At 77.3% G+C, this 57,671-nt stretch carries 49 protein-coding genes and 1 riboswitch; of the genes, 27 read left to right on the top strand and 22 right to left on the bottom strand.

Going from position 1 to position 57,671, the window contains the following annotated elements; all coding sequences use genetic code 11:
- Positions 1-131: 131 nt before the first annotated feature.
- The 3 genes from ACI79O_RS10165 to ACI79O_RS10175 form a co-directional block, all read right to left on the bottom strand.
- Positions 132-1,013 carry a deoxyribonuclease IV gene (locus tag ACI79O_RS10165; RefSeq protein ID WP_456914043.1) on the bottom strand — a complete coding sequence of 294 codons (882 nt, stop codon included), beginning with the start codon at positions 1,011-1,013 and terminating at the stop codon, positions 132-134.
- A complete protein-coding gene (pknB, locus tag ACI79O_RS10170; protein WP_456890842.1) occupies positions 1,010-3,010 on the bottom strand; it encodes a Stk1 family PASTA domain-containing Ser/Thr kinase in 2,001 nt (666 codons plus the stop codon). The genes ACI79O_RS10165 and pknB overlap by 4 nt, the downstream gene beginning before the upstream one ends.
- Positions 3,011-3,215: 205 nt before the next feature.
- Positions 3,216-4,673 (bottom strand): glycine hydroxymethyltransferase, encoded by a 1,458-nt coding sequence (locus ACI79O_RS10175; RefSeq protein WP_456890844.1) that lies wholly within the window; start codon positions 4,671-4,673, stop codon positions 3,216-3,218.
- Positions 4,674-4,699: 26 nt separating this feature from the next.
- Positions 4,700-4,784, bottom strand: a riboswitch (ZMP/ZTP riboswitch).
- Between the two features lie 52 nt (positions 4,785-4,836).
- Between ACI79O_RS10175 and ACI79O_RS10180 the strand changes: the two genes are divergently transcribed.
- Positions 4,837-5,175, top strand: a complete 339-nt coding sequence (locus ACI79O_RS10180) for an Rv2175c family DNA-binding protein (protein WP_456914044.1) — start codon at positions 4,837-4,839, stop codon at positions 5,173-5,175.
- Between the two features lie 58 nt (positions 5,176-5,233).
- Here the strand turns inward: ACI79O_RS10180 and ACI79O_RS10185 are convergent, their stop codons facing one another.
- From ACI79O_RS10185 to ACI79O_RS10195, 3 genes are read right to left on the bottom strand one after another with little or no spacing between them, the layout of a single operon-like run.
- Entirely contained in the window at positions 5,234-6,163 is a 930-nt protein-coding gene (locus ACI79O_RS10185) for a phytoene/squalene synthase family protein (protein ID WP_456914045.1), read from the bottom strand.
- Entirely contained in the window at positions 6,160-7,650 is a 1,491-nt protein-coding gene (gene crtI / locus ACI79O_RS10190; protein WP_456914046.1) for a phytoene desaturase family protein, read from the bottom strand. Before crtI ends, ACI79O_RS10185 begins: the two co-directional genes overlap by 4 nt.
- A gap of 2 nt (positions 7,651-7,652) precedes the next feature.
- A complete protein-coding gene (locus tag ACI79O_RS10195) occupies positions 7,653-8,756 on the bottom strand; it encodes a polyprenyl synthetase family protein (protein WP_456876107.1) in 1,104 nt (367 codons plus the stop codon).
- Positions 8,757-8,944: 188 nt separating this feature from the next.
- Here ACI79O_RS10195 and metF point away from each other — a divergent pair, with 188 nt between their 5' ends.
- A complete protein-coding gene (gene metF, locus ACI79O_RS10200; RefSeq protein ID WP_456890855.1) occupies positions 8,945-9,877 on the top strand; it encodes a methylenetetrahydrofolate reductase [NAD(P)H] in 933 nt (310 codons plus the stop codon).
- 9 nt (positions 9,878-9,886) lie between these two features.
- Here the strand turns inward: metF and ACI79O_RS10205 are convergent, their stop codons facing one another.
- Positions 9,887-10,528, bottom strand: coding sequence for a hypothetical protein (locus tag ACI79O_RS10205; protein WP_456890857.1), 642 nt, complete (start codon positions 10,526-10,528; stop codon positions 9,887-9,889).
- Positions 10,529-10,631: 103 nt separating this feature from the next.
- On the opposite strand from ACI79O_RS10205, the gene ACI79O_RS10210 reads away from it, so the two are divergent.
- Genes ACI79O_RS10210 through ACI79O_RS10220 form a run of 3 tightly spaced genes read left to right on the top strand, consistent with a single transcriptional unit; the run spans position 10,632 to position 13,452 of the window.
- Positions 10,632-11,732: a transcriptional regulator gene (locus ACI79O_RS10210; RefSeq protein WP_456914047.1), complete on the top strand. Its 1,101-nt coding sequence runs from the start codon at positions 10,632-10,634 to the stop codon at positions 11,730-11,732.
- Complete coding sequence (locus ACI79O_RS10215) at positions 11,729-12,646, top strand: ABC transporter ATP-binding protein (RefSeq protein WP_456914048.1); 918 nt, start codon at positions 11,729-11,731, stop codon at positions 12,644-12,646. The genes ACI79O_RS10210 and ACI79O_RS10215 overlap by 4 nt, the downstream gene beginning before the upstream one ends.
- On the top strand, positions 12,643-13,452 hold the full coding sequence (locus ACI79O_RS10220) for an ABC transporter permease (protein ID WP_456914049.1): 810 nt from the start codon (positions 12,643-12,645) through the stop codon (positions 13,450-13,452). Before ACI79O_RS10215 ends, ACI79O_RS10220 begins: the two co-directional genes overlap by 4 nt.
- Here the strand turns inward: ACI79O_RS10220 and dapA are convergent.
- On the bottom strand, positions 13,442-14,344 hold the full coding sequence (gene dapA / locus ACI79O_RS10225) for a 4-hydroxy-tetrahydrodipicolinate synthase (RefSeq protein ID WP_456914050.1): 903 nt from the start codon (positions 14,342-14,344) through the stop codon (positions 13,442-13,444). The genes ACI79O_RS10220 and dapA overlap by 11 nt on opposite strands.
- Positions 14,345-14,518: 174 nt before the next feature.
- The gene (locus tag ACI79O_RS10230) at positions 14,519-15,328 is read right to left on the bottom strand and encodes a lipase family alpha/beta hydrolase (protein WP_456914051.1); all 810 of its coding nucleotides are present in this window, start codon (positions 15,326-15,328) and stop codon (positions 14,519-14,521) included.
- Between the two features lie 57 nt (positions 15,329-15,385).
- Here ACI79O_RS10230 and ACI79O_RS10235 point away from each other — a divergent pair, with 57 nt between their 5' ends.
- Together ACI79O_RS10235 and ACI79O_RS10240 are read left to right on the top strand one after the other, a co-directional pair.
- Positions 15,386-16,069, top strand: coding sequence for a CDP-alcohol phosphatidyltransferase family protein (locus ACI79O_RS10235; RefSeq protein ID WP_456914052.1), 684 nt, complete (start codon positions 15,386-15,388; stop codon positions 16,067-16,069).
- A gap of 81 nt (positions 16,070-16,150) precedes the next feature.
- Positions 16,151-17,125, top strand: a complete 975-nt coding sequence (locus ACI79O_RS10240) for a carbohydrate kinase family protein (RefSeq protein WP_456914053.1) — start codon at positions 16,151-16,153, stop codon at positions 17,123-17,125.
- A gap of 125 nt (positions 17,126-17,250) precedes the next feature.
- Here ACI79O_RS10240 and ACI79O_RS10245 read toward each other — a convergent pair whose 3' ends face one another.
- From ACI79O_RS10245 to ACI79O_RS10270, 6 genes are read right to left on the bottom strand one after another with little or no spacing between them, the layout of a single operon-like run.
- On the bottom strand, positions 17,251-17,910 hold the full coding sequence (locus ACI79O_RS10245) for a flavin reductase family protein (RefSeq protein WP_456914054.1): 660 nt from the start codon (positions 17,908-17,910) through the stop codon (positions 17,251-17,253).
- A 19-nt stretch (positions 17,911-17,929) separates the two neighbouring features.
- The gene (locus ACI79O_RS10250) at positions 17,930-19,030 is read right to left on the bottom strand and encodes a glycosyltransferase (protein WP_456914055.1); all 1,101 of its coding nucleotides are present in this window, start codon (positions 19,028-19,030) and stop codon (positions 17,930-17,932) included.
- On the bottom strand, positions 19,027-19,833 hold the full coding sequence (locus ACI79O_RS10255) for a carotenoid biosynthesis protein (protein ID WP_456914056.1): 807 nt from the start codon (positions 19,831-19,833) through the stop codon (positions 19,027-19,029). The genes ACI79O_RS10250 and ACI79O_RS10255 overlap by 4 nt, the downstream gene beginning before the upstream one ends.
- The gene (locus ACI79O_RS10260; RefSeq protein ID WP_456914057.1) at positions 19,830-21,473 is read right to left on the bottom strand and encodes a phytoene desaturase family protein; all 1,644 of its coding nucleotides are present in this window, start codon (positions 21,471-21,473) and stop codon (positions 19,830-19,832) included. Before ACI79O_RS10260 ends, ACI79O_RS10255 begins: the two co-directional genes overlap by 4 nt.
- Before the next feature lie 2 nt (positions 21,474-21,475).
- Positions 21,476-22,057, bottom strand: coding sequence for a GNAT family N-acetyltransferase (locus ACI79O_RS10265; RefSeq protein ID WP_456914058.1), 582 nt, complete (start codon positions 22,055-22,057; stop codon positions 21,476-21,478).
- Positions 22,058-22,070: 13 nt separating this feature from the next.
- Positions 22,071-22,607 (bottom strand): YbaK/EbsC family protein, encoded by a 537-nt coding sequence (locus ACI79O_RS10270; RefSeq protein WP_456914059.1) that lies wholly within the window; start codon positions 22,605-22,607, stop codon positions 22,071-22,073.
- A gap of 219 nt (positions 22,608-22,826) precedes the next feature.
- On the opposite strand from ACI79O_RS10270, the gene ACI79O_RS10275 reads away from it, so the two are divergent.
- Positions 22,827-25,598, top strand: coding sequence for an AAA family ATPase (locus ACI79O_RS10275; protein WP_456890889.1), 2,772 nt, complete (start codon positions 22,827-22,829; stop codon positions 25,596-25,598).
- 213 nt (positions 25,599-25,811) lie between these two features.
- Here ACI79O_RS10275 and ACI79O_RS10280 read toward each other — a convergent pair whose 3' ends face one another.
- Positions 25,812-26,216: a hypothetical protein gene (locus tag ACI79O_RS10280; RefSeq protein ID WP_456890890.1), complete on the bottom strand. Its 405-nt coding sequence runs from the start codon at positions 26,214-26,216 to the stop codon at positions 25,812-25,814.
- Positions 26,217-26,651: 435 nt separating this feature from the next.
- Between ACI79O_RS10280 and ACI79O_RS10285 the strand changes: the two genes are divergently transcribed.
- The 6 genes from ACI79O_RS10285 (at position 26,652) to ACI79O_RS10310 (ending at position 33,848) form a co-directional block, all read left to right on the top strand.
- Positions 26,652-26,978 (top strand): DUF6504 family protein, encoded by a 327-nt coding sequence (locus tag ACI79O_RS10285; protein WP_456914060.1) that lies wholly within the window; start codon positions 26,652-26,654, stop codon positions 26,976-26,978.
- Positions 26,978-27,469, top strand: coding sequence for an SAV_6107 family HEPN domain-containing protein (locus tag ACI79O_RS10290; protein ID WP_456914061.1), 492 nt, complete (start codon positions 26,978-26,980; stop codon positions 27,467-27,469). Before ACI79O_RS10285 ends, ACI79O_RS10290 begins: the two co-directional genes overlap by 1 nt.
- Positions 27,466-31,218 carry a DNA polymerase III subunit alpha gene (locus ACI79O_RS10295; protein ID WP_456914062.1) on the top strand — a complete coding sequence of 1,251 codons (3,753 nt, stop codon included), beginning with the start codon at positions 27,466-27,468 and terminating at the stop codon, positions 31,216-31,218. Before ACI79O_RS10290 ends, ACI79O_RS10295 begins: the two co-directional genes overlap by 4 nt.
- A 154-nt stretch (positions 31,219-31,372) precedes the next feature.
- Positions 31,373-31,855 (top strand): VOC family protein, encoded by a 483-nt coding sequence (locus tag ACI79O_RS10300; protein ID WP_456890898.1) that lies wholly within the window; start codon positions 31,373-31,375, stop codon positions 31,853-31,855.
- Positions 31,856-31,923: 68 nt separating this feature from the next.
- On the top strand, positions 31,924-32,667 hold the full coding sequence (locus ACI79O_RS10305) for a class I SAM-dependent methyltransferase (protein ID WP_456890901.1): 744 nt from the start codon (positions 31,924-31,926) through the stop codon (positions 32,665-32,667).
- Positions 32,664-33,848: an alkaline phosphatase family protein gene (locus ACI79O_RS10310; RefSeq protein WP_456914063.1), complete on the top strand. Its 1,185-nt coding sequence runs from the start codon at positions 32,664-32,666 to the stop codon at positions 33,846-33,848. Before ACI79O_RS10305 ends, ACI79O_RS10310 begins: the two co-directional genes overlap by 4 nt.
- On the opposite strand, the gene ACI79O_RS10315 is transcribed toward ACI79O_RS10310, so the two are convergent.
- The 3 genes from ACI79O_RS10315 to ACI79O_RS10325 all read right to left on the bottom strand — a co-directional run bounded on the left by ACI79O_RS10315 (position 33,845) and on the right by ACI79O_RS10325 (position 36,544).
- Positions 33,845-34,816, bottom strand: coding sequence for a sucrase ferredoxin (locus ACI79O_RS10315; protein WP_456914064.1), 972 nt, complete (start codon positions 34,814-34,816; stop codon positions 33,845-33,847). The two genes, ACI79O_RS10310 and ACI79O_RS10315, sit on opposite strands and share 4 nt — an antisense overlap.
- Positions 34,817-34,835: 19 nt before the next feature.
- Positions 34,836-35,945 carry a cupin domain-containing protein gene (locus ACI79O_RS10320; RefSeq protein WP_456890910.1) on the bottom strand — a complete coding sequence of 370 codons (1,110 nt, stop codon included), beginning with the start codon at positions 35,943-35,945 and terminating at the stop codon, positions 34,836-34,838.
- A 287-nt stretch (positions 35,946-36,232) separates the two neighbouring features.
- Positions 36,233-36,544 carry a BatC protein gene (locus ACI79O_RS10325; protein WP_456890912.1) on the bottom strand — a complete coding sequence of 104 codons (312 nt, stop codon included), beginning with the start codon at positions 36,542-36,544 and terminating at the stop codon, positions 36,233-36,235.
- A 217-nt stretch (positions 36,545-36,761) separates the two neighbouring features.
- Between ACI79O_RS10325 and dinB the strand changes: the two genes are divergently transcribed.
- Both dinB and ACI79O_RS10335 read left to right on the top strand, forming a co-directional pair.
- Positions 36,762-37,973 (top strand): DNA polymerase IV, encoded by a 1,212-nt coding sequence (dinB, locus tag ACI79O_RS10330; RefSeq protein ID WP_456890913.1) that lies wholly within the window; start codon positions 36,762-36,764, stop codon positions 37,971-37,973.
- Between the two features lie 129 nt (positions 37,974-38,102).
- Complete coding sequence (locus ACI79O_RS10335) at positions 38,103-38,504, top strand: DUF3040 domain-containing protein (RefSeq protein WP_456876080.1); 402 nt, start codon at positions 38,103-38,105, stop codon at positions 38,502-38,504.
- Between the two features lie 146 nt (positions 38,505-38,650).
- Here the strand turns inward: ACI79O_RS10335 and ACI79O_RS10340 are convergent, their stop codons facing one another.
- Genes ACI79O_RS10340 through ACI79O_RS10350 form a run of 3 tightly spaced genes read right to left on the bottom strand, consistent with a single transcriptional unit; the run spans position 38,651 to position 43,476 of the window.
- Complete coding sequence (locus tag ACI79O_RS10340) at positions 38,651-41,101, bottom strand: transglutaminase TgpA family protein (protein ID WP_456914065.1); 2,451 nt, start codon at positions 41,099-41,101, stop codon at positions 38,651-38,653.
- Complete coding sequence (locus ACI79O_RS10345) at positions 41,098-42,489, bottom strand: DUF58 domain-containing protein (protein ID WP_456914066.1); 1,392 nt, start codon at positions 42,487-42,489, stop codon at positions 41,098-41,100. Before ACI79O_RS10345 ends, ACI79O_RS10340 begins: the two co-directional genes overlap by 4 nt.
- A 3-nt stretch (positions 42,490-42,492) precedes the next feature.
- Positions 42,493-43,476, bottom strand: a complete 984-nt coding sequence (locus tag ACI79O_RS10350; protein WP_456914067.1) for an AAA family ATPase — start codon at positions 43,474-43,476, stop codon at positions 42,493-42,495.
- 349 nt (positions 43,477-43,825) lie between these two features.
- Here ACI79O_RS10350 and mraZ point away from each other — a divergent pair, with 349 nt between their 5' ends.
- The 11 genes from mraZ to ACI79O_RS10405 all read left to right on the top strand — a co-directional run bounded on the left by mraZ (position 43,826) and on the right by ACI79O_RS10405 (position 57,426).
- Complete coding sequence (gene mraZ, locus ACI79O_RS10355; RefSeq protein WP_456876076.1) at positions 43,826-44,260, top strand: division/cell wall cluster transcriptional repressor MraZ; 435 nt, start codon at positions 43,826-43,828, stop codon at positions 44,258-44,260.
- A gap of 487 nt (positions 44,261-44,747) precedes the next feature.
- Positions 44,748-45,725, top strand: a complete 978-nt coding sequence (gene rsmH, locus ACI79O_RS10360; protein WP_456890921.1) for a 16S rRNA (cytosine(1402)-N(4))-methyltransferase RsmH — start codon at positions 44,748-44,750, stop codon at positions 45,723-45,725.
- Positions 45,722-46,357, top strand: a complete 636-nt coding sequence (locus tag ACI79O_RS10365) for a hypothetical protein (RefSeq protein WP_456914068.1) — start codon at positions 45,722-45,724, stop codon at positions 46,355-46,357. Before rsmH ends, ACI79O_RS10365 begins: the two co-directional genes overlap by 4 nt.
- 2 nt (positions 46,358-46,359) lie before the next feature.
- The gene (locus ACI79O_RS10370; protein ID WP_456890925.1) at positions 46,360-48,345 is read left to right on the top strand and encodes a peptidoglycan D,D-transpeptidase FtsI family protein; all 1,986 of its coding nucleotides are present in this window, start codon (positions 46,360-46,362) and stop codon (positions 48,343-48,345) included.
- Positions 48,346-48,448: 103 nt separating this feature from the next.
- A complete protein-coding gene (locus ACI79O_RS10375) occupies positions 48,449-50,014 on the top strand; it encodes a UDP-N-acetylmuramoyl-L-alanyl-D-glutamate--2,6-diaminopimelate ligase (RefSeq protein WP_456914069.1) in 1,566 nt (521 codons plus the stop codon).
- Positions 50,011-51,417, top strand: a complete 1,407-nt coding sequence (locus ACI79O_RS10380) for a UDP-N-acetylmuramoyl-tripeptide--D-alanyl-D-alanine ligase (protein ID WP_456914070.1) — start codon at positions 50,011-50,013, stop codon at positions 51,415-51,417. The genes ACI79O_RS10375 and ACI79O_RS10380 overlap by 4 nt, the downstream gene beginning before the upstream one ends.
- Positions 51,414-52,493: a phospho-N-acetylmuramoyl-pentapeptide-transferase gene (gene mraY, locus ACI79O_RS10385; protein WP_456876070.1), complete on the top strand. Its 1,080-nt coding sequence runs from the start codon at positions 51,414-51,416 to the stop codon at positions 52,491-52,493. The genes ACI79O_RS10380 and mraY overlap by 4 nt, the downstream gene beginning before the upstream one ends.
- 95 nt (positions 52,494-52,588) lie before the next feature.
- Positions 52,589-54,067: a putative lipid II flippase FtsW gene (ftsW, locus tag ACI79O_RS10390; protein WP_456914071.1), complete on the top strand. Its 1,479-nt coding sequence runs from the start codon at positions 52,589-52,591 to the stop codon at positions 54,065-54,067.
- The gene (gene murG / locus ACI79O_RS10395) at positions 54,064-55,194 is read left to right on the top strand and encodes an undecaprenyldiphospho-muramoylpentapeptide beta-N-acetylglucosaminyltransferase (protein WP_456914072.1); all 1,131 of its coding nucleotides are present in this window, start codon (positions 54,064-54,066) and stop codon (positions 55,192-55,194) included. Before ftsW ends, murG begins: the two co-directional genes overlap by 4 nt.
- The gene (gene murC, locus ACI79O_RS10400; protein ID WP_456890935.1) at positions 55,184-56,635 is read left to right on the top strand and encodes a UDP-N-acetylmuramate--L-alanine ligase; all 1,452 of its coding nucleotides are present in this window, start codon (positions 55,184-55,186) and stop codon (positions 56,633-56,635) included. The genes murG and murC overlap by 11 nt, the downstream gene beginning before the upstream one ends.
- The gene (locus ACI79O_RS10405; RefSeq protein ID WP_456890937.1) at positions 56,632-57,426 is read left to right on the top strand and encodes a cell division protein FtsQ/DivIB; all 795 of its coding nucleotides are present in this window, start codon (positions 56,632-56,634) and stop codon (positions 57,424-57,426) included. Before murC ends, ACI79O_RS10405 begins: the two co-directional genes overlap by 4 nt.
- The last annotated feature ends 245 nt before the right edge of the window (positions 57,427-57,671 follow it).

Genomic DNA, 57,671 nt, shown 5'->3' on the forward strand with positions numbered 1-57,671 from the left:
CGCGAGCGCCCCCCCCGCCCCCCCCCCCCCCCCCCCCCCCCCCCCCCCCCCCCCCCCCCCCCCCCCCCCCCCCCCCCCCCCCCCCCCCCCCCCCCCCCCCCCCCCCCCCCCCGGGAGGGGCGGCCGCGGGCTCAGGCGGCGGTGGCCTCGGGGACGGCGCGGCCGTCGCGCAGGGCGCACAACAGGGCGATGTCGCGGGCGTGGCCGCGGTCGGCGCTGGGGGTCTCGACCACCACCGGCACGCCGGCCATCGACGGGTGGGTCATGAGCTCGGCGAACGCGGCCACCCCGATGGAGCCCTCGCCGATCGTGGTGTGCCGGTCGCGCTTGGAGCCGCACTCGTCGAGGGAGTCGTTGGCGTGCACCAGGCCCAGCCGGCCGGGGCCCACGGTGGCCTCCAGCGCGTCGAGGACCGCCGTCGTCCCGCCGGGGGTGGCCAGGTCGTGCCCGGCGGCCCACGCGTGGCAGGTGTCCAGGCAGACGCCGACCCGCGGGTGCATGTCCAGCGCCGCGAGGTAGGGGCCGAGGTCCTCGACGGTGGCCGCCAGCGACCGGCCGCCGCCCGCGGTGGGCTCGACCAGCAGCCGCGGGCCGTCGTCGGGGAGCGCGTCGAGCACCGGCAGCAGCCGCTCCCGCAGCTGCCGCAGCGCCGCCTCGTAGCGGTCCTCGTCGACGGCCGACCCGGCGTGCACGACGACGCCGCGCGCGCCGAGCTGCACGCCGCGGGCGAGGTCGGCGGCGATCACCTCGACGGAGCGGTCGACGGTGGCCGGGGTCGGGGAACCGACGTTGACCAGGAACGGCGTGTGCACGAACGCCGGCACACCGCGCTCGGCCAGCCCCGCGACGAAGGCCGCGTCCTGCGCGGGGTCACCGGCGCTGCGCCGCCAGCCGCGGGGATTGCCGACGAACACCTGCACCGCCTGCGCGCCGACGTCGTCGGTGTAGCGCAGCCCGCCGGTGGCCAGGCCCCCGGCCACCTGGATGTGCGCCCCGACGGGGGTCGCGCTCACCCGAAGCTGAGCAGCAGGCTGACCTCGCTGCCCTGGTCGACGACGGTGCCCCCGGCGGGGCTCTGCCGGTACACCCGGTCGCCGGTGATGAAGGTCGACGTGGTGACCTGCAGGCCCGCCGCCTCGAGCGCGGCGGTGGCGTCGGCCGCCCGCTGCCCGGTCACGTCGGGGACGGTGACCTGCGGGACGCCGATCGACACCTGGATGGTGACCTCGCTGCCGTAGGGGGCCTCCTGCCCCGGCGCCGGGCTCACCGCCATGACCGCGCCGGTGGCGACGTCGGCGCTGCGGCCCTCGGTGCGCACGACGGTGAAGCCGAGGTCCTCCAGGTTGGCCTGCGCGGCGTCGGCGCCCTGGCCGACCACGTTCGGCACGCCGACCGGCGCCCGGCCGAGGCTGACCGAGACCGTGACCGGCTGGTCACGGCGCAGCTCGGTGCCCGGCTCGGGGTCGAAGCCGGTGACCGCGCCGGCCGGCACCTCCTCGTCGTACACCTCGGTCTCGGTGAGGACGATCGGGACGCCCCCCAGCCGGTCCCGGACGGTCTCGATCGGCTGGCCCACCAGCGCGGGGTCGACGGTGAAGCGCTCGGGACCCTTGGACACGACCAGCTCGACGTCGGTACCGCGGATGGCCTCGCCGCCCTCGGGGTCGGCGGAGATGACCACGCCCTCGGGCACGTCCTCGCTGAACTGGTCCTCGGCGAACACCGGGTCCAGGTCGGCGCCCTGCAGCAGGTCGACGGCGGCCGCGCGGTCGCTGCCCACGATCTCGGGCACCTGCGTCCAGCGGCCCGAGCCCATCCACCAGCCGACCGCACCGACGGTGACGGCGAGGAGCAGCACGACGGCCAGCGCCAGCCGCGCCCGGCGACGGCGCAGGTGCGGCGCCAGGCCCGGCCGCAGCGCCGGCGCGGGACGGCGGCCGCCGACGTCGGCGGTGGGGCCGGCGCCCATGCCGGGCAGCATGCTGGTGCGCCCGGCTCGGCCGCCCGCCGTCGATCCGGACCGGCCGCTGCCGAGCACCGCGGTGCCGGGTTCGTCGGACGCCGGCTCGCTCGGGTGCCGCCGGGCGGGCCGGTTGGTCGGGCGGATGGTGGCCGGGCCCGCCGAGCTGCGGCCGGTAGGCACCGGAACGCGGGCCAGGCCCAGGTCGGTGCGCACGTCCTCGAGGTCGGCGAGGAACGACCCGGCGTCCAGCGGCCGGACGGCCGGCTCGCGCCGGGTGGTGCGCTTGACGAGCTCGTCGACCTGCCACGGGACCGCCGGCACCTCCGAGGAGGGCAGCGGGACGTCGTGGTGCACGTGCTGGTAGGCCACCGCCAGCGGGGTGTCGCCGCCGTAGGGCGGGTGACCGGTGAGCATCTCGAACAGCACCAGCCCGGCGGCGTAGACGTCGCTGCGGGCGTCGGCGCGGCCGCGCTCGAGCTGCTCGGGGGAGAGGTAGGCGACGGTGCCGATGAGCACCCCGCCGGTGTGGCTGGTCTGGCCAGTGCCGGTGAGCGCCCGGGCCAGGCCGAAGTCGGCCACCTTGACCGTGCCGTCGTGGCCGATGAGCACGTTCTCGGGCTTGACGTCGCGGTGCACGATCCCGGCGCGGTGCGCCGCGGCCAGCCCGGCGAGCACCGGCTCGAGGACGGCGAACGCCTCGGCCACGGTGAGCCGGCCGCGCGCCTGCAGCAGGTCGCGCAGCGTGCGACCGCGGACCAGCTCCATGACGAGGAACACCAGGCCCTGGTCGCTGCCCTGGTCGCTGACCGAGACGACGTTGGGGTGGCTGAGCATCGCCGCGGCGCGCGCCTCGCGGGTGAACCGGCCGACGAAGGTCGGGTCGTGCGCCAGGTGCTCGGCCATGACCTTGACCGCGACGGTGCGGTGCAGCCGCAGGTCGGTGGCGGCGTAGACGGTGGACATGCCGCCGCGCGCGAGTCGCTCCTCGAGGCGGTAGCGCCCCTCGAGGACGAGGCCGACCACGGGGTCGGTCACGGCGGTGTCCACGCGACGAGTCTAGGAGCGACCGCCGCGGAAGCCGTCCGCACACGCGGACCGCCGTGCCGGTGGGCACCCTCCCGTCACACCGGTCACGGCAGGGCCCGCGGGGATCAGGGTCCCTGATCGTGCGGCGTCCTCCCTCACGGTGGGACGTGCGGGAGGACGCCCGACGATCAGGTCACCTGATCGTCGCGCGGGCGGCGTCGACGCCTCAGTCGAGCGTCAGGCCGGGGTAGAGCGGGTGGGCGGCGACCAGCTCGGCGGCGGCCGCGCGGGTCTTGTCGGCCAGACCCGCGTCGACGGCGTACTTCGCCTTCGAGGGCGAGCCGTCGCGTGTCGCCGTCGGGCTGGTGTGGGACAGCACGTCGACGACGAGCTCGGCGGTGCGGTCGAACTCGGCGGCGCCGAAGCCGCGGGTGGTCAGCGCCGGGGTGCCCAGCCGGACGCCGGAGGTGTACCAGGCACCGTTGGGGTCGGCCGGGATCGCGTTGCGGTTGGTGACGATGCCGGCGTCGAGCAGCGCGGACTCGGCCTGGCGGCCGGTGAGCCCGAAGGTCGACACGTCCAGCAGCACGATGTGGTTCTCGGTGCCGCCGGTGACCAGCCGGGCGCCGCGGCGGGACAGGCCCTCGGCCAGGGCGACGGCGTTGTCGACGACGGCCTGCGCGTAGCCGGCGAACTGCGGGCGGCGGGCCTCGGCGAAGGCAACCGCCTTGGCGGCCATGACGTGCGGCAGCGGCCCGCCGAGCACCATCGGGCAGCCGCGGTCGACCGAGTCGGAGTACTCCGGCTGGGCCAGCACGAACCCGCCGCGCGGGCCGCGCAGCGACTTGTGGCTGGTGCTGGTGACCACGTGGGCGTGCGGCACGGGGTCGAAGTCGCCGGTGAAGACCTTCCCGGCGACGAGGCCGGCGAAGTGGGACATGTCGACGACCAGCGTCGCGCCCACCTCGTCGGCGATCTCGCGCATCCGCGCGAAGTCGACCTTGCGCGGGTAGGCGGAGTAGCCGGCCATGAGGATCAGCGGGCGGAACTCGCGGGCCCGGGCGGCCACGGCGTCGTAGTCGAGCAGCCCGGTCGCGGCGTCGGTGCCGTAGGAGGACTGGGCGAACATCTTGCCGCTGATGTTCGGGCGGAAGCCGTGCGTGAGGTGACCGCCGGCGTCGAGGCTCATGCCGAGCATCCGCTGGTCGCCGAGGGCGTGCCGCAGGGTGGCCCAGTCCTCGTCGGTGAGGTCGTTGACGTGCCGGACGCCGGCCCGCTCGAGCGCCGGGGACTCGATCCGCTGGGCCAGCACCGCCCAGAACGCGACCAGGTTGGCGTCGATGCCCGAGTGCGGCTGGACGTAGGCGTAGGGGGCGCCGAACAGCTCGCGGGCGTGCTCGGCGGCCAGCGCCTCGACGGTGTCGACGTTCTGGCAGCCGGCGTAGAAGCGGTGGCCGACGGTGCCCTCGGCGTACTTGTCCGACAGCCAGTTGCCCATGGTCAGCAGCACCGCGGGCGAGGCGTAGTTCTCGCTGGCGATGAGCTTGAGCGAGGCGCGCTGGTCGGCCAGCTCGGCGCCGATCGCGTCGGCGACCCGCGGCTCGACCTCGGCGATGACCGACAGCGCGCTGCGGTAGGCGGTCGAGGCGGCGGTGGCGTCGAAGGCGGGGGTCACGTCGGTCATGGGAGGGCTCCTGCGCGGTCGGTGGTCGGCTCTGCCCAGGCGCCCGGCGGGGGAGGTGCAGGCCGCTCCCCGGTGGTGCCCCACCTCGATGCGCCAGTCACGGCCCGCTGCCGATCCTAGCCCGCGACGGCCCCGCGGCCGGGCTGCGTCCTAGGCTCGGACCGTGCCGTCCGACCAGATGCAGACGATGACACCGGCCGAGGTGGCCGACGTCCTGGGGGTCTCGCCCAACAAGGTCCGCCAGCTCGTGCGGGAGGGCAGGCTGCTGGCCGTGCCCGGCAGCGGCAACAGCCGCATCCCCGCGGACTTCCTGCAGGACGGCGCGGTGCTGCGGCACCTGCCCGGGCTGATCACCGTCCTGCGCGACGGCGGGTTCAGCGACGCCGAGGTGTTCGAGTGGCTCTTCCGCGCCGACGAGTCGCTGCCGGGGACGCCCGTCGAGGCGCTCCGCGGCGACCGGCACACCGAGGTCACCCGGCGCGCGCAGGCCCTGGCCTTCTGAGGACCAGGCATAGGAAGCTCTCCGCACGTATCGGCGACCGATACGTGCGGAGAGCTTCCTATGCCTGGCGGCGCCGCGTCCTGAGCCGCACGGCCTGGGCGCTCGCGAGCCGGCGGGCGAACACGCCGAGCCGGCGTGGTTTGGACACGGTCACCCGCCGGTCGAGCACCCGGTAGTCGGCGCGCTCGATCTCGGTGAGGATGCCGCCGTAGAGCGCGGTGGCCGCCCGTACGCAGTCGCGGGACTCCGGCGCGAGCATCGGCGTCCCGGGAGCGGCGTCGTCGTAGCGGCGGCGCACGATCGCGACCATCTCCTGCATCAGCGCCCGGAACCGGGCGTCGTACCGCTTGGCCTCGAGCTGCTCGCGGGTCACGCCGTGAGCGGCCATGACGTCGGCGGGCAGATAGACCCGGCCGCGGTCGGCGTCCTCGGCGACGTCGCGCAGGAAGTTGGTCAGCTGGAAGGCCTCGCCCAGCGCGATGGCGTGCGGGGCGGCCTCCTCGCGGGTCACCCCGGGCGCGGTGCCCAGGACGGGGAGCACCTGCAGGCCGATCACCGCCGCCGAGCCCCACATGTACCGGTCGAGCGCGGCGATGTCGGCGTAGCCGGTGACGGTGAGGTCGCTGGTCATCGCGGCGAGGAAGTCGACGAGGTGCTCGACCGGGATGGCGTACCGGCGGTAGGTGTGCACCGTGGCCAGCCGCACCGGGTCGTCGGACCAGCCGGCCTCCAGCTCGGCCAGCAGCGCCCGTGACCAGTCGGCGAGGGCGGCCTCGGGGTCGGCGCCGGGGTGGTCGACGAGGTCGTCGGCGGTCCGCGCGGCGGCGTAGAGCGCGTGGATCGCCGGACGGCGGTCGGCGGTGAGCAGCCGGGTGGCCAGGTGGTAGCTCTTCCCGTGCTCGGCGTTGACCGCCGCGCAGTACCGGTAGGCGGCGTCGAGCCGGGCCTGCCGCTCGGCCTGCGTGAGCGGCCGCTCGGTGGCGGTCATGCCCGCACCGGCCCGGTGATCCGCTCGGCGGCCAGCCGGCCGGAGATGACCACCATCGGGACGCCGACGCCCGGCTGCACCGACGAGCCGGCCAGCACCACGTTCTCCGGCCCGCGGCGGGGCAGCGTGGGCGTCCGGAACGGGCCGGTCTGCCCGAACGTGTGGGCCAGGGCGAACGGCGTGCCGGCGGCCATGCCCTGCCGGGCCCAGGTCAGCGGGGTGTCCACGTGCTCCACCTCGATCGCGTCGGTCAGTCCGGTCCAGCCGCGGGCCTCGAGCACGCCGAGCACCTCCTCGCGGTAGCGCGGGGTCAGCGCGTCCCAGTCGATGCCGGGGTTGCCGCCCGAGTGCGGGTCCAGGTTCGGCGCGGGCGCGACCACGCTGAGCACCTGCCCGCCGTCGGGGGCGAGCGAGCGGTCGGTGACCGAGGGCATGCTCACCAGCAGGCTGGGGTCGCTCATCGGCCGGCCGTCGCGGGTCAGCTCGTCGAACACCTCGCGCCAGGCGGCCCCGAAGCTGATGGTGTGGTGGGCCTGGCCGGGCAGCTCGCCGCGCACCCCGAGGTGCAGGGTGACGCAGGAGGGCGAGTACACCGGCCGGCGGCGGGAGAGGCCGGGCACCAGCCGCTCCGGGACGTCGGCGGTGACGACGACGGCGTCGGCGGGCAGCCGCTCACCGCCCGCGAGGCACACCCCGGTGACCCGCCGGCCCCGGACCTCGAGCTGCTCGACGGTCGCGCCGAACCGGAACACCACTCCGGCGTCCGTGGCCGCGGCGGCCATCGCCCGCGGCACCGCGCCGATCCCGCCCACCGGGTGCCAGACGCCGGCGCCGATGTCGAGCTGGGCGATGACCGCGTAGGCGGCGATGGCGCGGAACGGCGAGACCCCGGCGTAGAGGGCCTGGAAGCTGAACAGCCGCCGCAGCCGGTCGTCGTCGAAGAAGCGGGCCACGTGCGCCGACAGCCGGCCGAACCCGCCGCGCCGGACCAGCGCCCACAGCTGCGGGCCGAGCAGGTCCAGCGGGGTGTCGAGGTTGCGGTCGATGAAGGTGGTCAGCTGCAGCCGGTAGAGCTCGGCGAGGTCGGCGAGGTACCGGCGCAGCGCGGCGGCCTCGGCAGGGCCGGCCAGCGCCTCGACCTCCGCGGCGAACGCGTCGACGTCGGCGTGCACGTCCAGGTGCGAGCCGTCGGCGAACTGCGCCCGGTAGGTGGTCTCCAGCGGCACCAGGGTCAGCCGGTCCTCCAGCCGCTCCCCGACGGCGGCCAGCGTGTCGGCCACCAGCTCGGGTGCGGTGAACACCGACGGGCCGGTGTCGAGGACGTAGCCGTCGCGGGCGACGACGCCGGCCCGCCCGCCGGGCCCGTCGGCGCGCTCGACGACGGTCACCTCGCGGCCGGCGCCGCGCAGCCGCAGCGCCGTGGCCAGGCCCGCCAGGCCCGCGCCGATCACGACGACCCGGTCGGTCGCCCCGGGGACGGTGCGCACGCTCAGGCGGTCCGGGAGGTCGCGGCCACGGCGAGCGCGTCGAGCGCGGCGCGGGCCTCCTCGGCGATGGGCGCGTCGGCGATCGCGGCGCGGGCGGTGGCGGTGCGCTCGGTGATCCGCTCCTCCACCCGGGCCCGCGCGCCGGTGTCCTCGATGAGCCGGCGCAGCGCGTCGAGCTCGTCGGCACCGCAGTCGGGGTCGCCGAGGCACTCGCGCAGCAGTCGGAGCCCGGCCTCGTCGGCCTCCTCCTCGGCCAGCGCGATCAGCAGCGTCTGCTTGCCCTCGCGCAGGTCGTCGTCGGCGGACTTGCCGGTGACGGCGGGGTCGCCGAACACGCCGAGGACGTCGTCGCGGAGCTGGAACGCCTCGCCCAACGGCAGGCCGACCGCGGTGTAGACGTCGGCGGCGCGCGGGCCGGCGCCGGCGAGGGCCGCGCCGAGCTGCAGCGGGCGCTGCACGGTGTAGCCGGCGCTCTTGTAGCGGGCGACGGTGAGCGCGCCCTGGGCGCCGGGCAGCCCGCCGGCGGCGCGCAGCAGGTCGAGGTACTGCCCGGCGGTGACCTCGGTGCGCATGGTGTCCCACACCGAGCGGGCGCGGGCCAGGGCCGGGCCGGAGATGCCCGAGCGGCGCAGCAGCTCGTCGGACCAGACCAGCGCGAGGTCGCCGACGAGGATCGCCGCGCCCACGCCGAAGGCGTCGCCGTCCCCGGCCAGGCCGCCGTCGCCGTGGCGGGCGGCGAAGCCGACGTGCGTGGCCGGGCGGCCGCGGCGGGTGAGCGCGCCGTCCATGACGTCGTCGTGGACCAGGGCGCTGACGTGCACGAACTCCAGGGCGGCGACGGCGCGCAGCACCGCGGCGTCGTCCTCGGCCGGGCCGGTGACGTCCTCGGCCACCCCGCGCCAGCCCCAGTAGGCGAAGGCCGGGCGCAGCCGCTTGCCGCCGTCGGCCAGCGCGCACACCTCGTCGACGACGGGGGTGAGGGAGGGGTCCATCCCGGCCAGCGTGGCCCGCTGCTCCTCGAGGAAACCGGTGAGCGCGGCCGACACCGCGCCCCGGATGCGGCCCAGGTCGGCGGCTGCCAGGGAGGGCGGCAGCGGCCGGACCACGGATCCTCGTTGCTCCGCCGCGCCGGTGATCACGCGACCAGTATCGCCCCACCGAGTCGCGCGCGTCCTGTTCGGGTGGTCGCTCACGGGACCTCCTGCCGCTTCCGTACCGGTACCGATCTCCTTCGCCCCGGACCGCGCGGACGGATGCAGGAGGCCCGACGGGGACGCCCGTACCCTCGGACCCCGTGACCGCCAGCGTCCGCGAGCTGCTCGCGACCTCCCGGCCGACCTGGTCGTTCGAGTTCTTCCCCGCGAAGACCCCCGAGGGCGAGGCCCAGCTGTGGACGGCGCTGCGCCGGCTGGAGCCGCTGCGGCCCTCGTTCGTCTCGGTGACCTACGGCGCCGGCGGCTCCACCCGGGAGGGCACCGTCGCGGTCACCGAGCGGATCGCCGCGGAGACCACGATGACCCCGCTGGCGCACCTGACCGCCGTCGGCCACTCCGTCACCGAGCTGCGCCACGTGGTCAGCCGGCTGGCCGCCGCCGGCGTGCACGACCTGCTGGCGCTGCGCGGCGACCCGCCGGGCCGCGACCCGCAGGCCGAGTGGGTCAAGCACCCGGAGGGCCTGCAGTACGCCGCCGAGCTGGTGGAGCTGATCCGGTCGATGGGCGACTTCTCGGTCGGCGTGGCCGCCTTCCCCGAGCGGCACCCGCGCTCCCCGGACTTCGACACCGACGTCGAGATGTTCGTGCGCAAGTGCCGGGCCGGTGCGGACTTCGCCATCACGCAGATGTTCTTCCGCGTCGAGGACTACCTGCGGCTGCGCGACCGGGTGGCCGCCACCGGCTGCGAGGTGCCGATCATCGCCGGGGTGATGCCGGTGACCAACGCCCGGCAGATCACCCGGATCGTGCAGCTGTCGGGCCAGGCTTTCCCCGAGGACCTCGCCGCCCGCTTCGCCGAGCTCGACGGCGACCGGCCCGAGGACCGGGCGGCGGTGCGCGCCTACGGCGTCGAGGTGGCGACGGCGATGTGCCGGCGGCTGCTGGACGAGGGCGTGCCCGGCATCCACTTCATCACCATGAACCGGTCGACGGCGACGCGTGAGGTGTACGCCAACCTCACCGACCCGCGGACCGGCACCTCGGTGCCCTCGCCGCTGGCCGCCACCCCCTGACACCGGTCCCTAGACCGGCACCCGGTTGCCGGGCGCGAGCAGCTCCGCGGTCATCCGCGCGGCCCGTCGCAGGGCCACCCGCTCGGCCATGTACCCGCCGACCACGCCGATGACGGGCAGCTGCGCGAGGGCCCGCGCGCCGATCCGGCCCTTGGGCCGGGCGTCGAGCGCCTCGTCGATGCGGGACAGCAGCCGGGCGGCCCGCCAGATGGTGCGGATCGCCCCGGCGAGCCCCGCCCGCTCCTCGCGGGCGCCGAGCGCGGCCTCGGTGTAGGCGCCGCGCACCCGCTCCAGCAACGGGCGCACCCGGTCGGGGGGCAGGTCGCGGGCCAGCAGCACCCGCGAGAGCAGCGACACCCGCTCGGCGGGGTCGGTCACCCCGTGCTCGCCCGCGACGCCGAGCACCACCAGCGACTGGACCGCCGTGCCGACGGTGTTCTGGAGCGGCAGCAGGTCGGCCAGCCGCCCGGCCAGCCGGGGCAGCCCGCCGGCCGCGGCGGCCACCATCGACGCGCGGTCGGCCCACCACGCGTCGCGCTCGGCCACCGGCGACCCGGGCGGGCGGCCCAGCCGCTGCACGAGGGGCGCGGTCAGCCGGTCGACCCGGCGCAGGACGTCGACGACGACGGCGTCGCTGAGGGGAGGGGCCATGGGGTGGAGGTACCCCTGACCGCGGTCGCTCCATGCGCGCCCGCTCCCTGCGCCGACCGACGTCGCACCGGAGGGCTGGCCCGGCGCTCGTACCGTGGCGCGCATGTCGGGGTACGGGCGCGCCCGCCGGTGGGGGGTGCTCGCCGCGCTGCTCACGGTCCTGGGCGCGCTGCCCGCCGTCGTCGCCGCACTGCCGGCCGAGGACTCCGACGTCCCCGCGGCCGACCTGCGCGACGCCGTCCTGGCCAGCGCCGACGTGGGGTTCTCCGGCTACGCGGTCTCGGCCGGCGGGCTGACCCTGCCGGTGAGCGACCAGCTGCCGGCGGTGGCCGACCTGCTCAGCGACCGCGTCCAGCTGCGCGTGTGGTGGCGCGGTGAGGACGAGCACCGGGTCGACGTCGTCACCGCCGCGGGGGAGACCGGCGTGCACGTCGGCCCGGCCGGCACCTGGACGTGGGAGTACGAGTCGTCCACCGCCGAGCGCACCGGACCGGCGCCGCTCGCGCTGCCCGCACCGCCGGACCTGGTCCCCGCCGCCCTCGGCCGGCGGCTGCTGTCGGAGGCCGCCGACGACGAGCTGTCGCGCACCGGGGCGCGCCGGGTGGCCGGCCGCGACGCGCTGGGCCTGCGGCTGGTCCCGGCTGCGGCCGCCGCGTCGGTGGCCCGGGTCGACGTCTGGGCCGACGCGGCCACCGGCCTGCCGCTGGCCGTGGAGGTGGTGGCCGACGGCGCCGACGCCCCCGCCCTCCACACCCGCTTCCTCGACCTCGACCTCACCGAGCCCCCGGCCCGGGTCGTCGCCTTCGCCCCGCCGCCGGGCGCCCGCGTCCGCGACGGGCAGGACGCCGGCGGGCTGCTGGCCGAGGCCGGGCGCCGGCTCGCCGAGGTGGCGCTGCCCGCGGAGCTGGCCGGCCTGCCGCGGCGGGCGCTCGAGGGCGCGCCGTCGTCGGTCGCGGTGTACGGCCGCGGCGTCACGCTGCTCGCCGTCGCCCCGGTCCCCGCCCGGCTGGCCGGCGAGCTGCAGGCGGCCGTGCGCGCCAGCCCCGACGCCGTCGTGGACCGCCGGGGCGCTCGGGTGGCCGCCGGGCCGCTGGGGCTGATGCTGGTGGAGCGGCCCGGCTCCGGCACGTACGTCCTGACCGGGACGGTGACGCCCGACGCGCTCGCCGAGGCCGCCGGGCAGGTCCCCGGCGGAGCGCCGTGACCGCGGTGATCCGCACCCGCGGGCTGGTGAAGCAGTTCGGCCGGGTGCGCGCCGTCGACGGGATCGACCTCGACGTCCGCGCCGGCGACGTCTACGGCTTCCTCGGCGCCAACGGCTCGGGCAAGACGACGACGGTGCGGATGCTGCTCGGGCTGGTGCTGCCCACCCGCGGCGAGGTCGAGCTGCTCGGCGGCCGCATGCCGCGCGCGGGCCGGCGGGTGCTGCCGCGCGTGGGCGCGCTCGTCGAGGGCCCGGCCCACCACCGGCACCTGTCCGGCGCGGCCAACCTGGCGCTGCTCGACGCCGCCGGCCCGGGCGGCCCGCGCCGCACGCGGAGGCGGCGGATCGCCGAGGTGCTCGACCAGGTGGGCCTCGGCGGGGTCGGACGGCGCAAGGTCGGCGCGTACTCCCTCGGCATGCGCCAGCGCCTGGGCCTGGCGGGGGCGCTGCTGCGGCGGCCGGAGCTGCTGGTCCTCGACGAGCCCACCAACGGGCTCGACCCGCAGGGCATCCACGAGGTCCGGCAGCTGCTGCTCGAGCTGCACCGGGGCGGGACGACCGTGTTCCTCTCCAGCCACCTGCTCGCCGAGGTGGAGCTGCTGTGCAGCCGGGTGGGCGTGCTCGACCGCGGCCGCCTGGTGCTGCAGGAGGAGCTGGCGCGGTTGACCGCACCCACCGGCGCCACCGTCGTCGACACCCCGGCGCCCGAGCGGGTGCGCGCGGTGCTCGACGGCCGGGTGCTGCACGCCGAGGGCGGGCGGCTGGTCGTGCGCGGGTCCGACCCGGCCGAGGTCAACGCGCTGCTGGTGGGCGCCGGCGTGCCGGTGACCGGCCTGGCGCTGCAGCGCCCCACGCTCGAGGAGGTCGTGCTCGCCGCCGCGGGCAGCAGCGCCGACCGGGTGGACCGGCCGTGATCGGGGTCGAGCTGGCGAAGACGTTCCGCCGGCCGCGGACCTGGACGACGATCGCCCTGCTCAACGCACTGCCGGTGCTCGTGGCGGTGCTGCTGCGGGTCACCGACCTCGCCCCGCGGCCGGGGGAGGGGCCGCCGTTCCTGTCCGCCGTGCTGACCAACGGGGCGCTGTTCCCGCTGGCGGCGCTGGCCATCGTGCTGCCGCTGTTCCTGCCGATCGCGGTCGCGGTGGTCAGCGGGGACGCCGTCGCCGGCGAGGCGCAGGCAGGCACGCTGCGCTACCTGCTCGTCCGCCCGGCCGGCCGCACCCGGCTGCTGGTGGCCAAGCTCGTCGCGGTGATGGCCTTCGTGGTCGTCGCCGTCGTGGTGGTGGCCGCGGTCGGCTACGTCGTCGGCACCCTGCTGTTCGACGCACGGCCCGCGGCCGGGACGTCGGTGTCGGGGACGTCGCTGACCACCCGGGAGCTGGCCGGCCGGACGCTGATGGCCGTCGGCTACGTCGCCGTCTCCATGCTCGGCGTCGCCGCGTTCGGGCTGTTCTTCTCCACGCTGACCGACTCGCCGCTGGCCGCCGCGCTCGGGGCGCTGGCGGTGCTGGTCACGTCGTCACTGCTGTTCACCCTCGACGCCGCCTCGCCGATCGCGCCCTACCTGCCCACGCGCTACTGGCTGGCCTTCGTCGACCTGTTCCGCGACCCGGTGCTGTGGCGCGACGTCGTCCGCGGGCTGGCGCTGCAGGGGGTCTACGTCGGCGTGCTGCTGACCGCGGCGTGGGCCAACTTCACCACCAAGGACGTCACGAGCTGAGGCCCGCCGCGGCCAGCCCCGCCCGGACCTCGGGGACCTCGGCGTCACCGGCCGGCACCTGCGGCAGCCGCACCGCCGCGGACGGCAGCCGCCCGAGCAGTGCCAGCGCCAGCTTCGAGCGCAGCGCCCCGTTGCCCGTGCCGCACACCAGGTCCACCACCGGGAGCACGTCCAGGAACGTCTTCCGGGCGGCGGCGAGGTCGCCGGCCTCGGCCAGCGCGACGACCTCCGCCAGGCGGTCGCCCACCAGGTGGCCGCTCGTGCTGACCGGCCCGACGGCGCCCACGGCGAGGAAGGGCAGCAGCAGGTGGTCGTCCCCGCAGTACCAGGCCAGCCCCGTGTCGGCGACCAGCCGGGTGGCGGCCGCGACGTCGCCGGTGGCGTCCTTGACCGCCACCACCCGTGGGTGGCCGGCCAGCCGGTGGTAGGAGCCGGCGGTCAGCCGCACGCCGCTGCGGGCTGGGACGTCGTAGAGGGCCACCGGCAGGTCGGTGGCGTCGGCGACCGCCGTCAGGTGCGCGACCACGCCGTCCTGCGAGGGGCGGGAGTAGTAGGGCGTGACCGCCAGCAGCCCGGTGGCCCCGGCGTCGGCGGCCTGCCGGGCCATCGCCACGGCGTGCCGGGTGTCGTTGGACCCGGCGCCGGCCAGCACGGCGGCGCGGCTCCCGACCGCGTCGGCGACCAGGCGCACCAGGTCGGCCTTCTCCCGGTCGGACGTCGTGGGCGCCTCACCGGTGGTGCCGTTGACCACCAGGCCGTCGTGCCCGCGGTCGACGAGCTCGACGGCGAGGCGGGCGGCGGCGTCGAGGTCGACGGCGCCGTCGTCGGTCATCGGCGTGACCATCGCGGTCAGCAGGGCACCGAAGGGGCGGCGGGGGTCGGTCGAGGGCACGGCCGGCAACCTAGCGAGCCGGGCGCGCGGCGCCGTCCTGCCTCACCGGAGCGCGTCCTCCCTCACCGCAGCGCGTCCTCCCGCGCCGCAGCGCGTCCTCCCGCACGTCCCACCGTGGGGGAGGACGCCGCACGATCAGGTCACCTGATCGTGGACGCGTACGCCGGACCGCCCTCAGCCGCCGAGGCGGGCGCAGTCGGCGGGGCCCAGCGGCACCGGGTCGCCGGCCGCCAGCTCGGCCACGACCATCGCCTGCACGAGCGGGTCGCGCGGCAGGTCGCCGTGCCCGACCTGCGCGCCGGCGCACACCGACTGCACCTCCAGCTCCACGGCACCCTCGAGCCGGGCGGACTCGGGCGGGGTGACGGTCTCGTCCTGCGCGGTCCAGATCGACACCCAGGTCGCCCCGTCAGGCGTCTCGTCGCCGGCGTTGAGCGCCGCGAGCAGCTCGCTGTCGGTGGCCAGCTGCCGGCACGCCTCGGGGCACTGACCGGGGGCGAGGGTGACGGCGAGATCGGCGAGCGTGGTGCCGTGGTGCGGCGAGCCGAGGGTGACCACCCGCCGGGCGACGTCGGCGCCGCCGTCCGCGACCCACAGCCGGGCGACCACCCCTCCGGCGGAGTAGCCGACGACGTCGACGCTGTCCGCGCCGGTGCGGTCGAGCGCCGCGCCGGCGGCCTGGTCCAGCGTGTCGGCCGCGGCGGCCAGGTCGCCGGTGCCGTTGCCGGGCAGCGCGACGACGGTGGCGTCGCGGCCCTCCGCGGTCAGCCGGTCGGCCAGCGACGCCAGCGCGCCGGTGCCGCCGCCGTAGCCGGGGACCAGCAGCACCGGACCCGGCTCCTCCTGCGACACGGGGGCGGCCGGCGCGGCGTCGCCGGTCCGGCCGGTGAGGACGAGCACCGTCGCGGCCACGGCGGCCGCGACGACGAGCGCGAGCAGGACCAGCAGCAGGCGGCGGCGGGCGGGGGCGAGGCCGGCGAGCACGGGGTCCACTGTCCCCGGTCCCGCCGGGCGGCGGCGGGGCTGGGAGACACTGCGCGCGTGCTGAGCCGCGACGAGTACCTCGCCGAGTGGTCGCGCTGGCACGGTGGCACCGACCCCGCGTCCAGCCGGCTGGTCCGCGGCTGGCTGACGCTGGCCTACACGCTGGCCCGGGCGGTGTCGTGGCTGCCGCCGCTCGCCGCGACCGCGCTCGGGCTGCTGGTGGCGCTGGCGGCGGTCGGCCCGGCGCTGGCCGGCGGGGCGTGGCTGGTCGCCGCGGGTCTGCTGGTCGGGCTCTCGGGCCTGCTCGACTCCCTCGACGGGGCGCTGGCGCTGGCCGGCGGCCGGGCCTCGCGCCGCGGCTACGTGCTCGACTCCGCCGTCGACCGGCTCACCGAGGCCGGGTACGCGGGAGCGCTGTGGGCCGCCGGGGCGCCGGGGTGGCTGGCCGCCGGCTTCGGCGCGCTGTGCTGGCTGCCCGACTACCTGCGCGCCCGGGCCGGGCAGGCCGGCGTCGCCGAGACCGGCGCCATCTCGGTGTGGGAGCGGCCGACCCGGGTGGCCATGACCGGCTTCACCGTGGGCGGAGCCGGGATCGTCGCCGTGACCGGCCTGGACCACCTCGCCGGGGTGGCCGACGGACCCACGCTCGTGGTCACCGCCGGGACGGCCGTCGGCTGCCTGCTCGGGCTGGTGGGCACCGCCCAGCTGGGCGTCTCGCTGCGCCGGGCGCTGGCGGACTGAGGACGCCGGGGCGCGCGGGCGGCCCCGGTGCCTCTTAGGGTTGCGCTGCCCGCCGTCGGCCCGTCCTCCCCGGGAGCCCCCGTGCCCGTCCTCGTCACCGGCTCCATCGCCACCGACCACCTGATGACGTTCCCCGGCCGGTTCACCGAACAGTTCGTCGAGGGCCAGCTGGAGAACGTCTCGCTGTCGTTCCTCGTCGACGACCTCATCCAGCACCGCGGTGGCGCCGGCGCCAACATGGCCTACGGCCTGGGCCTGCTCGGTCTGGAACCGGTGCTGGTCGGGTCGGTGGGCAGCGACTTCACCGACTACGACGCCTGGCTCACCCGGCACGGCGTGGACACCCGCGACGTGCGGTGGTCCGAGCTCAAGCACACCGCCCGGTTCGTGTGCACCACCGACGCGGTCAACAACCAGATCGCGTCGTTCTACTCGGGGGCGATGAGCGAGGCGGGGGAGATCGAGCTCGGACCGGTCTGCGCCCGGGTGGGCACCCCCGACCTCGTCGTCGTCGGGCCCAACGACCCGACGGCGATGGTGCGCCACACCCGCGAGTGCCGCGAGCGCGGTCACGCCTTCGCCGCCGACCCCAGCCAGCAGCTGGCCTGGGCCGACGGCGAGATGATCCGCGAGCTGGTCGACGGCGCCGAGCTGCTGTTCACCAACGAGTACGAGTCGGCGCTGCTCATGCAGAAGACCGGGTGGGACGCCGCAGAGGTCCTCGCCCGCGTCGGCACCTGGGTCACCACCCGCGCCGCGCAGGGCGTGCTGGTCCGCCGGCAGGGCGAGGACCCGATCGAGGTCATCGCCGTCCCCGAGACCAAGCCGGTCGAGCCCACCGGCGGCGGGGACGCGCTGCGCGCCGGGTTCATCGCCGGCCGCATGTGGGGGCTGGGCCTCGAGCGGGCCACCCAGCTCGGCTCGGCGGTGGCCACCGAGGCCGTCGAGGTGGTCGGCACCCAGGAGTACGAGCTGCGCCGCGGGCCCTTCCTCGAGCGGTTCGCGGCCGCCTTCGGTGACAAGGCCGCCGCCGAGGTGGCCGAGCACCTGCCGTGACCCCGCGGTCCCATCGGACCGCACCGCGACGCCCGTCCGGCGTCCTCCCTCACCGCAGCGCCTCCTCCCTCACGTCCCACCGCGAGGGAGGAGGCGCCACGATCAGGTCACCTGATCCCCGGCGGTCAGCTCTCGCGGACGCGCTCGCCGATGGAGGGGTCCTCGGCCCACGTCGTGTAGGGGATCCGCGGGATGGTCCGGACCTCCCCGACGGTGCACCACTCGTTCCCGCCGAGGCGGGCCAGCGGGCGCAGGTGCTCGATCCGCGGCCGGCCGTCGCGGACGGCGTCGGAGACGACGCTGACCCACTCGACCCGCCCGAAGACGACGGTGCTGTCGCCCAGCCGCAGCGTCGAGTGCAGCGTGCACTCGACGCTCACCGGCGACTGCGCCACCCGCATCGCGCCGACCTTCTCGCTGGGCTCCAGGCGGATGCCGGCGGCCTCGGCCTCGCTCTGGTCGGGCGGGAAGTCGGTGCCGGTGGCGTTGGCCTGCTCGAACAGCTCCTCGGGCACCAGGTTGACGGTGAACTCGCCGGTGGCCTCGACGTTGGTGAGCGAGTCCTTGCGGCCCACCGAGGTGAACTGCACGATCGGCGGCTCCACGCAGGCCACCGTGTAGAAGGAGTGCGGCGCCAGGTTGTGCACCCCCTCGGCCGAGCGGGTCAGCACCCACGCGATCGGCCGCGGCACGACGATCGAGTTCACCACCCGGTAGAAGTCGCGCGGGCGCATCCCCGCCGGGTCGAAGGACGTGCGCGGGCGGCCGGTCTCGGCTGAGGTCACGCCCCATCCTCGCCCGGGTTCAGCCGACCGCGCGTCCGCGCCAGGTCAGCGTGCCCCGCCGGTGCCCGGCCACCGACCGGGCCAGCAGCACGTCGAGGGCCAGCAGCGACACCGGGTGGGCCAGCGCGTCGGGCCACACCCGCCCGCCGGTGACCGCGGCGCTCACCGCCCGGCCGGCCACCCCCGCCGCCCAGCCGAGCAGCCCCGCCCGCGAGCCGCGCAGGGCGGCCAGCGGCGGGACGACGCCGACCGCCGTGAGCACCGCCGCCGCGGTCAGCGACGCCGCCGGCGAGCCGGCGACCGACGCCCACAGCGACTTGCCGTAGCCCTCGCGCATCGCCGCCCAGCCGTCGTACATGCGGCACTCGGCCAGCGCGGCGCCGGCCGCCGGGACCGCCCGCCCGCCCGACCGCTTGACCGCCCGGGCCAGGGCGACGTCCTCGACCACCTCGTCGCGCACCGCCGCGTGCCCGCGGGCGCGCAGGTAGCCACGCCGGGTGAGGGCGAGGAACTGGCCGTTGGCGGCGGTCAGCGACGGCCGGCGGGAGCGCTCGGCGGCCCGCAGCGGCAGCGTGGTCAGCCACAGCCACGGCGAGAGGGGCTGCACCAGCCGCTCGGCCGCGGTGCCGGTCACCGGCCGCGGCCACGGGGAGACCAGGTCGAGCCCGTGCGCGTCGAGCAGCGCGACGGCGGCGGCGACGGCGTCGGGCGCGAGCCGCACGTCGGCGTCGACGAAGACGAGGTACCCGTCGTCGGCCGCGCTCTGCGCCCCCACCCAGCAGGCGTGCGGCTTGCCCAGCCAGCCCTCCGGCGGGGGCGGCGCCGTGAGCAGCCGCACCCGCGGGTCGGCGATCCCGCGGACGACGCCGGCGGTGCCGTCGGTGGAGCCGTCGTCGACCACCACGACCCGCAGGTCGGCCACGCCGCGCGAGGCCAGCACCGCGGCGAGGCAGCCGCGCACCTGGGCCTCCTCGTCGCGGACGGGGACGACGACGGTGACCGGCCGGGTCACCGTCGGGGGGGACGGCGGCGGGCGGCGCAGCAGGAGGGCGTTGACCCCGGCGTGCACGGCGCCGGCGACGGCCAGGCCGGACAGCACGCGGACGGCCGCGCCGCTCACCGCCGGCGGGCCTGCAGCGCGAGCACCGCCAGCACGAGCACCGACAGCACCGCTCCCCACGCCGCCGAGCCGGGCAGGTCCAGCCACAGCGCGTGCGCCAGCGCCCCGCCGGGGACCATCCAGGCGATCACCAGCAGCGGCGCGGCGACGGCCGGCGTCCCGCCGGGCACCGTGGTGCGGGCGACGGCGAGCTCCAGCAGCGCCATGAGCACCAGCCCGGCGAGCAGCCAGCCGGCCAGGTTGGTCAGCGGCACGGTGTCGATGCCGGGCAGCCCGGGGGAGGGGTGCGCCCAGGTCCAGTAGCCGGCCTGCACCAGCTGCGGGTCGAGGACGACGTCCCAGCCGGCGAACACCGCCGCGGCGACGGCGACCCGCGCGGCCGGCCGGCGTGCGTCCCGCACCCGGCGGGTGAGCAGGTCGGCCAGCACCCGGCTCGGCCAGGCCATCATCAGCCAGGCCAGCGGGACGAGGAACGGGACGCCGAGCAGGGTCGGGCCGAGCACGTCGCTGTAGGTGTACTCGCCGTAGGGGTACCCGGTGGCCAGCCCGACCGACTCGAACGCCACCGAGGTGAGCACCACCAGGGCGAGCACCGCGGCGCCGGTGCGGGCGCCGTGGGCGACGGTCGCGGCGGTGACCGAGACCCCCGACCCGAGCAGCACGATCGTCCAGGACACCGCGTCGCGGGCCCCGCCGTCGGTGAGCGGGTAGGCGATCGCGGCGAGGACCAGCAGCACGGCGAGGACCAGCGGCACCCGCGCCGGTGCGGGCGCCCGCCGCAGCGCCGTCGTCGCCGCGCTCACCGGGCCGCCCGCCGCAGCCGCCCGGCCGCGTCCTGGACGCGGGTGCGCGCGCGGGCCAGCGGGCGGCGGTCGGCGAGCACCGCGCGCGCCGCCGTCCGCCCGGAGTTGCCCGACACCCCGCCGCCGGGGTGGGTGGAGGCGCCGGCCAGGTAGAGCCCGTCGAGGCCGGGCACTCGGTAGCCCGACAGCGCCGGCGTCGGCCGGAAGGCGAACATGCTGGCCAGCCCCATCTCCACGTGCATCACGTTGCCGCGCAGCAGCGACAGTTCCCGCTCGAGCAGGAGCGGCGTCTGGACGTGGACCTGCTGCACCGAGGCGGCGAAGCCGGGCGCGAACCGGTCGACGGCCGCCACCAGCCGCTGTGCCTCGGCGTCGGCGAGGGCGTCCCAGTCGCCGCCGTCGGCGAGGTCGTAGGGGTACCACTGCCCCCACACGGTGACCACGTGCCGCCCGGGCGGGGCGAGGGTGTCGTCGCTCGCGGTGAAGGACATCGCCAGCGGCACCGGCTCGCGCGGCAGCCGGCCGGCCAGCCAGTCGCCGTGCGCGGCGGCCAGCTGCGCCCGGTCGGTGCACAGCAGCTGCAGGCCCTGCGCCGACACCGCGGGGTCGACGCCGGGGTAGACCGGCAGTGCGTCGGTGAGGCAGCGCAGCACCAGCCCGAAGCCGTTGCCCACCGGCGGGGCGGCGCCGGCCAGCGCGGGCGGGGCGTGCTCGCCGGCGAGGTCGCGGGTGGCCAGGACGTGGCAGGCGGCGACGACCACCGGGGCCGCGACCCGCCGTCCCGAGACGGTCTCGACGCCGGTGACCCGGCCGGCGTCGACGAGCAGCCGCGCGGCGCCGTCGCCGAGGACGACCCGCCCGCCGTCGGACTCCAGGCGGCGGCGCAGCGCCTCGGTGAGCCCGCCGGAGCCGCCCACCGGGTGGCCCGGCGGGGTGTCGTGCAGCAGCGCCACCCACGCGACCATCGCCGCGGTGCCCGGCTCGGACATCGGCGGTCCGGACTGGGCGCCGAACCAGGCCAGCGCGGCCTTGAGCCGCTCGCTGGTGAACCAGCGGTCGAGCAGCGCGTCGCCGGAGCCGAGGAAGTCGACGGCGAGGTCGCCGCCGGGGGTGCGCGGGGCGTCGCCGGTGGGGGCGCCCAGCGGCCAGAAGGCGCGGGCCAGGCCCAGCGGGGTGGGCCGGCGGCCGAAGGAGTCGACGACGGCGCGGCTGCGCGGCCCCCAGACGCCGACGAACCGGCGGTAGGCGGCCGCGTCGGCCTCGCCGCAGGCGGCGGCGATCGAGGCGCAGGTGGCGTCGAGGTCGACGGAGAAGACCAGCGGGCGGCCGTCGGGACCGGGGTCACCGGGGACCGGGGCGGGCGCGAAGCCCCACGGGTCGCAGTCGAGGTAGCGCAGCCCGTGGGCGGCCAGGTCGAGCTCCTCGACGACGCCGCTGTGCCGGACGATCACGTGCGCGCTCGAGCCGCGGTCGACGCGGACGCCGGGCCAGCGCTCGACGGTGGACACCGCTCCGCCGAGGACCTCGTCGCGCTCGACCACCTCGACGGTCAGCCCTGCGCGGGCCAGGTAGCAGGCCGCGACCAGGCCGTTGTGGCCGGCGCCGACGACGACGGCGTCGGCGGTGGAGTCGGCGGGCACGCTCAGGTGCCGCTGCCCGGGACCGGCCGCAGGGGCAGCCGGGCGCCGAGGATGGCGAAGGGCCGGGTGTCGCCGGGGAAGTGGTGACCGCGGGCGAGGTCGACGAAGCCGTCGGCGTGGTACAGCCGGAAGGCCTTCGTGTCGGCGTCGGGCGTGGACAGCAGCGCGACCGGGGCGTCGACGCCCTCGACCAGCGCGTGCAGCAGCCGCCGGCCCAGGCCGCGGCTCTGCGCGTCGGGGTGCACGTGCAGCTCGCACACCTCGAAGGCGCCGGGCAGCCACCGCTTGGCGGTGCGCCGGTCCAGGGCCGCGCGCACCTGGTCGTGCCACCACTGGCCAGGGGCGACGAGGTAGCCGTAGCCGAACCCGGCCAGCCGCTCGCCGTCCGGGCCGGGGGCGAAGGCGCCGACGGCGCGGAAGCCGGGGCGCTCGGTGTGCTGGATCGCGTAGCCGTAGCGGCCGGCCACCACCGAGGCGTCGTAGCCCATGGCCGCGCCGTAGATGGCCAGCGCCTCGTGCATGTGGTCGCGCAGCCAGCCGGCGGGCAGCTCGGTCACCCGCGCCGCGGGCGTCGTGCCGGTCACGGTCTCTCCTCGCTCACTGACCCGCGGTGGCGGGGTCGGGGACGGCGGCTCCGGGGACCGCGCCCGGCGGGCCGTCACCCACCTCGGCGGGGGTGCCCTCGGTCAGCCGCAGCAGCTCGTCGTAGGTGGTGGGGAAGACGGCCGACGGGTGGCCGGCGGCGGCCCAGACCTGCTCGTACCGGGCCAGCTCGACGTCGACCAGGGTGCCGATGGGCGCGGGGTGGCCGACCGGGGCGACCCCGCCGATGGGCTGGCCGGTGTGCTCGCGGACGAAGTCGGCCGGGGCGCGCCGCACGCCCGGGACGCCGAGCAGCGCGGCCACCCGGCCGGTGTCGACCCGGTGCGCGCCGCTGGTGAGCACCAGCAGCGGCTGCCCGCCGGCGTCGAAGACGAGGCTGTTGGCGATCGCGCCGACCGGGACGCCGAGCCCGGCGGCGGCCTCGGCGGCCGTGCGCGCGCCGGACGGGATGCCCCTGACCTCCCCCTGCACGCCGGCCGCGGCGAGCAGCTCGGCGATGGCGGCCACCCGGGGGTGGTCGGGTCGGCTCATGCGCCGATCCTGCCACCGCATCCGGTCCGGCGCTGTGGCTGTGGACGTCACCTGTCCGGGAGCGCACCGTGGTCGCCCGATCGCCCGTCGTAACCGACGCGGACAACCGGGTCGGGGGTCCTGGCCTCCCGTGGGGCACGTCCTGACGATGGTCCGGTGACCTCGGGTAGCCACTCCGAGACAGATCGCGACGGGCTGTTGGACGAGGCCTCCCGCGCAATGGTGGGGCGCGACGGTGAGCTGCGTGCGCTGGCCGGCGCCCTGCAGGCGGCGGCGAACGGCGTCGGCCGGCTGGTGGTGGTGCAGGGCGACGCCGGAGTCGGCAAGACCTGCCTCGTCGAGGCGGTCACGGCCCTCGCCCGGGAGCAGGGCTCGCGGGTGCTGCGGGCGCGCGGCGGCATCCTCGAGGAGGACGTGTCCTTCGGGATCGTGCGGCAGCTGTTCGAGCGGCCTGTGGCGGCGATGTTCCCTGCCGAGCGTGAGGAGGTCTTCGCTGGAGCCGCCCGGCTGGCCCGGCCGTTGGTGGACGGAAGCCAGGCTCCGGAGGCGCCTGCCGCAGACGCTCACGGGCTCCTCCACGGCCTCTACTGGCTGACCGCCAACCTGTGTGGACGGGGGCCCGTCCTCCTGGTCGTCGACGACGCACACTGGGTCGACGCACCGTCGAACCGGTGGCTGGGCTACTTCGTCCGACGACTCGAGGGCCTGCCGGTTGCCGTCGTGCTCGCGCAGCGCCCGGTGCGGACACCGGCCTGGGACCCGGATGCCGTCCGCCTGGACCTGGTCGGACTGGACGCGGTGTCTGTCGGGACGCTCGTGCACGACGTGCTGGGGGAGCGGGCGACGCCCGAGGTGGTCGAGGCGTGCGTGGCGCAGACCGGTGGCAACCCGTTCCTGCTGCACGAGCTGCTGCGAGCGCTGCCGGCGGGCCGGGTGGACGTCCTGGCCGTCCGTCGGTGCGGCCCGGCGAGGCTGGGGGAGGCGCTCGCGGCCCGGACGGCGGCGGCAGGGCAGGCCGCCATGGCGCTCGCCGACGCTGTGGCGGTGCTCGGCGACGGAGTCGAGCTGCGCCTGGCCGCCCGGCTCGCCGGCCTGGAAGTGCGCGCGGCCGAGCTCGCCGCCGACGCGCTGGGGCAGGTCGGCGTGCTCGCGCGGGGACGACCCCTTGCCTTCGCCCACGCCATCGTCCCGCAGGCGCTCCACCAGCGGCGTCCGGCCGGCGAGCGGGCCCTCGCCCATGCGGCGGCCGCTCGCCTCCTGGCCCGGGCGGGCGCCGCGGACGAGCAGGTGGCCGCCCAGCTGCTGCGGACCGAGCCGGCGGGGAGCGGCTGGGTGGTGGAGCGGCTGCGGGCGGCGGCACGCCGGGCGCTGGAGCACGGCGCCCCGGACAGCGCCGTCACGTACCTGCGCCGTGCGCTGAGGGAGCCCCCGCGCCAGAGGGACGAGGTGCTGCTGGAGCTCGGCCGGGCCGAGGCGCGTGTCCTCTCCCCCGACGCACAGCTCCACCTGCGAGCCGCCATCGCCGGTGCGCGGGACCCGGAGCGTCGCGCGACCGCCGCGCTCGAGCTGGCCCGGCTCCTGCTGGCGTCGGGCCGACCCTCCGCGGCGGCCGACATCCTCGACCGTGCGATCGGCGGGCTCGGACCTGTCCGCGCCGAGCTCGTGCTGACGCTCGAGTGCGAGCGGATGGCCGCCGCGCTGGGATCGGTGTCCCGGGGGGCCGGAGCCGTGGAGCGCCTGGAGTCGGCGTGCGCGCGACTGCCGGCGGTCGGTGCGTCCCTCGGCCGTCTGGTGATGGCACAGCGGGCGATGGGCAGGGTGATCGTGGGCGAGGACCGGGGCGCGGCACTGGCGCTGGCGCGGGGTGCCCTGTCCGGCGGACTGCTGCTCGCCGAGTGGGGGTGTGAGTCGCTGAGCTACTACTTCGCCTGCGGGGCGCTCGTCGGCTGTGGCGAGATGGCGGAGGGCAGCGCGGCCCTGGGCGCCGCCGTGGAGGAGGCGCAGCGGGGGGCCTCCCGGCACGGTTACGTGTTCGCCTCGACCTGGCGCTCGTGGTCGCTGCTGCAGGCGGGGGACGTGCGGAGCGCCGAACTGGACGCCTCGGTGGTCGCCGAGCTCCCACCGGAGACCGGCGACGTGTTCAACCGGACGGTCGCGGTGACCGTGCTGGCAGAGGCGCGGCTCGAGCGCGACGACCCCGCGGGCGCACGCACGACACTCGCCCGCGCCCGGCTCGGGTCCACCCCGGACCAGGTCACCGACGTCGGCGGGCACTTCGTGGGCGCCCGTCTGCGGCTCCTCGCCGGTGATCCGGCCGGTGCGCTGGAGGAGGCGCTGGCCTCCGGTCTGCAGGCGAGGACGACGGGCTACGCCTTACCGAGCCTCCAGCCCTGGAGGAGCGCTGCGGCTGTCGCCCACCGGGAGCTCGGTCACCACGACGAGGCCCTCGCCCTGGTCGCGGAAGAGGTCGAGCTGACGCGCCGGTTTGGAGCTCCGCGAGGTCTCGGCATCGCGCTCCGCACCCAGGCGCTGGTGGGCCCGGCGGCCGAGCGCGTTGACGTGCTGCGAGCGGCGGTGTCTGCATCAGAGGGAAGTCAGGCACGGCTGGAGCACGCGCGGACGCTGCTCGAGCTCGGCGCCGCACTGCGCCGCGCCGGTCACCGCACCGAGGCGCGAGGGCCGCTCGGCGAGGCGCTGGACCTGGCGACCCGGTGCGGCGGCGTCCTCGTGGCACGGCGGGCCCGTGAGGAACTCGTGGCGGCCGGTGCCCGGCCTCGGCGAGCGTCCCGTCACGGTCCTGACGCTCTGACCCCTGCCGAACTACGGGTCGCCGGGTATGCGGGGCAGGGTCTCAGTACGCGAGAGATCGCCCAGGCCCTCTTCCTCACCACCAAGACCGTCGAGACGCACTTGACGAGGACGTACCGCAAGCTGGGTATCTCGTCGCGTCGAGAGTTGAGCAGCCTCCTGGATGCTCCTCCCGTCTCATGAGAGGCGATCGGCATCGAGGGGATCCGGAGTCGTCTGGCTGTCGAGGATCCCACGAGCTGCCTCGCTGAGAAGCGAGCACCACGGATGTGAGACGGCCGCTCTGGGAGGGTGCGCCGGAGTCGTCCTGACGCACCCTCCCCTGGACCGGGTGTCGGACGCGGTCCAGGGGAGGGGCCAGTGCTGGGTGGGGTGGTTGGAGTGGCGGCGCACCGGTCAGGAGAAGCCGAACTCCTTGCGCAGCTGTTCGTCGGAGACGCCAGAGGTCCCCGTGGGGACGAACGGCTTGAGGTGTACCTCGGCTCGCCATTCGTCTGTCGTGTCGCCAGGGCCGCCGGGGAACAACGGGAAGTCCTCGTCCAAGAACGACCTGTCGACCAGGGCCGAGATCTCTCGGTCGATCGCGTCGGTCGTGGCCAGGTCTGACCCAGTCGCAATGCGGCGGCGCCTGACGTCAGGGTCCCCGAGGCCGTCGACGTTCTGCAGGAAGACCTCGTAGTTGTACACAGTGCGGCTCTGGACCTCCTTCGGACTGAAGGACATGCGCCAGGTCACCTTGATCCGTGCCTTCTGGCTGTCCACGTTGTCCCCGCTCAACTTCACTCGGCTGACGGACGCCATGTCATCTCCCCTGGTCAGTTCACGGTTCTCTCGTGCCACGTCCGCTCGAGCAAGTGGCCCACATCGCCTTGCCGACAGACCACCAGGCTCGCTCAGTCGCTGGATCAGCTTGGGCCGATGTGGCTCCGCGGTCGTCAGGGGTGACTCCCTGACTTGTGCGCCATGGGTCCCTGATGCGGCGACGTCTGTTCTCCAGGAGGTGACGGCGGTCTGGTCCCCGACACCCTGCCTGTAGGCGGGCGGCATGGATCGTTTCGCACCAGTACGTCCTCAACGGGAACCCGTCTGCTTGACGTTGTGAGTGGTATCGGGTCTACTCGACTCGTTCGAACAGACGTTCGAACACCGCGGGCCTCCCACCGCACCCGGGTCCTTCCCCACCCGGTGCGGTGGGTCGGGCCGGTCGGTCAGCGGGCACGGGGTGGGGAGTCGGGCATGAGCCGGGTGCTGGGTGACGTCGGCGAGCGGGTCGGCGAGGAGGTGCAGGTCGAGCGCGGCCCGCTCGGGCCGGCGCAGTTCTGGCGCGGGCAGTGGCGCTACGTCGTCGGCGAGCTGCTCGACTCGTGGGTCGAGACCACGCCGTGGTGGCAGCGGCCGGCCGGCGCCCCCGGCGGTGCCTCGGCCGACCTGGTCGCCCCACGCGAGGTCTTCCGGGTCGAGGCGGTGCGGGCCGGGCGCTCGCGGATGAGCTTCGCCGGGGTCTACGACCTGTGCTGGGACGCGGCGGACAACCGCTGGTCGCTCGTGCGGGTGCACGACTGATGGGCGCCGCGTACGCCATGACCCACGACCCGGCCGACCAGCTGCCCCTGCCGCCGCCGCTCCCGGCGGCCGCGGCCCAGCTGCTCGACCAGGCCACCCGGGCGCTGGCCGAGGCCCGCCACGCCCCCGACGCGTGCCGGCGCTACGCCACCGCGCACCTGGCGGCGCTGCGCGCGGCCGCGGCGGTGCTCGCCGCCCGCACCCGGCCCGAGAGCGGCCGCCGCCGGCCGCGCAGCGCCTGGGTGCTGCTCGAGCAGGTCGCCCCGGAGCTGGGGGAGTGGGCCACCTTCTTCGCCGCCGGCGCGGCCAAGCGCGCCGCGGCCGAGGCCGGGCTGTCCCGCGCGGTCACCGAGCGGGAGGCCGACGACCTGGTCCGCGACGCCGGCACCTTCCTCGCCGTGGCCGAGGAGCTGCTGGCCAGCACGCCCGCGCCCGCGCCCCGGCCCCGCGTGGTCGGTGGCACCGCCCACCGCCCCGCGCGCGGGCGGTGAGCGGCGACCCCTTCGTCCACCTGCACGTCGCCTCCGGCTACTCCCTGCGGTACGGGGCCAACCACCCGGCCGACCTGGTGGCCCGCGCCGCCGAGCACGGCATGGGTGCCCTCGCCCTGACCGACCGCGACGGTCTCTACGGCGCGGTCAAGTTCGCGCTGGCCTGCCGGTCGGCGGGGGTGCGGCCGGTGTTCGGGGTGGACCTGGCGGTCGCCCCCGCGGTGAGCACCACCGTGCCCCCGGCCCGGGCGCACGTGCTGGGAGAGGACGACGAGCTGTCGCTGCGGCGGGCGGGCGGACGTGGTCCCCGGAAGACTCCCGCGCGGCGCAGCCCGGTGCGGGGCGGCGCGAGCGTCGACCCGCGGCTGCCGCGGGTCACCTTCCTCGCCCGCGACGGCGCCGGCTGGCGCTCGCTGTGCCGGCTGACCAGCGCCACCCACCTGCGCGGCACCCGCGGTGAGCCGGTGAGCTCGCTGGCGCTGGCCGCCGAGCACGCGCCCGGGCTGGTCGCGGTGCTCGGGCCGGACTCGCCGGTGGGCCGCGCGCTGGCCGCCGGCCGGGCCGACGTCGCCTCAGCCCGGCTCGCCGCGTGGCGGTCGGTGTTCGGCCCCGGGGCGCTGGTGGTCGAGCTGGTGCACCACCGCGGCCGGGGCGACCGCCTCCGCGCGCAGCGGCTGATGCGCTTCGCCGCCGAGGAGAGCGTGCCGGTGGTGCTCACCAACGCCGTCCGCTACGTCGACGCCATCGACGCGCCGACCGCCGACGTCCTCGACGCCTCCCGGCGGCTGGTCGCCCTCGACCGCCGGCACGTCGACCGGCGCACCGCCGAGGGCTACCTGAAGTCGGGCAAGGAGATGGCCGAGGTCGCCGCCGAGATCGCCGGCCCCGACCGCGACGCGGCGCTGCGGCTGCTCGAGCGCACCGCCCGGCTGGCCGAGCAGTGCGCCGTCGACGTCCGCGACGACCTCGGCATCGGCACCGTGCGCTACCCCGAGCTCGACGTCGTCACCGCGCCCGCCGAGCGGGGGATGAGCTCCTCGCAGGTGCTGCGGGCCCGCTGCGAGGCGGGGCTGGGCCGGCGCGGCATGCCGCGCAGCGAGCGGGTCCTCGTCCGGCTGGAGGAGGAGCTGGCCGTCATCGACGCTCTCGGCTACCCCTCCTACTTCCTCACCGTCGCCGACGTCGTCGACCTCATCAAGGACCTCGGGGTCCGCGCCGCGGCACGCGGGTCGGGGGCGGGCAGCCTGGTCACCTACCTGCTGGGCATCTCCGACGTCGACCCGATCCGCTACGGGCTGCTCATGGAGCGGTTCCTCTCCCCGCTGCGCCACCAGCTGCCCGACGTCGACATCGACGTGGAGTCCGCCCGGCGGATGGAGGTCTACGACGCGGTCATCGACCGCTTCGGCGCCCACCGGGTCAGCTGCATCTCGATGATGGACACCTACCGGGTGCGGCACGCCATCCGCGACGTCGGCGCCGCCCTCGGGCTGCCGCCGGCCGAGGTCGACGCCGTCGCGAAGGCCTTCCCGCACGTCCGGGCCAACCAGGTGCACGCCGCGCTGCGCGACCTGCCGGAGCTGCGGGCCAGCCGGCTGGGGTCCCGGCGCGGCGGTGGCACCGGCGACCTCGACCTGCTCTTCGACCTCGTCGCCCGGCTCGACGGCCTGCCCCGGCACATCGCGCTGCACCCCTGCGGGGTGCTGCTCTCCGACGCCACGCTGCTCGACCGCACCCCGGTGGAGAACAGCTTCCTGGGCTACCCGATGAGCCAGTTCGACAAGGACGACGTCGAGGAGCTCGGGCTGCTCAAGCTCGACCTGCTCGGCATCCGGATGCAGTCGTCGATCGCGCACGCCCTCGACGAGGTGGCCCGGGTCGACGGCGAGACCGTCGACATCGACGCGATCCCGCGCGACGACCCGACGACCTTCGAGCTCATCCGCAGCACCCGGACCCTCGGCATGTTCCAGATCGAGTCGCCGGGGCAGCGCGAGCTGGTCGGCAAGTTCGGGCCCGAGACGTTCGAGGACATTGTCATCGACATCTCGCTGTTCCGGCCCGGGCCGGTCAAGAGCGACATGGTGACGCCGTTCCTGCTGGCCCGGAACGGCTGGCAGGACCCGGTCTACCCGCACCCCGACCTGCGGCCGTTCCTCGAGCAGACCGCCGGCGTCGTCGTCTTCCACGAGCAGGTGCTGCAGATCGTGGCGCAGATGACCGGCTGCGACCTCGCCCAGGCCGACGAGGCCCGCCGGGCGCTGGGCGACCGGGAGCTGCACCCGGAGGTGCGGACCTGGTTCGTGCCGGAGGCGCTGCGGCGCTACCCGGTCGACGTGGTCGAGCGGGTCTGGGAGGTGCTGGTGGCCTTCGGCTCGTTCGGCTTCTGCAAGGCCCACGCCGCGGCGTTCGCGCTGCCCACCTACCAGTCGGCGTGGCTGAAGACCCACCACCCGGCGGCCTTCCTCGCCGGGGTGCTCACCCACGACCCGGGGATGTACCCGAAGCGGCTGATCCTCGACGACGCCCGCAACTTCGGCATCCGGGTGCTGGGCCTCGACGTCAACGCCTCCGCCGGCACCTACCGGGTGGAGCGGCTGGCGCCGGTGGACCGGCGGGCGGACTGGCGGCGGCCGGAGTGGATGCCGGCGTCGATGGCCGACCCGTCGGCCTACGGGATCCGGCTCGCGCTCTCCGACGTCAAGGGCATCGCCGAGGACGAGGTCGAGCGGATCGTGGCCGGGCAGCCCTACCGGTCGCTGACCGACTTCTGGTCACGGGCGTCGGTGTCGCGCCCGGTGGTCGAGCGGCTGGTGCTGGCCGGCGGGTTCGACTCCCTCTACGGCTTCGGGGTGCGCGACCGCGAGGCCGGCCGCCCCACCCGCTCGCGCCGGTCGGTGACCCGCCGCGACCTGCTGCTGCAGATCAGCGAGCTGGAGCGGTGGAGCCGCAGCGGGGCGCGGACCGGCTCGGTCGGGCAGCTCAGCCTCGACCTGCTCGGTCTGGAGCTGCCGGGGGAGGAGGAGCCGGGTCCCGGGGAGACGGGGCCGGAGTGGGCCGGTGGCAGCGGGCTGCCCGAGTTCACCGACGCCGAGCTGGTGCGCGCCGAGCTCGAGGTGCTCGGGCTCGACGCCAGCCGGCACGTCGTCGACTTCTACCGGCCGTTCCTCTCGGCGATCGGCGCGGTGCCGGCCGGGGAGCTGCTCGGCTGCCGCAGCGGCGCCGAGGTGCTGGTGGCCGGGGTCAAGGTGGCCACCCAGACGCCGCCGATCCGGTCGGGACGCCGGGTGGTGTTCGTGACCCTCGACGACGGCACCGGCTGCACCGACTCCACCTTCTTCGAGGACGTGCAGGGTCCCTACGCCGCGACGGTGTTCCACTCCTGGTTGCTGGTCATCCGCGGGGTGCTGCGCCGCACCGGCCCGCGCGGGATGTCGATCCGGGCCACCGGCGCCTGGGAGCTGCCGGCGCTGCACGAGGCGTGGGAGACCGGCGGTCCGGTCGCGGTGGCCGAGCACATGGCCGCGCCGGGGGAGTACACCGAGCGGGCCATCACCGGCGCGGCGGCCTCGCACGGCTCGCGGCCGGTGGTGGTCAAGCCGGTGCTCGTGCACCCGACCGGCTTCCGGATGTCGCCCTACGCCGACATCAAGCCCGCCGGGGACGACGCCGCCACCGCCGCCCGCCGCGCCGCGGCGTCCGCCCCCCGGAAGCTGTGGCACTCCAGCCCCGGCAGCCCCGGCCACTGAGGAAGGACCCCGCTGCCCCCCACCGCTCGCACGCTCGCGGCGGGACCCTGCAGCGGGGCCGTTCCAGCACCTCACCACCGATGAGTCCCGGGCGCGGCGGCGGTCGGAACCCGCGAGCGCCGGCGCCCCGCCGGCCTGTCCGGGGAGGACGGCCATGCCGAAGCAGATCCCGTGCCTGTGGTTCGACACCGAGGCGGAGGAGGCCGCGCGCTTCTACACGTCGATCTGGCCGGACTCCGAGATCCTCGGCACGGTCCGCTACGGCGCCGAGGACCCCGAGCGGGAGGGGCAGGTCCTCACCGTCAGCTGGCGGCTCGGCGACACCGAGTACGTCGGCCTCAACGGCGGCCCACAGGACTGGCACTTCAGCGAGGCCGTCTCCTTCCAGGTCCTGTGTGCCGACCAGGCCGAGGTCGACCACTACTGGGACCGGCTCACCGACGGCGGCGAGGAGGCTCCCTGCGGGTGGCTCAGGGACCGCTTCGGCGTCTCCTGGCAGGTCGTGCCCACCCGCCTGCTGGAGCTGCAGGGCGACCCCGACCCCGACCGCCGGCAGCGCGCGGTCCAGGAGATGTTCACGATGCGCAGGATCGTCGTCGCCGACCTCGAGCGGGCCGCCGACGCGGTCTCCGCCTGACGGCGCGGCCGGGCGGCGCGGGGGTGACCGCCCGGCCACCCCCGACGCCCGCCACTAGGGTCGGACGGGTGCCGCCGACCCCGCCCGACCCGTCCTCCGGCGAGCAGTTGCCCGTCCGGACCGCCGCGGTGTGGGCCGCCCTCGACCCGCTCGTGGGGGCCGGCACCCCGCTGCGGGTGCTCGACGTCGGCGGCGGCAGCGGTGGCTTCGCCGTCCCGCTCGCCCGGCTCGGTCACGAGGTCACCGTCGTCGACCCCAGCGCCGACGCGCTGGCCACGCTCGAGCGGCGGGCCCGGACCGCCGGCGTCGGCAACCGGGTCCGCGGCCTGCAGGGCGACGGCGACCTGCTGCACGAGCTGCCCCTCGACCACGAGGGCTACGACCTCGGCCTCTGCCACGCCGTCCTCGAGGTCGTCGACGACCCGGCGACCACCCTCGGCGAGATCACCCGCACCCTGCACCCCGGCGGCCAGGTCAGCGTCGTGACGGTCAACCGGGCCGGCGCCGTCCTCGCCCGCGCCCTCGGCGGCCACCCGAAGGAGGCCCTCGCGCTGCTCGAGGACCGCGACCCCGCGCCCGGCCGCACCCGCCCCGCCCGCCGCCGGTTCGCCCCGGCCGACCTGCTCGCGCTCGTCGAGGGCGCCGGGCTGCGGCCGGGGGAGTGGCGCGGCGTCGCCGTCGTCGCCGACCTCCTCGACACCGCCTCCGGCGCCGACCCGGCCGCGGTCCGCCACCTCGAGCTCGCCCTGGCCGGCACCTCGCCCTACCGCGACGTCGCCACCGGCCTGCACGTGCTGGCCACGCGTCCGTGACCGTGCCGCCGCCGCACGGGCTGCCCGCGGACCTGGTCCGCCCCGCCTACGGCCGGGCCACGCTCGCCGACGTCCTGCCCGGCGTGGCCGCCGCCCTCGGCGTCGACGTCGACCGCGCCGGCCTGTCGCCCGACCCGCTCGGGCTCACCGCCGCGCTGGCGGGGGCGCGGCGGGTCGCGGTGCTGCTCGTCGACGGGCTGGGTGCGCAGCTGCTGCGCGCGCACGCCTCCCTCGCGCCCACCCTCGCCGCGCTGGCCACCCCGGTCGGCGACCTCGACGCGCCCTGCCCGAGCACCACCCCGGTCAGCCTCGCCACCCTCGGCACTGGCGTGCCCCCGGGCGGGCACGGCGTCCTCGGCTTCGTCACCGCCGTCCCCGGCCAGGACCGGCTGCTCAACCACGTCGCCTGGAGAGACGACCCCGACCCGCGCGACTGGCAGCCCCGCCCGACCGTCTTCGAGCAGGCCGCCGCCGCCGGCCTCCCGGTCACCGCGGTCGCCCCCTACGCCTACGCGGGCTCGGGCCTGTCCACCGCCGCCTACCGCGGCGCCGGGTACCCGGGCACGGTCGGCGCCGGCGACCTCGCCGCGGTGCTGCTGCAGTCCCTCGCCGCGACCCCCACCGGCCTGGTCTACGGCTACACCCCCGAGCTCGACCTCACCGGCCACGTCCGCGGCGTCGACTCCGACAGCTGGCGCAACCAGCTCGCGCTCGTCGACCGCCTCGTCGAGCAGGTGGTCACCGGCCTGCCCGACGACGCCGCGCTCCTGATCACCGCCGACCACGGCATGCTCGACGTCCCCGCCGCCACCCGCGTCGACCTCGACGACGAGCCCGCCCTGCTCGACGGCGTCGCGCTGCTGGCCGGGGAGCCCCGCGCCCGCTACGCCCACGCCGTGCCCGGCGCCGCCGGCGACGTCCTCGACGCCTGGCGCGGGGTCCTCGGCGACCGGGCCTGGGTCGTCGGCCGGGACGAGGCGGTCGCGAGCGGCGTCTTCGGCGACGTCGACGCCGCGCTGGCCGACCGCATCGGCGACGTCGTCGCGCTCGCCCGCGGCCCGTGGGCGATCACCGCGTCGGCCACCGAGCCCGGTCCGAGCCGGCTGGCGGCCTACCACGGCTCGCTGACCGGCGCCGAGGTCGCCATCCCGCTGCTGCTGGCCCGCGGGCGCGCTCTCTAGGAGACCGCCAGCGAGACCGACAGCGCGGTCCACTCGCGCGGGTGCGCGGGGTGCACGGCCCGGCAGGTCAGCTGCGCCGCCTCGGGCGCCGGGCGGCTCTCCACCCGCACCACGACGTCGCCGTCCGGGCCGCCGAGCACGACGTCGAACCGCTCGACGCCGGCCGCCGCCTCGGCGTCGGTGCCCGGCAGCCGCTGCGCGCGGCGCAGCGGCAGGTCGTCGACGCCGAGCAGGCCCAGCCGCTCGCGGGCGGCCTGCTGGGCGGCCTGCGCGGCCAGCGGCAGCCCCGACCGGCCGCGCAGCCACGGCAGGGCCACCTGCCCGCGGGCGTGCGCGGCGACGAGGTCCGCGCCGTCGCCGGCCACCTGGGCGTAGGCGAAGCCGTGCGGCAGCACCAGCACGTTGGTGGCGAACCGGCAGCCGCCGAGGTGGCTGCACTCCCAGACGTCGGCCGGGCCGGGCGCGGGCAGCGCGCGGGCCAGCGGGCGGCCGCGCAGCGCACAGCAGGCGTCGTGCTGGCCGTGGGTGCAGACCAGGTAGACCGGGTCGGGCGCGCGCTCGCCGACCGAGCCGTCCCACGGCGCGTCGAGCAGGTCGGTGTCGGCGTCGCGGACCGACCACCACAGCCCCTCGCGGCCCGGCCGGCCGTCGGCGTAGGCCCAGCGCCGCCCGGACGCGGCCGGCCGCTCCCCGGGACGGCGCACCAGCAGCACCCGGACGCCCTCGGCGCGGGCGCGGGCGGCCAGGCGCGGGGCGACGCCGGCGTCGAGGCGGGACTGCAGGAGCGCGTCGCGGCCCCACGGCCCCGGCTGCTCGACCATCAGCCAGCGCTGCGCTGGCCCCGCCGTGGCGACGGGGGAGTCGCCGCGGACCAGCGCGGTCACCGAGCAGCGGGTCGGGTCCAGCCGGCCGGTGCGGACCGGCCGGGAGGGCGTGGGGGCGGCGGGCTCGGCCGGTGCGGCACTCACCCGGGGGAGGGCTGCGGGCTCACGAGCCGGTCCCGAGGGCGTCGGCACGCTCCCCATCGTCCCCGCCCGCGTCCGGGGCGGGGGCACCCGGTCCGGCCGGGCCGGGCTCGGGCGCGGTGGCCGGCACCCCATCGATCCCGCCGTCGACGTGTGCGTCGGCCACCACCGCGATCGACTCGGTCACCAGCCGCCGGGCCAGGGTCAGCCGGTCGGCGGGGTCCAGGCCGGCCAGGTCGGCGACCTTGAGCTCCCCGGCGGCGAGCAGCCCGGCCAGCGCCTCGCGGGTGGCGGCGGGGAACTCGTGGGACCGCCGGCCGCCGATCAGGGTGACGCGGTCGCCGTCGGCGGCCGGGCGCAGCGCGACCCGCAGCCGGCGGCGCACCCGCAGCACGGTGTCGGGCGTGAGGGCCGCGGCGGCGGTCGCCTGGGCCAGCGGCGCGACCGGCTCCGGCCGCACCTGGGCCCAGGCGCGGCTGCGCACCCGGTCGGCCACCCGGTCGGGGTCGACCCGGCCCAGCCAGTCCTGCAGCGCGCCGAGCACGGCGGCGACGTCGTCGCGCAGGGCCGCCGGGTCGGCGAGGTCCACGCCCAGGGGCAGCGCGCGGCGCAGCTCGCGGTCCTCGGCGGCCAGCACCCGCACCAGGTCCAGCGCCGACTCGACGGCCGACCAGCGGGTGACCGAGTGGACGCCGACGGTCAGGTGGGCGCTGGTCTGGCCGAGCGCCACCGCCGAGTGCAGGTAGCCGCGGGGCAGGTAGAGCGCGTCGCCGGGGCACAGCACCGCGTCGACGACCGGCTCGCGCTCCGCGGCCGCGGCCACGGCGGCCGCGCGGTCGGTCCAGGGCTGGCTGCGCAGCGGCTCGGGGAGCACCGGCTCGTGGATCGTCCAGTGCTTCTCGCCGGCCACCTGCAGCACGAAGACGTCGTGCACGTCGTAGTGCGGGGAGAAGCCGCGCGAGGACGGCGGCGTGACGTACGCGTTGACCTGCGTCGGGTGCCCCAGGTCGGCGGCCAGCTGGTCGGCGAACTCGATCAGCGGCGGCCAGAGCCGGTGCAGGCCCTGCAGGACCACCGTGCTGCCGTCGGCGAACAGCCGCAGGACGGCGTCGGAGGAGACCTGGTCGGCCACCTCGGCGCCGGCGCCGCCGGAGGTGGTGAAGCGCCCGGCGTCGACGACGGCGCCGTCCTTGGCGATGCGCAGGAACGGCGTGCGCAGCCCGCGGCGGGAGAGCAGCTCGTCGACGTCGGCCAGCGTCAGCAGGTCGGCGAAGGACTCCCCGGTGTCCTCGGCGCGGGCCAGCAGCGGGCGGCGCGACCAGTGCCGCTCGGCGAAGACCGCGGGGTCGAGGTGCGTGCACCGGCGCAGGGCCGGGCGGGGGTCAGCCCCGCCCGGCCCCGCGACGGCCGGGTCCTGGCTCAGGCCGAACCGTCCGCGCCGCCGTCGGCACCGCCGTCGGCGCCCCCGTCCGAGCCGCCGCCCACCGCGCCGCCGTCGGCCGGGCCGTGGCCGGCACCGCCGTCGGCACCGCCGTCCGCGCCCCCGTCGGCACCGCCATCGGCGCCCCCGTCCGAGCCGCCGCCCACCGCGCCGCCGTCGGCCGGGCCGTGGCCGGCGCCGCTGTCCGCGCCGCCGTCGGCACCACCGTCGTGCTGGCCGGGCGTGCCCTCGCCGGCTCCGCTGTCGGCCGGACCCTCCGTGCTGGTCATGTCGTCGTCGTCGAGCGCCATCGAGCTCCTCCGGGTGCGGATCGGCGCCGGCCGCCGGACGGCGGTCGGTCGTGTCCCACCTACCTCGCCGGGGTGCCGGTCACACATGCGGGCGACCAGCCACTTCGCGGTGGGACGGGACACGCCGGGACGCACCGCGGACCACGCGCCGCGGACCCGCGGAGGCCGTTAGTCTCCCCGGGTCGGTGCGAACACGTGTTCGATCCAGGGAGGCGGCATGGCGGGGGGACGGGCGGCGGGGTGCACCGTCCTGCACGTCGACATGGACGCCTTCTTCGCCAGCGTCGAGGTGCGCCGGCACCCCGAGCTGGCGGGCACCCCGGTGATCGTCGGCGGCTCCGGCAACCGCGGGGTGGTCACCTCGGCCACCTACGAGGCGCGCGCGTACGGCGTGCACGCCGCCATGCCCACGGCCCGCGCGCTGCGGCTGTGCCCGACGGCCACCGTGCTGCCGGGGGACGTGGCCCTCTACGCCGAGGTCTCCCGGTCGGTCATGGCGCTGTTCCGGTCGGTCACCCCGCTGGTCGAGCCGCTCAGCCTCGACGAGGCGTTCCTCGACGTCTCCGGCGCCGGCCGGCGGCTGGGCGACGCCGCGCAGATCGGCGAGTACCTGCGCGCCCGCGTCTACGACGAGCAGGGCATCACCTGCTCGGTGGGCGTGGCCGGCACCAAGTTCGTGGCCAAGCTCGCCTCCACCCGCGCCAAGCCCGACGGGATGCTCGTCGTCCGCCCGGCCGAGGTCATCGACTTCCTGCACCCGCTGCCGGTCGGTGCGCTGTGGGGCGTGGGCGCGAAGACCGAGGAGGTGCTGCTGCGGCTGGGGCTGCGCACCGTCGGCGACCTCGCGCACGTGCCGGTCCGCACGCTGCAGCGGGCGGTGGGCCCGGCGGCCGGCGCGCACCTGCACGAGCTGTCCTGGGGGCGCGACCCCCGCCGGGTGGTGCCCGACGAGCCGGAGCGGTCCACCGGGCACGAGGAGACCTTCCCCACCGACGTCGACGACCCCGCCGTCGTCCACCGGGAGCTGCTGCGGCTGGCCGAGCGGACGGCGGGCCGGCTGCGCGCGGGCGGCTGGCTGGCGCGCACGGTCACGATCAAGGTCCGCTTCGCCGACTTCACCACGATCACCCGCAGCCGCACCCTCGACGTCCCCACCGACGTCGGGCAGGACCTCTACGAGACCGCCCGCGCCCTCTTCGACGCCCTCGGCCTGGACCGGGCGCGGCTGCGGCTGGTCGGCGTGCGGGCCGAGCGGCTGGTGGCCGCGGGCTCGGCGCCCCGCCAGCTCGAGCTCGGCGAGCGCGAGCACGGCCGCCGGGACGCCGAACTGGCCGCCGACCGGGCCGCCCGCCGGTTCGGCGCCGGGGCGGTCCGGCCGGCCACCCTGCTGCACCGCGACCGCGACCGGCGGGTGCGCGATCGCCCGTGAGAGTGGTCGCCGGTGATCACCGGCGGGTCGCCGCCGACTCGCCTTTCGCACCCCGCGAACGACTCGTATCCTCGTGGGCACCGCCGGGTAGAGACCGGCGGTATTGGCTCCGCCCACCTGGAGGTCTCGGTGCCGCTCTCCGAGCACGAGCAGCGACTGCTGGAGCAGATCGAGCGCGCCCTCGTCGACGACGATCCCAAGTTCGCCTCCTCCGTCCGCACGGGTGACCGCAGGCTCAAGGCCCGGCGGAAGCTGCAACTCGGTGCGCTGCTGGTGGTCGTGGGCCTGGCCGTCCTCGTGGGTGGCGCGGTCGTCCCGTCCGTGCCCCTGGGCGTCCTCGGCTTCCTGGTGATGTTCGGCGGCGCCGCGCTCGGCGTGCTCAACTACCGCAGCGCCACCGGCGCGGTCGAGCCCGGCCCGGCCGGTGCCCGCGGCGGGAGCACCGCCGCCCGCGGCCGCGGTGGGCGGGCCCGCCGCCAGCCGCTGAAGAACCGCCTCGAGGAGCGCTTCCGCCGCCGCTACGACCAGTAGCCCCCGCCGCGTCCACCGACGGCCGCCGTCCCACCCGGGACGGCGGCCGTCGGCGTTCCCGGGCCCGTTCGACGGTGTGCGCCGGCGCTGCATCCCCGCCGCCGGCGTGCCGCGTCAGCGCACACGCTCGGTCGACGGGTCCTCCGTCAGGCGGCGCGGCGGGGGAGCCGGCCGAGCAGCGTCCGCGCGGTGCTCCCGAGGCTCTCGGCCAGCGAGGCCGGCCACAGCAGCGCCCGCAGCCGCGTGCGCGCCGGGACCGCCGCCAGCAGCCCGCGCCGCGCCACCCGCAGCGCCGCCACCGCGTCGGGGTCGCCGGCGGCGCTGCCGGGACGGCCGTAGCAGGCGGTCTCCTCCGCGCGGGCCAGCCGCTCCACCGCGTCCGCCGCCCCCGGCGTCCCCATCCGGTGGGCGCCGCTCCCGCCGGTCCCGAGGGTGCGGGCCAGGGTGGCGGCCTGCTGGCGCGGGGTCTGCGCCGGGTCCCACACCAGGCCGAGGTCGCGGGCGGTGGCGGCCAGCTCGTCCCACAGCGCAGCCGGCCCGCCGTCGGCCACCCGGCGGCGGCGCTGCAGCGCCCGCGCGGCGGCCGGTGCGGCCACCAGCGCGGCCACCCCGAGCAGCATCCCTGCGCCGACCAGCACCGGCCGCGACGACGACGCCTGCGTGGCGCCCCCGGTGCCCGGCTGCGGAGCGCCGTCGACCCGGTCCTCCCGCGGCACCGGGACACCCTGCGGGGCGGTCGGGACGGTCGGGACGTCGGTCGGCCGCTCCAGCGCCTCCTGGTCGGTCGGCCGCGGCGCCCACGGCAGGTCGACGGCGCGCTCGCGGTCGATCGGGGTCGGGTCGAACGGGATCCAGCCGAGGTCGTCGAAGTAGACCTCCACCCAGGCGTGCGCGTCGTCGCTGGTGACCAGCCGGCCACCGCCGGGCTGCAGCCGGCCGGGGGTGTACCCGAGCGCCACCCGGGCGGGGATGCCGGCGGCGCGGACCATCGCCGCCATCGCCCCGGCGTACTGCTCGCAGTACCCCTGCTTGAGCCGGAGGAAGTCGGTGAGGTCGTCCCCGCTGGTGCCCGGCGCGGTCGACAGGCTGTAGACGAAGCCGTTCTCCCGGGAGAAGTGCCCGTGGATGGCGCGCACCGCCTCGTACGGGGTCGCCGCGCCCGCGGTCAGCCCGGCCACCAGGTCGGTGACCTCCGGGGACAGCGGCGGCAGCGCGGTGCCGCGCTCCAGCACCGGGTTCCCGCCCCGCAGCGGGCCGGCGGCCAGCAGCTCCTCCTCGGTGGGCCGGGGCTCCACCGCGCCCACCCGGTAGCTCACCGTGGTGGTGCGGACGTCGCGGCCGAACACGGTGCCCGTGGCGGGGTCGAACCGCCAGGCGTCGGGATCGTCGATCTGCACCCGCAGGGGAGAGGTGAGCACCGGCAGGAACCGGTCGTCGTGCCCGACGGCGGTGACCGTCGCCTCGACCCGGCGCCCCTCGCGCCGGCCGGGCAGCGGCGCGAGGTCCTCCGACTGCGCCACTGACGCCTCGCCGTCGAGGTTGCCGATCGTCCAGCCCTCCTCGACGTCGTAGACGTCGAGGGTCACCACCCGCAGGTAGCCGGGGTCGGGGACCGAGGCGTCGACGCGCAGCAGGGCGATCGGCTCGGGCAGGGTGAGCTGGCCCTGCAGGGCCGCCGCGGCGTCGAGGGCGGTGCCGGTCGACCCGCCGCCGGTACCGCCGGGCCCGAACCCCGCCGCCAGCCGGCCCTCGGGGAGGGTCGGCACCAGGCTGCCGACGACGAGCGCCGCCACCAGGGCGGCCAGCCCGGTGCCGGCCGCCGCCGCCGCGCCGGGGCCGGAGCGGCTCCCGGCCCGGCGCGCGCGGGTGGTCAGCTGCCGCGACTGGTCGGACCACAGCAGCAGCGCCAGCCCGGCCGCCGGGGCGGCCAGCGCGACCAGCCCGACGTCCCCGGTGACGGTGCTGACCGGCACGCAGAAGAGGACCAGCAGGCCCAGCCCCGCCAGCGCCGGCTGCCGCCCGCCGACGGCGATGAGGTCGACGGTGACCGCGACCATCCCGACCAGCAGGACGGTCAGCGCGAGCAGCCCGGTCAGCGGCAGCGCCGGCGTCGACTGCTCCCGCAGCTCGGCCGACCCCACCGTGAGGACGTCGCCCAGCCCGCGGAGGCTGGCCGGCGTGGGGAACCACCCCCCGATGGCGTCGTCGGGAGCGAACAGCGCCGTCATCAGGCAGGTCAGCACCGCCAGCTGGGCCAGCGGGACCAGCGGCACGCCGGCGGCCGCGGTGCGGGCGGGCAGCGGCCGCCCGCCCGACGCCCACGCCCACAGCGCCGGCCCGGCCGCGCGCAGCGCCAGCCCGGTGAGCGCCACGACGGTGACGGCCGCCAGGGCCGGGGGCAGCCACGCCGGGCGGGTGAAGACCGGTGCCAGCGCGCAGGTGCCCAGGGCGGTCGCCACCGCGGCGGCCAGGGCGGTGCCGCCCTCGTGCCGGCCCGCCGGAGCCGGCTGCACGCGGGCCCGGCGGCCGGCCGGGACCGGGGGACCGGGTGGCGGCAGCGGGGCCGAGGGGGCCGGCGGCGGGGCGAGCGTCGTCATGCCGGCACCGCCACGGGCCCGCCGGGGCGGGGTCCGGTGCCGCGCTGCGCGGCCAGCTCGGCCCACACCGCCTCGACCGGGCTGGTGGCGCCGGCGACGGCGACCTGCCAGCCCGCGCCGCGCAGCAGCGCCGCGGACTCCTCGACCTGCGCGGCCAGGTGCGCCCGCGAGGTGGCCGACAGCGCCCGGCGGGTGCGCGTGCCGGCGTCGGCCCAGCTCGCCACGTCGAGCAGGACCGCGGCGTCGCGGTGCGGCCCGGAGCGGGCGGCGACCAGGTCGGCGACGTCGTCGGGGGCGACGGCGCCGAGCACCGCCACGACGGGGCCGTCCCCGGCCACCCGGTGCAGCTGCTCCACGGCCGGCCGCAGGGACGAGCCGCGCGCCGGGGCCAGCACGGCCAGCCGGTCGAGCAGCTCGCTGGGGCCCAGCCCGCCCGAGCCCTCGGCCGGGCGCAGCTCGCCCTCGGCGGTGAGCACGCGGAGGACCGCACCCCGCCGGGACAGCGTGGTGCCGATGCTCGAGGCGGCCTCCACCAGCCACTCGAGGCTGTCCGGTGGCGGTGCCGGGTCACCCGGCGGCCCGGGGACGGCGCCCGTCGCGGCCGCCCCCGGAGCGGTGGCCCGGGTGAGCAGGTGGGCGTGCACCCGCGTGTCGAGCAGCAGGGCGGCCTGCGCGCGCCACGGCCGCTCCTCCATCCGCACCATCAGCTCCCCGGTGCGGGCGGTCGCCCGCCAGTGCACCTTGCGCAGGTCGTCGCCGTGCCGGTACGCGCGGGTGCTGACGTCGTCCTCGCCGTGCACCGCGATCGACCGGCGGGCGCCCTCCCCGCCGCCGCCGTGCCCGCCGGCCGGGCCGCCGGGGCCCAGCGGCCGCACCCGGGGGACGACGACCAGCGGCGCGCCGTCGCTGCCGCTGGTGGTGCGCTGCACCAGCCCGAAGGGGTCGACCAACCGCAGCTGCAGCGGGCCGAGGCGGTACCGGCCCCGGCGTCCGCCGTGCACCCGGTAGGGCAGCGGGACCGACCGGCCGCCGGGCAGCCGCTCGACGACGTATCCGGGCGACCGGCCGAGCTCGGCCGGCAGCTGCTCGGACAGCAGCCACAGCCGGCCGGTGCGGCGGTCGGCGTTGGTGACCTCGAGCAGCACGTCGGCGCCCTCCCCGCGGGGGACCCGCGCCGGGGTCACCGTGCGGCGCACGCCCACCCGGAAGCGCTGGCGGGCGACCGCGAACGCCGACAGCAGGGGCAGCGCGAGCAGGAAGACGGCGATCTGCACCAGCGGCCGCTCACCGAGCAGCGCGCCCAGCGCGAGCAGGGTCAGGCCCGCCGCGACCAGGCAGCGGCCGCGCAGGGTGAGCGACGTCAGCGCCGTGCGGAGCGGGCCGCCCACGGCTCAGCGCCCGCGGGGGACGGGCACGGTGCCCAGCAGCCCGCGCACGACCTGCTCCGGGCTGCGCCGGGCGGCCGCCGCGTCGGCGGTCAGCAGCAGGCGGTGGGCCAGCACCGGCAGCGCCATCGCCTGGACGTCGTCGGGCAGCACGTGGTCGCGGCCGGCCAGCGCCGCGGCCGCCCGGGCGGTGCGCAGCAGCTGCAGCCCGGCCCGGGGCGAGGCGCCCAGGCGCAGGTCGGGGGAGCGGCGGGTGGCCTCCACCAGCGCGACGACGTAGCGGCGGAGGGCGTCGGAGACGTGCAGCGTGCCGACGGCGGCGACGAGGGCGCGGACCGTGGCGGCGTCGGCCACCGGCCCGAGGGTGGTCAGCGGGTCGCCGGTGCCGCGGTCGTCGAGCATGGCGACCTCGGACTCGCGGTCGGGGTAGCCCATCGACACCCGCGCGGTGAACCGGTCGCGCTGCGCCTCGGGGAGGGGATAGGTGCCCTCCATCTCCACCGGGTTCTGCGTGGCCATCACCAGGAAGGGCCGGGCCAGCTCGTAGCTGACGCCGTCGACGGTGACCTGCCGCTCCTCCATGCACTCCAGCAGCGCCGACTGCGTCTTGGGCGAGGCCCGGTTGATCTCGTCGGCGACCACGACGTTGGCGAACACCGCGCCCGGCCGGAACTCGAAGGCCCGGGTCTCCTGGTCGTAGATCGACACCCCGGTGACGTCGCTGGGCAGCAGGTCGGGCGTGAACTGGATGCGGCGCACGCTGGCGTCGATCGAGGCGGCGAGGGCCTTGGCCAGGGTCGTCTTGCCGGTCCCGGGCACGTCCTCGACGAGCAGGTGGCCCTCGGCGAGGAGCACGACCAGCGCCAGGCGGACGACGTCGGGCTTGCCCTGCACGACGCGCGAGACGTTGGCCGAGATCCGTGCGCCCTCCGCCGCGACGTCGACCGGCAGCCCGGCCGTCCCGTCCGCCGCACGCATCGTGTCGGTCACCCGGCCCACGGTACGTGCCCGTCGCCGTTCCGCAGGCGGGTCCGTGCGCCCCGCCGGGTCGGTTCTCCGCCCTCCTCCGCGCCCCCCACCGGAGCGGCCGTGCCGGGGTCCCCGGCGCCCCCCGTGGTGGTCGTGCGCCCCACCGCGCCCCACCCCGGCTCCCTCCGGGCCGGGCACCGCGCCGACCCGGCGCTGACCTGCACGGGGAGCGGTGGGGAGAACCGGTCACGACATGGTGTCGAGTGGTGTTCGGTGGGGCGTAGTGGGTTAGTGTGTGGCGCGGTGGGGAGCCAGGGCCCGTCCCGGGTCCGCGGTGGACGCGAGGAGGGCGCATGGGGGAGGTGATCCGGTGTTCGTCGGCAGCTACTCGTTGCGGCTCGACGAGAAGGGCCGGCTCGCTCTCCCGGTGCGCTTCCGTGACCAGGTGGCCGACGGCATGGTGATCAAGAAGGGCCAGGAGCGCTGCATCTACGGCCTGACCATGGCCCGGGTCGCCGAGCAGAGCCGCGCCGCCGCCGCCATGGCGCCCGCCGACACCGCCGAGGCCCGCATGCGGGCCCGCCTGAGCTTCGGCTCGATGGTCGAGGTCGAGCCGGACAAGGCCGGCCGCATCACCATCCCGGCGGGCCTGCGCCAGTACGCCGGCCTCGACCGCGACGTCGTCGTGGTCGGGGTCGACACCCGCTTCGAGATCTGGGACCAGGCCACGTGGGACGCCTACGAGGCCGAGCAGGAGGCGGCGTTCGCCGCCATGGAGAGCGAGGGGATGCCCACGCTGTCCTGACCCCGTCCAGCCGGTCGCCCCGGCCGCCGCGCGCCCGACCGCGAGCCGACTTCCCCGCGGCTCGACCGGGTCCGGCCCGAACCGCCTTCCCCGCGGCTCGGTCCCCGCGCGGACCCCGGCGTCCCCACGCCACCGGCCCCGCCGGTGACCGGCATCGGCGGCCCTCGCCCCCCGCGGGCGCCTCCTGACGCACTTCCCCGGCGCCAGGCGGCCCCGCGGGGGGTGGGGGTCCCCACCCCCTCCCCGCCCCGTCCCACGATCCCCACACCGCCCCACCCGGCGCGTCCCGCCCGGGTGGCATCCGGCCTGCCCGCAGCCCGCCGCGCGGCGTCACTCCCGTCCCGTCCGTCCCACGGCACGCCGCCGAGCTCCCCCAGCCGACCGGCTGCCCGCGCCACCATGGGCGCACCGGACCGGCGCCCGCCGGCGAGGTGCACGCCGACGGGGACGCCGTCCCGCGCGGGAGCCCGACCCGAGGAGTCCGACGATGAGCACGCCCGAGCCCACCCGGCCCGCGGTGCACGTGCCCGTCCTCCTCGACCGCGTCACCGACCTGCTGGGCCCCGCCTGCAGCCGCGAGGGCGCCGTCCTCGTCGACGCCACCCTCGGCCTGGCCGGACACTCCACCGCCCTGCTGCGCGCCCACCCCGGGCTGCGCCTGGTCGGGCTCGACCGCGACCCCGACGCCCGCGCCGAGGCGACCCGCCGGCTCACCGACGCCGGTGTGGCCGACCGGGCCACCGTGGTGCCCGCCGTCTTCGACGAGCTGCCCGACGTCCTCGACCGGCTCGGCCTGCCCGAGGTGCAGGCGGTCCTGTTCGACCTCGGCGTCTCCTCGCTGCAGCTCGACCGGGCCGACCGCGGCTTCAGCTACGCCGCCGACGGCCCGCTGGACATGCGCATGGACCCCGCCGCCCCGCGGTCGGCCGCCGACGTCGTCAACACCTACTCGGCCGCCGAGCTCACCCGGGTGCTGCGGGTCTACGGCGAGGAGCGCTTCGCCGCCCGCATCGCCGGGGCAATCGTCCGCGAGCGCGCCCGCGAGCCGTTCACCGGCACCGAGCGGCTGGCGCACCTGGTGCGCGACGCGATCCCCGCCGCCACCCGGCGCACCGGCGGCCACCCCGCCAAGCGGACCTTCCAGGCGCTGCGGATCGAGGTCAACGACGAGCTCGGCGTCCTCGAGCGGGCGCTGCCGGCCGCACTCGACGCGCTGGCGGTCGGCGGACGGCTGGCCGTCATCACGTTCCACTCGCTGGAGGACCGCATCGTCAAGCAGGTCCTCGCTGCGGGGGCGACCGACCGGACGCCGCCCGACCTGCCGGTGCGGCTGCCCGAGTACGGCCCGGTGCTGCGGCTGCTCACCCGCGGCGGGGAGACCGCCTCCGAGGAGGAGCTCGCGGCCAACCCGCGGGCGGCCTCGGCCCGCGTCCGCGCCGCCGAGCGCATCCGGAGGGCCGCGTGAGCGCCGCCGCCCGCGCGCCCCGCGACGGCGCCGCCCGGACCCCCGCCGCGCCGGCGAATCCCGCGACGGCGACCACCGGGTCCGCGGCGACCGCCGCGCCGCACGCCGTCCCGTCCCGGCCCCTGCGCGCGCTGCCCTCGCGGCCGGTCCGCACGCTGCCCCCGCGGCCGGCGCGCGGCGTGCCGGCCCGGCCCGCGCGCGCCCGGGCCACCGGCCCGGCACCCCGTGTGGCCCCGGTGCCGGAGCTGCGGCTGGTCCCCGGCGGGACCGGCCGCGCCCGCGCTCCCGGCGCCGGCACCCGCCGGGCGCCGTTCGTGCTGCTCGTCCTGCTGCTCCTGGTGGCCACCACGATCGGCCTGCTGGTCCTCAACACCGCCATCGCGGTCAACTCGCTCAAGGCCACCGAGCTGCGCGCCGCCAACGCCGAGAAGGCCGAGGAGGTCCAGGACCTGGAGAAGCAGGTGATCGCCGGCGGGGCCCCCGCGCAGCTCGCCGCGGCCGCCGCGGCGGCCGGGCTGGTGCCCGCCGGCGCCGCGGCCTACCTGGTCGTCGGTCCCGACGGCACCGCCACGCTGCGCGGCACCCCCGAACCCGCACCGGGCGCCGCCCCGCCGGCCGGGGACGGGGGCTGACCGTGGGTCCCCGGGACACCCCGCGCGAGCGGCCCCGCGGCCTCCCCGGCGATGCCCGCCGCGAGCGCGCACCCCTGGGCCGGGGCGCCGTGCCGCGCACCGGCGCCGACCGCGCCGCGACCGCCCGCTCGGGTGCCGGTGCCTGGCGCGGCGGTCCCCGCGGCGGGGGAGCGACCCGCGCGGGCGCCTTCGTCCCGCGCCGTCCGCAGGGCCGCCGGCACAGCGGCCGCACCCTGACCCCGCGCCCGGCCCGGCTGCGGTGGGGGCTGGTGCTCGTCGTCGTCCCGCTGCTGCTGGTCACCGGCCGGCTGGTGCTGCTCCAGGGCGTCGACAGCGCCGACCTCGCCTACCGCGCCGAGCAGGACCGGCTCGCCGACGTCCCGATCTCGGCGCTGCGCGGCGCGATCGTCGACCGCGACGGCCACCCGTTCGCCTACACCGTCGACGCCTCCCGCGTCACCGCCGACCCCACCGTCGTCGAGGACCCCGAGCGCACCGCGCTGGCCCTGACCGCGCTCCTCGACGTCCCGGTCGACGAGCTGACCGAGCGGCTCTCCGCCGAGGGCCGCTACGTCAGCCTCGCCCGGCAGGTGCCGCCGGAGACCGTGGAGGCGATCGAGGAGCTCGACCTGCCCGGGGTCTTCTTCGAGGACGACCCGGTGCGGCTCTACCCGGCCGGTGCCGTCGGCGGGCAGGTGGTCGGCTTCATCGGCCGCGACGGCACCGGCCTCGGCGGCGTCGAGCTGCGCTTCGAGGACGCCCTCGCCGGCACCGACGGCCGCCGCCGCGTCGAGGTCGGCAGCGGCGGCAACCCCATCCCCGCCGGCATCGACGAGTCGACGCCGGCCACCGACGGGAGCACCGTCGAGCTCACCGTCGACCAGGACGTGCAGTACGTCGTGGAGCAGCGGCTCGGCCAGGCCTGCGCCGACGGCGCCACCACCCGCGCCTCGGCCGTCGTGCTCGACGTGCAGACCGGCGAGGTGGTGGCGATGGGCTCCTGCCCCGGCTACGACCCCGCGCAGGCCGGCCGCACCGACCCCGAGCTGCTCGGCAACCCGATCGTCAGCGGCGTGTTCGAGCCCGGCTCGGTCATGAAGGCGGTGACCCTGGCCGCCGCGCTCGAGGAGGGGGTGGCCACCCCGGACGAGGTGCTGACCGTCGACGGGCACATCCAGGCCGGCGACGCCGTGGTCACCGACGCCCACGACCACGAGCCGATCGACTGGACGGTGACCGGGATCCTCGCCAAGTCGAGCAACGTCGGCACGATCATGCTGGCCCGCGAGGTGGGCGACGAGACGCTCGAGCGGTACCTGCGCGCCTTCGGCGTGGGGGAGGAGACCGGGGTGGAGCTGCCGGGCGAGAGCTCCGGGATCCTGCAGGACGCCGCCGGGTGGGAGGAGAGCCGCGCGGCCAACATCGCCATCGGCCAGGGCGTGTCGGTCACCACCCTGCAGATGGCGTCGATCTACCAGGCCATCGCCAACGACGGCGTCCGCGTGGCCCCGCGGGTGGTCTCCTCGGTCACCGCCCCGGACGGGACGACGAACACGCCGGACGCGCCCGAGCCCACCCGGGTGGTCAGCGAGGCCACCGCGGACGACCTCGCGCACATGCTCGAGGCCGTCGTCGGTCCCGGCGGCACCGCGCCGCTCGCGCAGGTCGAGGGCTACCGGGTGGCCGGCAAGACCGGCACCGCGCAGCGCCCCAACCCCGAGTGCAACTGCTACGACGGCGGCGGCTACGTGACGACCTTCGTCGGGTTCGCCCCGGCCGACGACCCGCAGTACGTCGTCGCCGTCGACCTCGAGCGGCCCACCAGCTCGGCCGAGGGCGGCCAGGTCGCCGCGCCGGTGTTCGCCGACGTGATGCGGCACGTCCTCACCTCCGCCGGGGTGGTGCCCTCCGGCACGCCCCGCCCGGACTTCGCGCTGACCCGCGAGGACCTCCCCGAGGCGGCCACCGGCGGTCCGGCCGGCGATTAGGCGGCTCCATCCGTGCACGTCCGCGGAAGTGCACGGCCCGGGACACCGCCGAGGGGCCGCGGGTGCGCGGGGGAGGAACGGGGCGCCGGTAGATTGGCCCGACGTGAGCCCGACCGGACCCGGGTCGGCGCCCCGGCCCGCGGGGACCCGCCCGCTCGCCCTCAGCGCCCTCGCCGACCTCGTCGGCGACCCCGTGCAGGGCGACCCCGCCACCCCGGTCCGCGGCGTCACCCTCGCCTCGACCGAGGTGCTCCCCGGCGACCTGTACGCCGCCCTCCCCGGGGCGCGCACCCACGGTGCGCGCTACGCCGCCGACGCCGCGGCGCGGGGCGCGGTCGCCGTCCTCACCGACCCCGCCGGCCGCGAGCAGGCGGCTGCCACCGGCCTGCCGGTGTGCGTGGTCGAGGACCCCCGCGGCCGGCTCGGCGCGGTCGCCGCCCGCGTCTACGGCGAGCCCGCCCGCCGGCTGCCGGTCATCGGCATCACCGGCACCAACGGCAAGACGACGACGAGCTACCTGGTCGAGGCGGGCCTGGCCGCCGCGGGCCGCGGCACCGGGCTGATCGGCACCGTGCAGTCGCGCACCCGCGGCCGCGACGGCGCCGAGACCACCTTCCCCAGCGTCCGCACCACGCCCGAGGCCCCGGTGCTGCACGCGCTGCTGGCCACCATGGCCGAGTCCGGCGTCGACGCCGTCGTCATGGAGGTCTCCAGCCACGCGCTGGTGCAGGGCCGGGTCGGCGGGGTGCCCTTCGCCGCCGCCGGGTTCACCAACCTCAGCCAGGACCACCTCGACTTCCACCGCGACCTCGAGGACTACTTCCAGGCCAAGGCGCTGCTCTTCGACGGCCGCGCGGCCACCGAGGTGGTCGTCGTCGACGACGACCACGGCCGCCGCCTGGCCGGGATGCTCGGCGAGCGCGCGGTCACCGTCTCCGCCGACGGCGCGGCCGCGCACTGGACCGCCACCGACGTCGCGCCCGCCCCCGACGGCGGTTCCGCCTTCACCGTGACCGGCCCCGGCGGCAGCTGGCCCGCCGGCGTGCGGCTGCCCGGCCGGTTCAACGTCACCAACGCCGTCCTCGCGGTCGCGCTGCTCGACGCCATCGGCGTGCCAGTGGCGCAGGCACTCGAGGGCATCGCCGCCACCGTCGTCCCCGGCCGCATGGAGCCCGTCGACGCCGGCCAGCCGTTCACCGCCGTCGTCGACTACGCGCACACCCCCGACGCCGTGACCACCGCGCTCGCCGCGCTGCGGGCCTCGACGCGGGGCAGGCTGGTCACCGTGATCGGCTGTGGCGGCGACCGCGACCAGGGCAAGCGCCCGGCGATGGGCGCGGCGGCGGCGCTGGGCAGCGACCTCGTCGTCGTCACCGACGACAACCCGCGCTCGGAGGACCCGGCCGCCATCCGCGCCGCGGTGCTGGCCGGGGTGCCGGCCGACCGCCGCGCCGCCGTCGAGGAGGTCGGCGACCGCCGGGCGGCCATCGCCCGCGCCGTCGCGCTGGCCCGCCCCGGCGACACGGTGCTGGTGGCCGGCAAGGGGCACGAGCCGGGACAGGAGGTCGCGGGCACCGTGACGCCCTTCGACGACCGGGCCGTGCTGCGCGAGGCGATCGCCGCCCTGCACCCGCAGGCGTCGGCCCCCGCCGGGGCGGCCCCCCGGTGATCACCCTCTCCCTCGCCGAGGTCGCGCAGGCCGTCGGCGCGTCCGTGCCGCCCGGCGCCGGGGACGTCGCGGTCACCGGCGTCACGCTGGACTCCCGCGCCGTCTCGGCCGGTGACCTGTTCGTCGCGGTCGCCGGAGAGCGCGTCGACGGGCACGACTTCCTCGACGCCGCCGCGGCCGCCGGCGCCGTCGCGGCGCTGACCACCCGTCCCGGCGGCCCGCTGCCGGCCCTGGTCGTCGACGACACCGTGGCCGCGCTCGGCCGGCTCGCCGCACTGGTGCACACCCGGCTCGCCGCTGCCGGCCTGCTGACCGTCGGCATCACCGGGTCCTCGGGCAAGACCTCCACCAAGGACCTGCTCGGCCAGGTGCTCGCCGCGGCCGGGCCCACCGTCAGCCCGCCCGGCTCCTACAACAACGACATCGGCCTGCCGCTCACCGTGCTGTCGGCCGACGCGACCACCCGCTTCCTGGTGCTCGAGATGGGCGCCCGCGGCGTGGGCCACATCGCCCGCCTGTGCGCGGTGGCCCGCCCCGACGTCGGCGTCGTGCTCAACGTCGGCTCGGCCCACCTCGGCGAGTTCGGCTCGGCCGACGCGATCGCCGTGGCCAAGGGCGAGCTGGTCGAGGCGCTGCCGGCCACCGGCACCGCCGTCCTCAACGCCGACGACGCCCGCGTGCTCGGGATGGCGCCGCGCACCCGCGCCCGGGTGGTCACCACCGGGCGGTCCGCGGACGCCGACGTCCGCGCCACCGGTGTCACCCTCGACGACGCCGCCCGCGCCCGCTTCACCCTCGTCGCCGGCGGCGAGCAGCACCCGGTGGCGCTGCAGGTCGTCGGCGAGCACCAGGTCGCCAACGCGCTGTCGGCGGCCGCCCCCGCGCTCGCTGCCGGGATGACCCCGGCCGCCGTCGCCGCCGCCCTGTCCGACGCGCAGCCGCGCAGCCGGTGGCGGATGGAGGTCACCCGCCGGGACGACGGCGTGACCGTGGTCAACGACGCCTACAACGCCAACCCCGAGTCGATGCGCGCGGCGCTGGCCGCCCTCGCCGGGCTCCCGGCCACCCGGCGGGTCGCCGTCCTCGGCGGGATGGCCGAGCTGGGCCCGGACGCCACGGCCGAGCACGAGCGCCTGGGCCACGACGCGGTCGCCGCGGGGGTCGACCTGCTCGTCGCCGTCGGACCCGATGCGGTAGGGATGGTGGCGGGTGCCACGGCCGCCGGTGCCCGCCACGGGGAGGGCTCCGGGACGAACGTGGTCTCCGTGCCCGACCGGGCGGCCGCACTCGACCTGCTCTCGGAGGTACTCGTGCCCGGTGACGTCGTGCTGGTGAAGGCCAGCCGGTCGAACGGGCTGGAGGTCCTGGCCGAGGGCCTGCTCACCGCCGGGGCAGGCGCGTGAAGTCCGTCCTCATCGCCGCGGCGTTCGGGCTGTTCATCTCCATCCTCGCCACGCCGCTGGCCGTCCGGGCCTTCCGGCGCCGCGGCTTCGGTCAGGAGATCCGCGACGACGGCCCCGAGTCGCACCTGTCGAAGAAGGGCACGCCCACCATGGGCGGCACCGTCATCGTCGGGGCCACCGTCGCGGGCTACCTCATCGCCCACCTCTTCCTCATCGGCCAGCCCGGCCGCGGCGTCACCGCCACCGGCCTGCTGCTGCTGTTCCTCATGGTGGGGCTGGGCACCGTCGGGTTCCTCGACGACTACCTCAAGATCCGGTACCGCCGCAGCCTGGGCCTGAACAAGACGGCGAAGCTGGTCGGGCAGCTGGTCGTCGGGCTGACCTTCGCCATCCTGGCGCTCAACTTCCCCGACGAGGCCGGGGTGACGCCGGCCTCGGAGTTCGTCTCCTACGTCCGCGACATCGAGCCGCTGTTCGTCAGCGCCATCGGCTTCGTCGTGCTGGCCTACCTGTTCATCGCCGGGTTCTCCAACGCCGTCAACCTCACCGACGGCCTCGACGGGCTGGCCGCCGGCTGCTCGGCGATGGTGTTCGGCGCCTACGTGGTGATGAGCTTCTGGCAGTTCACCCACGACTGCGCCACGGCCGCGGTCGACGGCTGCTACCAGGTGCGCGACCCGCTCGACGTCACGCTGGTGGCGGCCGCCGCGCTGGGCGCGTGCCTGGGCTTCCTGTGGTGGAACACCAGCCCGGCGCGGATCTTCATGGGCGACACCGGCTCGCTGGCCCTCGGCGGGCTGATGTCCGGCATCGCCATCGTCACCCGCACCGAGCTGCTGCTCATCGTCCTCGGCGGCCTGTTCGTGGCGGTGACGCTGTCGGTGGTGATCCAGGTGGCCTTCTTCCGCGCCACCCGCCGGCGGGTGTTCCGCATGGCCCCGCTGCACCACCACTTCGAGCTCGCCGGGTGGGCGGAGAACACCGTCATCGTGCGGTTCTGGCTGGTGACCGGGATGGCCGTGGCCTTCGGGCTGGGCCTGTTCTACGCCGACTGGCTCGCCCTGACCGGGCTGTGAGCGCGCCCTCACGCACCCGGCGGCCGGCCGCCCGCCCGTCGCGACACGCGGCGTCCCTGCCGGGACCGCACGCGCGACTCGGCGACGATGTCCGGATGGACGGCCGCAGCGAGTCCACCCGCGCCCGCCGCACGGCCCGCCGGACCTCCCCGGCGGCGCCTCCCCGGCGCCGGCTGCGCGGCCCGGCCTGGCTCGACGGGCCGATGACCAGCTGCCACCTGGTCATCGGCGCGGCCGGTCTGCTGCTGGCCATCGGGCTGGTCATGGTGTTCTCCGCCTCCGCGATCGAGGCGGCCCTCGACGACCAGCCGGCCTGGCGCCCCGGCGTCGACCAGCTCGTGTTCGCGGCGCTCGGCCTGGTCGCGCTGGGCATCGCGGTGCGGCTGCCCGCGGGCCTGGTCCGCCGCTGGTCGCCGGTCGCGCTGGTCGTGGTCGTCGTGCTGCTGGTCGCCGTGCTCGTCCCCGGGATCGGGGTCGAGTACAACGGCTCGCGGGCCTGGATCAGCCTCGGGTTCACCGACTTCCAGCCCTCGGAGCTGTCCAAGCTCGTCGTCGCGCTGTGGGGCGCGCACGTGCTGGCCCTGCGCGGCCGCCACCTGACGGTCCGGACCCTGCTGGTGCCGCTGCTCCCGGTCTTCGTGCTCATGGCCGGCCTGCTCATGCTCGAGCCGGACTTCGGCGCGGTGGTCAGCCTGCTGCTGGTCGTCGCCGGGCTGCTGTGGGCCGGCGGCCTGCCGGGGCGGCTGTGGGGGATCGGCATCGCCAGCGCCGCCACGCTGGCCTGGCTCATGGTCAGCACCTCGCCGTACCGCATGGAGCGGGTCACCTCGTTCCTGCACCCCTTCGACGACCCCACCGACTCCGGCTTCCAGGCCATCCGCGGCTTCTACGCGCTGGCCAACGGCGGACTGTGGGGCGTGGGCCTGGGCAACAGCGCCATGAAGTGGAACCTGCTGCCCGAGGCCGAGTCGGACTACATCTTCGCGATCATCGGCGAGGAGCTCGGCTTCCTCGGCTGCCTGGTCGTGGTCACCCTCTACGCCGTGCTGGCCTACGCCGGCTTCCGCATCGCCCGCCGCACCACCGACCGCTTCGTGTCGCTGGCCAGCGTGGCGATCACCGTCTGGCTGGTCGGCCAGGCGGCCATGAACATGGGCTACGTGGTGGGCGTCCTCCCGGTCACCGGGGTCACCCTGCCGCTGGTCTCCGCCGGTGGCACCTCGCTCGTGCTCACCCTCTTCATCGTGGGGATCCTCATCCGCTTCGCCCGATCCGAGCCCGACGCCATCGAGTACGCCCGCAGCCGCGACCGCGGCCGGCTGGCCCGCTGGCTGCTGCCGGTGCCGGTGCTCGCCGTCGACCCGGTCCGCCCGCGGCGGTCCCGGCCCGAGCCGGCCGCCGGCCGCCCGGCGGCCCGCCGGCCGGTGGAGGCCCACCCCGTCCGGCGGCCCGTCACCGACCGCGGTGCCGACCGCCGGGCCGAGCGCCGGGTGCCCCCGCCGGCGGCCCGGCGCCCGGACCGCGACCGCGTGCCCGCCCGGCCCGCCGACGACCGCCCGGGACGGTCCCGGTGACCGGCCCGACCGGTCGCCCGGGCGGCGCCGGCCCCGGCAGCGTCGTCCTGGCCGGCGGCGGCTCCGGCGGCCACATCGAGCCGATGCTCGCCCTCGCCGACGCGCTGCGGCGGCGCGACCCCGCCCTGCGGATCACCTGCCTGGGCACCGCCCGCGGCATGGAGACCCGGCTGGTGCCCGCCCGCGGCTACGACCTGCGGCTCATCCCGCCGGTGCCGCTGCCGCGCAAGCCCACGCCGGACCTGCTGCGCGTGCCCGGCCGGGTCCGCCGCGCGGTCGCCGACACCCGCGCGCTGCTCGGCGAGCTCGCCGCCGACGTCGTCGTCGGGTTCGGCGGGTACGTGGCCCTGCCGGCCTACCTGGCCGCGAAGCGCGCCGGCGTGCCGGTCGTCGTGCACGAGCAGAACGCGCTGCCGGGCCTGGCCAACCGGATCGGCGCCCGGGTCGCCGCCCGGGTCGCGGTCACCGTGCCGGGCACCCCGCTGCACCGCGGCGAGCACGTCGGCATGCCGCTGCGCTCGGCCATCACCACGCTCGACCGCGCCGCCACCCGGCCCGCCGCCCGCGCCGAGTTCGGCCTCGACGCCGACCGCCCGACGCTGCTGGTCTTCGGCGGGTCGCAGGGCGCGGCCTCGCTCAACCGGGCCGCGGTCGCCGCGGCCGACGCGCTCACCGCCGCCGGGGTCCAGGTGCTGCACGCCCGCGGCCCGAAGAACACCGACGTCACGGTGCCGCCGCGCCCGGCCGGGTCGGCGCCCTACGTCGTCGTCGACTACCTCGAGCGGATGGACCTCGCCTACGCCGCCGCCGACCTCGCGCTGTGCCGCTCGGGCGCGGTCACCGTCGCCGAGCTGTCGGCGGTCGGGCTGCCGGCGGCGTTCGTGCCGCTGCCCATCGGCAACGGCGAGCAGCGCCGCAACGCCCTGCCCGTGGTCGAGGCCGGCGGCGGCCTGCTCGTCGACGACGCCGACCTCTCACCCGCCTGGATCGAGGCGACCCTGGTGCCGCTGCTCACCGACCCCGCCGCGCTCGCCGGGTACGCCGCCCACGCCGCCGCGGCCGGGGTGCCCGACGCCGACGACCGGCTGGCCGACATCGTGCTGGAGGTGGCGGCCGGTGACCGCTGACGCGACCGCGGCCTGGACCGGGCCCGTCCCCACGCTCGAGCAGCTCGGCGCGGTGCACTTCGTCGGCATCGGCGGCGCCGGGATGAGCGGCATCGCGCGGATCCTGCTCGCCCGCGGGGTGCCGGTCTCCGGCAGCGACCGCAGGGACAGCCCGACGGTGATGGCGCTGCGGGCCCTGGGTGCGCGGGTGGAGACCGGCCACGACGCCGCCCACCTCGGGGATGCCGACTCGGTCGTCGTCTCCTCGGCCATCCGCGAGGACAACCCCGAGCTGGCCGCCGCCCGGGCCCGCGGGCTGACCGTGCTGCCCCGCGCCGTCGCGCTCGCCGCGGTGATGGCCGGGCGGCGCAGCGTCGCCGTCGCCGGCACGCACGGCAAGACCTCGACCACCTCGATGCTCACCGTGGCCGTGCAGGCCTGCGGGGTGGACGCCTCCTTCGCCATCGGCGGCACGCTCAACGAGTCGGGCAGCAACGCGCACGCCGGCGCGGGCGACGTGTTCGTCGCCGAGGCCGACGAGAGCGACCGCTCGTTCCTGCTCCTCGCGCCGTACGGGGCGGTCGTCACCAACGTCGAGGCCGACCACCTGGACAACTACGGCGACCTGGCCGCGGTCGAGGCCGCGTTCGACCGGTTCCTCGCCACCGTGGCGCCCGGCGGCTTCGTCGTCGTGTGCGCCGACGACCCCGGCTCGGCCCGGCTGCGCGGCGTCCCCACCCCGGCCCGCATGCGCACCTACGGGACCGCCGAGGACGCCGACCTGCGCCTGGTCGACCTCGACGTCGGCCCGGACACCACCGCCTGGACCGCGGTCCTCGACGGCGCCGTGCTCGGCCGCGTGCGCATCCGGGTCCCCGGCGATCACATGGCCCGCAACAGCGCCGCCGCCCTGCTGGCCGGCCTGGAGCTGGGCCTGCCCGCCGAGGGGCTGATCGCCGGGCTGGAGCGCTTCGGCGGGGTGCACCGCCGCTTCGAGCTCAAGGGCGTCGCCGCCGGGGTGCGGGTCTACGACGACTACGCCCACCACCCGACCGAGGTCACCGCGCAGCTGCGCGCCGCCCGGGCGGTGGCGGGGGAGGGCCGGGTGGTCGTGGCGTTCCAGCCGCACCTCTACAGCCGCACCCGCGAGTTCGCGACGGCGTTCGGCGAGGCGCTCGGGCTGGCCGACGAGGTCGTGGTCATGGACGTCTACGGCGCCCGCGAGGACCCCGTGCCCGGTGTCACCGGCGCGATGGTCGCCGACGCCGTCCCGCTGCCGCCCGAGCGGGTGCACTTCGAGCCCTCGTGGTCGGCGGCCGCCCCGGCCTTGGCGGCGCGGGCCCGGCCCGGCGACCTGGTCATCACGATGGGCGCCGGCAACGTCTCGATGGTCGGCCCGGAGGTGCTCGCCGCGTTGTCCGGCCCGGGCGGCGCCGAGCCCGGTGGGGACGCCGTCCGGTGAGCCGCGCGGGCCTGACCACGGCCGACCGCGAGCGCGGCACGCCGGTCGAGGTCGCCCGGCCCGCCCGCCGGCGCCGGCGGGAGACCCCCCGCGACCGGCGCCGGCGGCGCCTGGTCGGCGGCGCCGTGGCGCTGCTCGTGCTGGCGGGCGCCTGGTGGGCGGTGTGGGCCAGCCCGCTGCTGGCGGTGCGCGACGTCCGCGTCGACGGGGCCACCACGCTGACCGCCGAGCAGGTCCGCACCGCCGCCGGCGTGGCCGAGGGGACGCCGCTGCTGCGGGTCGACGTGGACGCCGCCGAGGCCCGGGTCGCCCGCCTGCCGCAGGTCGCCTCGGTCCAGGTCGCCCGCGGCTGGCCGGGCAGCGTCGTCGTGACCGTGGCCGAGCGGCGGCCGGTCGCCGTCGTGGAGCAGGCCGGCACGCGGTCGCTGGTCGACGCCTCCGGGGTGCTCTTCGACACGGTCACCGGCGAGGCCCCGGCCGGCGTGGTGCCCCTCGACGTCGCCGCTCCCGGCCCCGACGACGCCGCCACCCGGGCCGCGCTCGACGCGCTCGTCTCGCTGCCGGCCGAGGTGCGCGCCCGGGTCGCCGCCGCGGCGGCCGGTTCCGGCGAGGACGTCACGCTCACGCTCACCGACGGCACCACCGTCGTGTGGGGCGGTGCGGGCGACGGCGCCGACGACGACCGGCGGGCCGCCACGCTGGTGGCGCTGCTGGACCAGATCGCCGCCGACGCACTCGAGCCGGCCACGACCATCGACGTCAGCGCGCCGGACGCCGTCGTCCTCCGGTGATCAAGGGCCCTCCTGCCCCCCACCCCTCGCTCCGCTCGGGGCGGGGCCCTGCAGGAGGGCCGTTCCAGCACCTCACCTTCGCGCTGCGTGCGTGCCCGGGTGCGGACCGCTGATCGACCGGCGCGCCGCCGACACGCCCGCCTCCGCGACACGCCCGACACGACGTCCGGCCCGGATCAGTCCGCGTGTGTCGCTCGCCGCTGGTCTCGACGCCCACCTGAGGGATCGGCGCCGCGGGTCGTCAC

The organism is Geodermatophilus sp. SYSU D00696, from assembly GCF_054050235.1.

What these genes read in the sequence shown, in the direction of transcription:
- ACI79O_RS10280 (WP_456890890.1), bottom strand. Translation starts at nt 26,216, where the DNA reads ATGGCGTCCGTCAGCCGAGTGAAGTTGAGCGGGGACAACGTGGACAGC.
- dinB (WP_456890913.1), top strand. Translation starts at nt 36,762, where the DNA reads ATGGCGGGGGGACGGGCGGCGGGGTGCACCGTCCTGCACGTCGACATG.
- ACI79O_RS10340 (WP_456914065.1), bottom strand. Translation starts at nt 41,101, where the DNA reads ATGACGACGCTCGCCCCGCCGCCGGCCCCCTCGGCCCCGCTGCCGCCA.
- ACI79O_RS10275 (WP_456890889.1), top strand. Translation starts at nt 22,827, where the DNA reads ATGGTGGGGCGCGACGGTGAGCTGCGTGCGCTGGCCGGCGCCCTGCAG.
- ACI79O_RS10270 (WP_456914059.1), bottom strand. Translation starts at nt 22,607, where the DNA reads ATGAGCCGACCCGACCACCCCCGGGTGGCCGCCATCGCCGAGCTGCTC.
- ACI79O_RS10300 (WP_456890898.1), top strand. Translation starts at nt 31,373, where the DNA reads ATGCCGAAGCAGATCCCGTGCCTGTGGTTCGACACCGAGGCGGAGGAG.
- rsmH (WP_456890921.1), top strand. Translation starts at nt 44,748, where the DNA reads ATGAGCACGCCCGAGCCCACCCGGCCCGCGGTGCACGTGCCCGTCCTC.
- ACI79O_RS10290 (WP_456914061.1), top strand. Translation starts at nt 26,978, where the DNA reads ATGGGCGCCGCGTACGCCATGACCCACGACCCGGCCGACCAGCTGCCC.
- ACI79O_RS10325 (WP_456890912.1), bottom strand. Translation starts at nt 36,544, where the DNA reads ATGGCGCTCGACGACGACGACATGACCAGCACGGAGGGTCCGGCCGAC.
- ftsW (WP_456914071.1), top strand. Translation starts at nt 52,589, where the DNA reads ATGGACGGCCGCAGCGAGTCCACCCGCGCCCGCCGCACGGCCCGCCGG.
- ACI79O_RS10185 (WP_456914045.1), bottom strand. Translation starts at nt 6,163, where the DNA reads ATGACCGCCACCGAGCGGCCGCTCACGCAGGCCGAGCGGCAGGCCCGG.
- ACI79O_RS10285 (WP_456914060.1), top strand. Translation starts at nt 26,652, where the DNA reads ATGAGCCGGGTGCTGGGTGACGTCGGCGAGCGGGTCGGCGAGGAGGTG.
- ACI79O_RS10175 (WP_456890844.1), bottom strand. Translation starts at nt 4,673, where the DNA reads ATGACCGACGTGACCCCCGCCTTCGACGCCACCGCCGCCTCGACCGCC.
- ACI79O_RS10205 (WP_456890857.1), bottom strand. Translation starts at nt 10,528, where the DNA reads ATGGCCCCTCCCCTCAGCGACGCCGTCGTCGTCGACGTCCTGCGCCGG.
- ACI79O_RS10210 (WP_456914047.1), top strand. Translation starts at nt 10,632, where the DNA reads ATGTCGGGGTACGGGCGCGCCCGCCGGTGGGGGGTGCTCGCCGCGCTG.